Origin of the sequence: Amycolatopsis mongoliensis, assembly GCF_030285665.1 — a bacterium.
GTDB lineage: Bacteria > Actinomycetota > Actinomycetes > Mycobacteriales > Pseudonocardiaceae > Amycolatopsis > Amycolatopsis mongoliensis.
On sequence record NZ_CP127295.1, the window covers coordinates 2,529,900 to 2,585,296 of the forward strand.

54 protein-coding genes and 1 tRNA gene (2 of these 55 cut by a window edge) are annotated in these 55,397 nt (G+C 69.9%); 30 read left to right on the forward strand and 25 right to left on the reverse strand.

All coding sequences use genetic code 11. The annotated features are described in order from the left end of the window. Together QRX60_RS12235 and QRX60_RS12240 are read left to right on the forward strand one after the other, a co-directional pair. Positions 1 to 849, forward strand: partial view of a 3-oxoacyl-ACP reductase gene (locus tag QRX60_RS12235; protein WP_286000891.1) — the 3' portion only. It extends 486 nt beyond the left edge of the window; only the last 849 of its 1,335 coding nucleotides appear in the window; the start codon falls outside the window, past its left edge; the stop codon is at positions 847 to 849. A gap of 2 nt (positions 850 to 851) precedes the next feature. After that, the gene (locus tag QRX60_RS12240; protein WP_286003569.1) at positions 852 to 1,694 is read left to right on the forward strand and encodes a MaoC family dehydratase; all 843 of its coding nucleotides are present in this window, start codon (positions 852 to 854) and stop codon (positions 1,692 to 1,694) included. Here QRX60_RS12240 and QRX60_RS12245 read toward each other — a convergent pair. After that, positions 1,686 to 1,889, reverse strand: a complete 204-nt coding sequence (locus tag QRX60_RS12245) for a hypothetical protein (RefSeq protein ID WP_286000892.1) — start codon at positions 1,887 to 1,889, stop codon at positions 1,686 to 1,688. The two genes, QRX60_RS12240 and QRX60_RS12245, sit on opposite strands and share 9 nt — an antisense overlap. Positions 1,890 to 1,892: 3 nt before the next feature. Next, positions 1,893 to 2,549, reverse strand: coding sequence for a TetR/AcrR family transcriptional regulator (locus tag QRX60_RS12250; protein WP_286000893.1), 657 nt, complete (start codon positions 2,547 to 2,549; stop codon positions 1,893 to 1,895). Positions 2,550 to 2,675: 126 nt separating this feature from the next. Here QRX60_RS12250 and QRX60_RS12255 point away from each other — a divergent pair, with 126 nt between their 5' ends. The 4 genes from QRX60_RS12255 to QRX60_RS12270 are packed head-to-tail and all read left to right on the forward strand — an operon-like array spanning position 2,676 to position 5,712. After that, positions 2,676 to 3,338, forward strand: coding sequence for an SCP2 sterol-binding domain-containing protein (locus tag QRX60_RS12255; RefSeq protein WP_286000894.1), 663 nt, complete (start codon positions 2,676 to 2,678; stop codon positions 3,336 to 3,338). Positions 3,339 to 3,347: 9 nt separating this feature from the next. Then, positions 3,348 to 3,959, forward strand: a complete 612-nt coding sequence (locus QRX60_RS12260; RefSeq protein WP_286000895.1) for an SCP2 sterol-binding domain-containing protein — start codon at positions 3,348 to 3,350, stop codon at positions 3,957 to 3,959. 5 nt (positions 3,960 to 3,964) lie between these two features. Beyond that, on the forward strand, positions 3,965 to 4,453 hold the full coding sequence (locus QRX60_RS12265; protein WP_286000896.1) for a SitI3 family protein: 489 nt from the start codon (positions 3,965 to 3,967) through the stop codon (positions 4,451 to 4,453). 53 nt (positions 4,454 to 4,506) lie between these two features. Beyond that, positions 4,507 to 5,712, forward strand: a complete 1,206-nt coding sequence (locus QRX60_RS12270) for a YDG/SRA domain-containing protein (protein ID WP_286000897.1) — start codon at positions 4,507 to 4,509, stop codon at positions 5,710 to 5,712. On the opposite strand, the gene QRX60_RS12275 is transcribed toward QRX60_RS12270, so the two are convergent. After that, positions 5,699 to 6,178 carry an FxsA family protein gene (locus QRX60_RS12275; RefSeq protein WP_286000898.1) on the reverse strand — a complete coding sequence of 160 codons (480 nt, stop codon included), beginning with the start codon at positions 6,176 to 6,178 and terminating at the stop codon, positions 5,699 to 5,701. The two genes, QRX60_RS12270 and QRX60_RS12275, sit on opposite strands and share 14 nt — an antisense overlap. A gap of 87 nt (positions 6,179 to 6,265) precedes the next feature. Then, positions 6,266 to 6,817, reverse strand: coding sequence for a TetR/AcrR family transcriptional regulator (locus QRX60_RS12280; protein ID WP_286000899.1), 552 nt, complete (start codon positions 6,815 to 6,817; stop codon positions 6,266 to 6,268). 80 nt (positions 6,818 to 6,897) lie between these two features. Between QRX60_RS12280 and QRX60_RS12285 the strand changes: the two genes are divergently transcribed. Next, positions 6,898 to 7,809 (forward strand): quinone oxidoreductase family protein, encoded by a 912-nt coding sequence (locus QRX60_RS12285; RefSeq protein ID WP_286000900.1) that lies wholly within the window; start codon positions 6,898 to 6,900, stop codon positions 7,807 to 7,809. Here QRX60_RS12285 and QRX60_RS12290 read toward each other — a convergent pair. The 5 genes from QRX60_RS12290 to pdhA form a co-directional block, all read right to left on the reverse strand. Further along, entirely contained in the window at positions 7,806 to 9,752 is a 1,947-nt protein-coding gene (locus QRX60_RS12290; RefSeq protein WP_286000901.1) for an ABC transporter ATP-binding protein, read from the reverse strand. The genes QRX60_RS12285 and QRX60_RS12290 overlap by 4 nt on opposite strands. Before the next feature lie 20 nt (positions 9,753 to 9,772). Next, complete coding sequence (locus tag QRX60_RS12295) at positions 9,773 to 10,354, reverse strand: TetR/AcrR family transcriptional regulator (protein ID WP_286000902.1); 582 nt, start codon at positions 10,352 to 10,354, stop codon at positions 9,773 to 9,775. A 161-nt stretch (positions 10,355 to 10,515) separates the two neighbouring features. Then, positions 10,516 to 11,847 (reverse strand): dihydrolipoamide acetyltransferase family protein, encoded by a 1,332-nt coding sequence (locus tag QRX60_RS12300; RefSeq protein ID WP_286000903.1) that lies wholly within the window; start codon positions 11,845 to 11,847, stop codon positions 10,516 to 10,518. Between the two features lie 16 nt (positions 11,848 to 11,863). Then, entirely contained in the window at positions 11,864 to 12,856 is a 993-nt protein-coding gene (locus QRX60_RS12305) for an alpha-ketoacid dehydrogenase subunit beta (protein WP_286000904.1), read from the reverse strand. Further along, the gene (pdhA, locus tag QRX60_RS12310; protein ID WP_286000905.1) at positions 12,856 to 14,061 is read right to left on the reverse strand and encodes a pyruvate dehydrogenase (acetyl-transferring) E1 component subunit alpha; all 1,206 of its coding nucleotides are present in this window, start codon (positions 14,059 to 14,061) and stop codon (positions 12,856 to 12,858) included. The genes QRX60_RS12305 and pdhA overlap by 1 nt, the downstream gene beginning before the upstream one ends. A gap of 373 nt (positions 14,062 to 14,434) precedes the next feature. Here pdhA and QRX60_RS12315 point away from each other — a divergent pair, with 373 nt between their 5' ends. Continuing rightward, entirely contained in the window at positions 14,435 to 15,856 is a 1,422-nt protein-coding gene (locus QRX60_RS12315; RefSeq protein WP_286000906.1) for a M20/M25/M40 family metallo-hydrolase, read from the forward strand. An 84-nt stretch (positions 15,857 to 15,940) separates the two neighbouring features. On the opposite strand, the gene QRX60_RS12320 is transcribed toward QRX60_RS12315, so the two are convergent. Genes QRX60_RS12320 through QRX60_RS12330 form a run of 3 tightly spaced genes read right to left on the reverse strand, consistent with a single transcriptional unit; the run spans position 15,941 to position 19,393 of the window. Beyond that, a complete protein-coding gene (locus QRX60_RS12320) occupies positions 15,941 to 16,783 on the reverse strand; it encodes a transglutaminase family protein (protein WP_286000907.1) in 843 nt (280 codons plus the stop codon). Next, positions 16,780 to 17,727, reverse strand: coding sequence for an alpha-E domain-containing protein (locus QRX60_RS12325; protein WP_286000908.1), 948 nt, complete (start codon positions 17,725 to 17,727; stop codon positions 16,780 to 16,782). The genes QRX60_RS12320 and QRX60_RS12325 overlap by 4 nt, the downstream gene beginning before the upstream one ends. A gap of 10 nt (positions 17,728 to 17,737) precedes the next feature. Then, complete coding sequence (locus tag QRX60_RS12330; protein WP_286003570.1) at positions 17,738 to 19,393, reverse strand: circularly permuted type 2 ATP-grasp protein; 1,656 nt, start codon at positions 19,391 to 19,393, stop codon at positions 17,738 to 17,740. A gap of 148 nt (positions 19,394 to 19,541) precedes the next feature. Here QRX60_RS12330 and QRX60_RS12335 point away from each other — a divergent pair, with 148 nt between their 5' ends. The 5 genes from QRX60_RS12335 to QRX60_RS12355 all read left to right on the forward strand — a co-directional run bounded on the left by QRX60_RS12335 (position 19,542) and on the right by QRX60_RS12355 (position 25,011). Then, positions 19,542 to 20,366: a transporter substrate-binding domain-containing protein gene (locus tag QRX60_RS12335; RefSeq protein ID WP_286000909.1), complete on the forward strand. Its 825-nt coding sequence runs from the start codon at positions 19,542 to 19,544 to the stop codon at positions 20,364 to 20,366. A gap of 82 nt (positions 20,367 to 20,448) precedes the next feature. Further along, on the forward strand, positions 20,449 to 21,255 hold the full coding sequence (locus QRX60_RS12340; RefSeq protein ID WP_286000910.1) for an amino acid ABC transporter permease: 807 nt from the start codon (positions 20,449 to 20,451) through the stop codon (positions 21,253 to 21,255). After that, complete coding sequence (locus QRX60_RS12345; RefSeq protein WP_286000911.1) at positions 21,252 to 22,013, forward strand: amino acid ABC transporter ATP-binding protein; 762 nt, start codon at positions 21,252 to 21,254, stop codon at positions 22,011 to 22,013. The genes QRX60_RS12340 and QRX60_RS12345 overlap by 4 nt, the downstream gene beginning before the upstream one ends. Before the next feature lie 96 nt (positions 22,014 to 22,109). Next, complete coding sequence (locus tag QRX60_RS12350; RefSeq protein ID WP_286000912.1) at positions 22,110 to 24,425, forward strand: oxidoreductase; 2,316 nt, start codon at positions 22,110 to 22,112, stop codon at positions 24,423 to 24,425. Between the two features lie 115 nt (positions 24,426 to 24,540). Continuing rightward, positions 24,541 to 25,011: an SRPBCC family protein gene (locus QRX60_RS12355; RefSeq protein ID WP_286000913.1), complete on the forward strand. Its 471-nt coding sequence runs from the start codon at positions 24,541 to 24,543 to the stop codon at positions 25,009 to 25,011. Here the strand turns inward: QRX60_RS12355 and QRX60_RS12360 are convergent. Beyond that, positions 25,001 to 25,576, reverse strand: a complete 576-nt coding sequence (locus QRX60_RS12360) for a hypothetical protein (protein ID WP_286000914.1) — start codon at positions 25,574 to 25,576, stop codon at positions 25,001 to 25,003. The genes QRX60_RS12355 and QRX60_RS12360 overlap by 11 nt on opposite strands. Positions 25,577 to 25,740: 164 nt before the next feature. Between QRX60_RS12360 and QRX60_RS12365 the strand changes: the two genes are divergently transcribed. The 3 genes from QRX60_RS12365 (at position 25,741) to QRX60_RS12375 (ending at position 30,251) form a co-directional block, all read left to right on the forward strand. Further along, positions 25,741 to 27,561, forward strand: coding sequence for an NHL domain-containing thioredoxin family protein (locus QRX60_RS12365; protein ID WP_286003571.1), 1,821 nt, complete (start codon positions 25,741 to 25,743; stop codon positions 27,559 to 27,561). A gap of 1 nt (position 27,562) precedes the next feature. Then, complete coding sequence (locus QRX60_RS12370; protein WP_286000915.1) at positions 27,563 to 27,895, forward strand: GroES family chaperonin; 333 nt, start codon at positions 27,563 to 27,565, stop codon at positions 27,893 to 27,895. A gap of 670 nt (positions 27,896 to 28,565) precedes the next feature. After that, complete coding sequence (locus QRX60_RS12375) at positions 28,566 to 30,251, forward strand: VanW family protein (RefSeq protein WP_286000916.1); 1,686 nt, start codon at positions 28,566 to 28,568, stop codon at positions 30,249 to 30,251. A 4-nt stretch (positions 30,252 to 30,255) separates the two neighbouring features. Here QRX60_RS12375 and QRX60_RS12380 read toward each other — a convergent pair whose 3' ends face one another. Both QRX60_RS12380 and QRX60_RS12385 read right to left on the reverse strand, forming a co-directional pair. Beyond that, positions 30,256 to 30,963 (reverse strand): leucine-rich repeat domain-containing protein, encoded by a 708-nt coding sequence (locus QRX60_RS12380; RefSeq protein WP_286000917.1) that lies wholly within the window; start codon positions 30,961 to 30,963, stop codon positions 30,256 to 30,258. Beyond that, the gene (locus QRX60_RS12385) at positions 30,960 to 31,802 is read right to left on the reverse strand and encodes a helix-turn-helix transcriptional regulator (protein WP_286000918.1); all 843 of its coding nucleotides are present in this window, start codon (positions 31,800 to 31,802) and stop codon (positions 30,960 to 30,962) included. The genes QRX60_RS12380 and QRX60_RS12385 overlap by 4 nt, the downstream gene beginning before the upstream one ends. A 154-nt stretch (positions 31,803 to 31,956) precedes the next feature. Here QRX60_RS12385 and QRX60_RS12390 point away from each other — a divergent pair, with 154 nt between their 5' ends. Beyond that, the gene (locus QRX60_RS12390; RefSeq protein ID WP_286000919.1) at positions 31,957 to 33,360 is read left to right on the forward strand and encodes an MFS transporter; all 1,404 of its coding nucleotides are present in this window, start codon (positions 31,957 to 31,959) and stop codon (positions 33,358 to 33,360) included. Here QRX60_RS12390 and QRX60_RS12395 read toward each other — a convergent pair. The 5 genes from QRX60_RS12395 to mug form a co-directional block, all read right to left on the reverse strand. Beyond that, complete coding sequence (locus QRX60_RS12395) at positions 33,350 to 33,643, reverse strand: GlsB/YeaQ/YmgE family stress response membrane protein (protein ID WP_286000920.1); 294 nt, start codon at positions 33,641 to 33,643, stop codon at positions 33,350 to 33,352. The two genes, QRX60_RS12390 and QRX60_RS12395, sit on opposite strands and share 11 nt — an antisense overlap. A 147-nt stretch (positions 33,644 to 33,790) precedes the next feature. Continuing rightward, positions 33,791 to 34,066, reverse strand: coding sequence for a GlsB/YeaQ/YmgE family stress response membrane protein (locus tag QRX60_RS12400; RefSeq protein WP_286000921.1), 276 nt, complete (start codon positions 34,064 to 34,066; stop codon positions 33,791 to 33,793). A 134-nt stretch (positions 34,067 to 34,200) separates the two neighbouring features. Further along, positions 34,201 to 36,036: an acyl-CoA dehydrogenase gene (locus QRX60_RS12405; protein ID WP_286000922.1), complete on the reverse strand. Its 1,836-nt coding sequence runs from the start codon at positions 36,034 to 36,036 to the stop codon at positions 34,201 to 34,203. A 149-nt stretch (positions 36,037 to 36,185) separates the two neighbouring features. Then, the gene (locus QRX60_RS12410; protein WP_286000923.1) at positions 36,186 to 36,971 is read right to left on the reverse strand and encodes a response regulator transcription factor; all 786 of its coding nucleotides are present in this window, start codon (positions 36,969 to 36,971) and stop codon (positions 36,186 to 36,188) included. Positions 36,972 to 37,256: 285 nt separating this feature from the next. After that, positions 37,257 to 37,817, reverse strand: coding sequence for a G/U mismatch-specific DNA glycosylase (gene mug / locus QRX60_RS12415; protein ID WP_286000924.1), 561 nt, complete (start codon positions 37,815 to 37,817; stop codon positions 37,257 to 37,259). A gap of 27 nt (positions 37,818 to 37,844) precedes the next feature. On the opposite strand from mug, the gene QRX60_RS12420 reads away from it, so the two are divergent. Together QRX60_RS12420 and QRX60_RS12425 are read left to right on the forward strand one after the other, a co-directional pair. After that, positions 37,845 to 38,510, forward strand: a complete 666-nt coding sequence (locus QRX60_RS12420) for a class I SAM-dependent methyltransferase (RefSeq protein WP_286000925.1) — start codon at positions 37,845 to 37,847, stop codon at positions 38,508 to 38,510. A gap of 66 nt (positions 38,511 to 38,576) precedes the next feature. Continuing rightward, complete coding sequence (locus QRX60_RS12425; protein WP_286000926.1) at positions 38,577 to 38,753, forward strand: hypothetical protein; 177 nt, start codon at positions 38,577 to 38,579, stop codon at positions 38,751 to 38,753. On the opposite strand, the gene QRX60_RS12430 is transcribed toward QRX60_RS12425, so the two are convergent. Next, on the reverse strand, positions 38,694 to 39,329 hold the full coding sequence (locus tag QRX60_RS12430; protein WP_286000927.1) for a VanZ family protein: 636 nt from the start codon (positions 39,327 to 39,329) through the stop codon (positions 38,694 to 38,696). The genes QRX60_RS12425 and QRX60_RS12430 overlap by 60 nt on opposite strands. Before the next feature lie 444 nt (positions 39,330 to 39,773). Between QRX60_RS12430 and QRX60_RS12435 the strand changes: the two genes are divergently transcribed. The 4 genes from QRX60_RS12435 to QRX60_RS12450 all read left to right on the forward strand — a co-directional run bounded on the left by QRX60_RS12435 (position 39,774) and on the right by QRX60_RS12450 (position 43,853). Beyond that, entirely contained in the window at positions 39,774 to 40,853 is a 1,080-nt protein-coding gene (locus tag QRX60_RS12435) for a Gfo/Idh/MocA family protein (RefSeq protein WP_286000928.1), read from the forward strand. Positions 40,854 to 40,904: 51 nt separating this feature from the next. After that, positions 40,905 to 41,684, forward strand: a complete 780-nt coding sequence (locus QRX60_RS12440) for an alpha/beta fold hydrolase (protein ID WP_286000929.1) — start codon at positions 40,905 to 40,907, stop codon at positions 41,682 to 41,684. 113 nt (positions 41,685 to 41,797) lie between these two features. Then, positions 41,798 to 43,489, forward strand: coding sequence for a bifunctional metallophosphatase/5'-nucleotidase (locus QRX60_RS12445; RefSeq protein WP_286000930.1), 1,692 nt, complete (start codon positions 41,798 to 41,800; stop codon positions 43,487 to 43,489). A gap of 37 nt (positions 43,490 to 43,526) precedes the next feature. Beyond that, complete coding sequence (locus QRX60_RS12450) at positions 43,527 to 43,853, forward strand: MmcQ/YjbR family DNA-binding protein (protein ID WP_286000931.1); 327 nt, start codon at positions 43,527 to 43,529, stop codon at positions 43,851 to 43,853. Here the strand turns inward: QRX60_RS12450 and QRX60_RS12455 are convergent. Together QRX60_RS12455 and QRX60_RS12460 are read right to left on the reverse strand one after the other, a co-directional pair. Then, positions 43,846 to 44,376 carry a GNAT family N-acetyltransferase gene (locus QRX60_RS12455; RefSeq protein WP_286000932.1) on the reverse strand — a complete coding sequence of 177 codons (531 nt, stop codon included), beginning with the start codon at positions 44,374 to 44,376 and terminating at the stop codon, positions 43,846 to 43,848. The two genes, QRX60_RS12450 and QRX60_RS12455, sit on opposite strands and share 8 nt — an antisense overlap. Positions 44,377 to 44,384: 8 nt before the next feature. Continuing rightward, entirely contained in the window at positions 44,385 to 44,762 is a 378-nt protein-coding gene (locus tag QRX60_RS12460; RefSeq protein WP_286000933.1) for a nitroreductase family deazaflavin-dependent oxidoreductase, read from the reverse strand. Positions 44,763 to 44,850: 88 nt separating this feature from the next. Here QRX60_RS12460 and QRX60_RS12465 point away from each other — a divergent pair, with 88 nt between their 5' ends. The 3 genes from QRX60_RS12465 (at position 44,851) to QRX60_RS12475 (ending at position 47,175) form a co-directional block, all read left to right on the forward strand. Then, positions 44,851 to 45,501 carry a hypothetical protein gene (locus QRX60_RS12465; protein WP_286000934.1) on the forward strand — a complete coding sequence of 217 codons (651 nt, stop codon included), beginning with the start codon at positions 44,851 to 44,853 and terminating at the stop codon, positions 45,499 to 45,501. Positions 45,502 to 45,598: 97 nt separating this feature from the next. After that, a complete protein-coding gene (locus tag QRX60_RS12470) occupies positions 45,599 to 45,949 on the forward strand; it encodes a YciI family protein (RefSeq protein ID WP_286000935.1) in 351 nt (116 codons plus the stop codon). Then, on the forward strand, positions 45,946 to 47,175 hold the full coding sequence (locus tag QRX60_RS12475) for an RNA polymerase sigma factor (RefSeq protein ID WP_286000936.1): 1,230 nt from the start codon (positions 45,946 to 45,948) through the stop codon (positions 47,173 to 47,175). The genes QRX60_RS12470 and QRX60_RS12475 overlap by 4 nt, the downstream gene beginning before the upstream one ends. Here QRX60_RS12475 and QRX60_RS12480 read toward each other — a convergent pair. Continuing rightward, positions 47,167 to 47,237 (reverse strand) — tRNA-Gly (locus QRX60_RS12480). The two genes, QRX60_RS12475 and QRX60_RS12480, sit on opposite strands and share 9 nt — an antisense overlap. A 110-nt stretch (positions 47,238 to 47,347) precedes the next feature. Between QRX60_RS12480 and QRX60_RS12485 the strand changes: the two genes are divergently transcribed. Together QRX60_RS12485 and dcd are read left to right on the forward strand one after the other, a co-directional pair. Beyond that, positions 47,348 to 48,541, forward strand: a complete 1,194-nt coding sequence (locus QRX60_RS12485) for an oxygenase MpaB family protein (protein WP_286000937.1) — start codon at positions 47,348 to 47,350, stop codon at positions 48,539 to 48,541. Between the two features lie 23 nt (positions 48,542 to 48,564). Next, positions 48,565 to 49,146, forward strand: coding sequence for a dCTP deaminase (dcd, locus tag QRX60_RS12490; protein ID WP_286000938.1), 582 nt, complete (start codon positions 48,565 to 48,567; stop codon positions 49,144 to 49,146). On the opposite strand, the gene QRX60_RS12495 is transcribed toward dcd, so the two are convergent. Next, the gene (locus QRX60_RS12495; protein WP_286000939.1) at positions 49,143 to 50,339 is read right to left on the reverse strand and encodes an FAD-dependent oxidoreductase; all 1,197 of its coding nucleotides are present in this window, start codon (positions 50,337 to 50,339) and stop codon (positions 49,143 to 49,145) included. The genes dcd and QRX60_RS12495 overlap by 4 nt on opposite strands. Positions 50,340 to 50,412: 73 nt before the next feature. Here QRX60_RS12495 and QRX60_RS12500 point away from each other — a divergent pair, with 73 nt between their 5' ends. Further along, positions 50,413 to 50,883, forward strand: coding sequence for a MarR family transcriptional regulator (locus QRX60_RS12500; RefSeq protein WP_286000940.1), 471 nt, complete (start codon positions 50,413 to 50,415; stop codon positions 50,881 to 50,883). A 69-nt stretch (positions 50,884 to 50,952) separates the two neighbouring features. After that, on the forward strand, positions 50,953 to 55,397 hold the 5' portion of the coding sequence (locus QRX60_RS12505) for a DUF7507 domain-containing protein (RefSeq protein WP_286000941.1). It continues 19 nt past the right edge of the window; the window shows 4,445 of its 4,464 coding nt (coding positions 1–4,445); its start codon is at positions 50,953 to 50,955; its stop codon lies beyond the right edge, outside the window.

Sequence of the window (55,397 nt, forward strand, 5' to 3'; positions counted from 1 at the left end):
ACGGAGTCGACACTGCGCTTCCTGCTCTCCGCGAAGTCCGCGTTCGTCGACGCGCAGGTCATCCGGATCGGCACCGAGGGCAAGACGGCGACCGCGCCGGCGAACTGGGAGAAGCCCCTCGACGGAAAGGTCGCGCTGGTCACCGGCGCGTCCCGCGGCATCGGCGCGGCGATCGCCGAGGTGCTGGCCCGTGACGGCGCGCACGTCGTCGCGCTCGACATCCCCGTCCAGGGCGGCGACCTGTCCAAGGTGGCGAACAAGATCGGCGGCTCCGCGCTGCAGCTCGACATCACTTCGCCGAGCGCGCCCGCGAAGCTCGCGGAATACCTGAAGGAGCGGCACGGTGGCGTCGACGTCGTCGTGCACAACGCGGGCATCACGCGCGACAAGACGCTGGGCAACATGAGCGAGAGCGCGTGGGACTCGGTGATCGCCGTGAACCTGGCGTCGCAGCTCGCGGTGAACGACAAGCTGCTCGCCGACAAGATCCTCAACGAGAACGGCCGCATCATCGGCGTCTCGTCGATCGCGGGCATCGCCGGCAACGTCGGCCAGGCGAACTACGCGACGTCGAAGGCGGGCGTCATCGGCATGGTGAACGTCGGCGCGCCGCATCTCGCGGCGTACGGCGGCACGATCAACGCCGTGGCGCCCGGGTTCATCGAGACGAAGATGACCGCGGCGGTGCCGCTGTTCATCCGCGAAGCCGGCCGTCGGCTGTCCAGCCTCGGCCAGGGCGGCCTGCCGGTCGACGTCGCCGAGACGATCGCCTGGTACGCGAACCCGGCGTCGGCCGCGGTGAACGGCAATGTGGTCCGCGTCTGCGGCCAAGCCCTGCTGGGGGCGTGACGGTGGCGACCCGCGAACTCGACAGCACGCCGAGCCTGGCCACGCTGTACCCGAAAGCGCTGCTCGGCGGCGTGCTGCACAAGTCGTCCGGCTCCTCGTTGCCGGACACGGAGCTGGTGCGCACCGGTGTCGTCGTCGACCCGGCGCACCTGGCGGCGTACAACACGGTGTGCGGCTTCCGGCTGAGCGACGAGCTGCCCGCGACCTACCCGCACATGCTGGCGTTCCCGCTGCAGATGGCGTTGATGACCGAGCCGGGGTTCCCGTTCCCGCTGCTCGGCATGGTGCACGTGGCGAACCGGATCACCCAGCGCCGCGCGCTGCGGCTGGGCGAGCCGCTGACGATCCGGGTGCGCGCGGAGAACCTGCGCCCGCACGAGAAGGGCCGTCAGTTCGACGTCGTCAGCGAGGCGCAGGTCGGCGACGAGACGGTGTGGACGGACGTCAGCACCTATCTGCGTCGCGGGGGCTCTTCGGGCTCTTCCGCGCGCCGCGAGCAGCTGGCCCCGCCGACGCCGGACGCGATCTGGCGGGTGCCGGCCGACATCGGCCGGCGGTACGCGGAGGTCTCGGGCGACCGCAACCCGATCCACCTGCACCCGCTGACGGCTCGCCTGTTCGGCTTCCCCCGCGCGATCGCCCACGGGATGTGGACGAAGGCCCACGCCCTGGCGGCGTTCGAGGGCCGGCTGCCCGAGGCGTTCACGATCGACGTCCGCTTCAAGCAGCCGGTGCTGCTGCCGGCCAAGGCGGGCTTCACGTCGTGGGCCGACGGCGACGGCTGGGCGTTCGAGCTGTGGAGCGGGTCGAAACCGCACCTGGAAGGCTCGATCAGCTCACTTTGACGGGAAGCGGCCGGCGAGCGTCCGGTTGACCGCGGCGATGTCGAACGCGGCCGGATCGAACTCGTCGGCCGCCGTCAGGCCGAGCTCCGGCAGGCCGTGGGCGCCGTCCGCCGCAGTGAAGACCCACAGATGGCTCTGCGTTCCCAGCCGAAGCTTGCTGCCGGTCAAGGTCACCTTCAGCGTGAGTGTGGTCATGCGCTACTCCGAAGGCTTCCAGACCTCGCCCTCGATGAGGTCGTTGAACCCCAGCCAGACGAGGTTCATCAGCCACGACGCCAGCACGCCGTCGGAGATGTCGGGGTGGTCGAGGGCCCAGTCGGCCAGTGACTCGGCCGCCCCGACCAGCGCCGCGGACAGGCCCTCGCCGGAGAACTCGGCCTGCTCGCCGACGCCCTTGCGGGTGCCCGCGGACACGACCAGGGCCGCGACCAGCTGGATCGCGCGCACCCGCATGTCGGTGATCTCCGCGGCGAACGCCCCGCCGACCGTCAGTGCCTGGCGGTGCAGCACCGTCCACGACTCGCGGTACTCCGCGACGAAGCGGTAGAACGACCGCAGGCCGTGCCAGAGCTGCATGTCCGGCGGCAGGTCGGGCTGCACGCCGGCCTGGATGGCCTCGAGCAGCCGGGTCGCCTCGCGGCGGATGCACGCACCGAACAGGTCCTCCTTGGACCCGAGGTAGGTGTAGATCATCGGCTTCGAGACGCCGGCGACGTCGGAGATCTCGTCCATCGAGGCCGCGTGGTAGCCGTGGCGTGAGAAAACCTGGACAGCGGCGTCCAGGATCTGCCGCTCGCGCACCGCGCGCGGCAGCCGCCGGGCCCGTTCGGGCGGACGCTGATCATCCTCTGACACGCTGGACCTCCCTGTTGCTGCCCGGAGACGGTACCGGGCGCTGCCCCGGGAGGGTGATTTCGGCACGCTTGCCCGCCTACCTACTGGCGGGTAGCCTACGTGTGAGTAACTTGAGAGGGAGTGACCATGGCCGACAACGCCGGGATGACCAGCGCAGATCAGGTCGCGGAGCTCCGCGGGGCGGCGCTGCTGGACAAGCTGGAGCGGCTCGACCCACTCGGCCCCGAGGCGCACGCCCTCGACGTCAACGCGCTCGCCGACGCGGTCAACCCGCGGGATCTCGGCAAGGACGACTTCCGAAGACTTTTGAAGGCCCTGCTGAGGATGGCCGAGCGGGCCCCGGCGTTCGACCTGAGCAAGGTCGACCCGGCGCGCTTCGCGTCCCTGGTGTCGTCCGCCTCCCGCGTCCAGCTCGAGAGCGTCGTCGCGGAGCGGCCCCTGCGCGAGCGCGTGCTGGACGAGATCTTCGCCCGCATGGGCGCGCACATCCGGCCGGACCGAGCCCGTGACCTGCACGCGGTGGTCCACTGGCGCCTGTCGGCCGGCATCGGCGAAGGCGGCTACGACCGCTACGAGACGGTGATTTCGCACGGCTCGTGCACGGTGACCCGCGAGATGCGCGAACGCCCCCGCGTCACGATCACGATCGCCCCGGCCGACTTCTTCCGGCTGATCACCCACCAGGCGACGCCGGCCGTGCTGTTCGTCACGGGAAGAATCAAGGTCAAGGGCGATTTGGCCTTCGCGGCGGGCCTGATCGGATTCTTCGACCTCCCGCACCCCGTATAGTCGGTCTCCGTGCCCCGAAAAGCGAAGTGGCGCCTTTCCCGGCCCCGCGGTGTTCGTGCCGGCCACGTGGTCAACGCGTTCGCGGACAAGCTGCTCATCAGGAACCTGACGCCCGAGCAGTTCATCCAGGTCCTGGAAACCCTCCACATGCTGGGCGAGTCGGGCGCGGGCATCGAGCTGAGCTCCCTGTCGACGGACGTCCTGGTGGACGTGGTCCGCCGAGCCTCCCGCGACCAGCTGAGAGCAATCGCGGACCACCCGGAGCTGCGCGCGGTCTTCCTCGACGAGATATTCCGCCGAATGTCCGAGCATTTCCTCCCGGAGCGCGCACGCCACGTGGATTTCGTGGTTTCGTGGCGCTTTTCCGAGGGTGGCGGCGAGGACGGATACGACCGTTTCCAGACGGTGATCGAGGACGGGGTGTGCGTTTCTTCGACAGACTTGTCCCGCACCCCGGACACGACGATCACCCTGTCCGTGGACGACTTCATCCGGATGGCCACGGGCAACGCGGCAGTGGCGGCGATGTTCGTGACGGGCCGGGTGAAGGTGAAGGGCGAGTACGCCCCGGCGGTCCGGTTCTCCAGCTACTTCGACATCCCCAAGCCGAGTGTGGACTAGTTCGGATGGCGCTCTCTTACGATCTCGAAGTGGCGACTTCATCGTCGCTGGAGCAAGTCGCGCGCGAACTGCTCGACATCGGCCGCCCGCTGGAGCTGTTCGACGCGTCGGTCACACCCGAGCAGCTATTCCGCGACGGAGCAGTGACTCCACTCCGCACCTGGACCCGAGTCTACGAACGCAACCCCGCGACCTGGGCACCGATCGTCACCGACTTCGGAATCACCCCGACGGTGGCGGTGGGATTCAGCCTGTACAAACACGACAAGATTCCGGAGCAGCAGGACGACATGATCCGCTTGGTTTCCGGCCTGGTGGACCGGATCGCCGGCGATGCGGTGTTCTCCGGGATGGACGTCATCTGGCTCATGCGCCGCAGGGGTGAATTGACCTTGAATGAGCGCGACGATATCTGGCCTGAGCACCGTCTTGCCGCAGTGCGCCAGGCCTACCGGCGCAACCTGGCCGCGGGTCCTAAGTCCACCGTGGACTAGCAGTCCCACGTCGTCGACACCAAACTGTCGGTGTCAGCCTTTAGAGTGCATCTATGAGCCTGGCCGATGTTGACCGCGAGCACGTCCTTCGAGCCATCGACGAGTTCGATGACCTCGGCCGCGAGGGTTTTCTCAACAAGTACGGCTTCGCCGAAGCTCGTCAGTACGTAGTTGTCCACGACGGCCGGGAGTACGACTCGAAGGCTCTGATCGGCTCGGCTCACGGTTATGCGACCGGCGAGGCACTCCGCCCTTCGGACTTCAGTGACGGAGTCCGGACCGTGGGTGCTCGATTGACCGAGCTTGGCTTCGATTTCCTCGATGTCACCGCATCATCGGTCAAGGGCGTGCCTATCTATGGCGATATTCGGAGCTTCCCCGAGGGAACGACCTTCGCAAGTCGCGCGGAGGTGGCCGCGAGTGGAGTTCACCGTGCGTTGCAGGCCGGCATCGTCGGAACTGAGAAGCTAGGCGCCGAGTCAATCGTGTCGTCAGGTGGTTATGAAGACGACGATGACCGTGGCGACGAGCTGATCTACACCGGCCAAGGTGGTCGGGATGGCCGTGGTCGACAGACTGCTGACCAGACGTTTACGCGGGGCAACGCGGCGCTTCGCACGAGTTGGCTGACTGGTGCTCCGGTTCGGGTCGTTCGCGGTCCGGATCCGAAGTCCCCCTACGCGCCTGATCAGGGCTATCGCTACGACGGCCTCTACAAAGTTGAAGACACCGCAATGGTGCGTGGTCAAAGCGGCTACCTGGTCTGCCGGTTTCAGATGGTCAAGCTGAGCAAGATCGCCGACGTGACCTTCGGGGTTGGCGAATACCTGATGGCAGCTGATCCCGCGCACCCCGGAATGTCGATCGGCAACGCACAGCCAGGGCGCAAACCCGTAACGGCGCAACGCATCATCCGCACCACCAAGGTCGCGGACGACGTGAAGACGCTGCACGACCACACGTGTCAGATCTGCGGCACTCGCTTGTCGGTCGGCGACGGCGAAGGGTACTCAGAGGGTGCACACGTCAAGGCTCTCGGCGGTTTGCACCGCGGCCCTGACTTCCCGTCGAACGTGCTTTGCCTCTGCCCGAACTGCCACGTGCAGTTCGATCGCGGTGCCATTGTGATCGCGGCGGATCGCAGCGTGCTTCGCGAGGATGCTCCGGTCGGCAAGTTGCGAGAGCTCCCGGGACACCGGATCGAAGACGAGTATCTGGAGTATCACCGGACGGTGCACTCGTCGGTCAGCCTTCGATGACGCGACCCTCGATTACCGTCGGCTGGTCACGGCGCGGCTGAGGCTCCTCCGAAGAAGGGGGCACCACTTCGCTGTCCACCACCATCACCGGCCCCCGCCGCTGGTTGGCGAACCGCACCGCCCGCTTCTCCATCCGCTTCAACCACAGCCGCCGAACCACCGCCCGCGAAGGCGGCAGCATCAGCAGCAGACCCAGCACGTCGCTCACGAAGCCCGGGACCAGAATCAACACGCCGCCGAGGCCCACCAGCATCCCGTCGGTGAGTTCCTTCTCCGCCGGACGGCCGGCCCGGGCCGTCTCCATGAACGCCCTCATCGCCTTGGCGCCTTCGCGGCGGGCGAGCCAGGAGCCGATGAACGCGCCGGCCAGGAGGAGGCCCAGCGTGCCGAGCACGCCGACGGCCGAACCCACCGCCCAGATAGCGGCGATCTCGGCGAAGACGTAGAGCAGGAACGCGACAGCCATACCTGCACAACGAACGACCTGTCCGATTTGCTCCCGCGCCCGAGAACCACCGGCTGGCCTCGCCCCGCGTGTCCGACTGGCTCCTGATCAGCGCAGCAGCGTCTCGATCATCGACCGCAGACCCACGGCCAGGCGGTGGGTCTCACCAGTGCGCAGCAGGTGCAGCATGAGATCGCTGTGCAGCGAGCCCAGCAGCAGGTGCGCGATGAGGTCCGCGTCCAGTGTCGGCGCCGCCGCGGCGATCAGCTCGCGGACGTGTGCGTGCCACGCCAGGTAGATCGGGCTGTTCAGCCGGTCCGTCGACGCCTGCTCGAACGCCGCCATCACCTTGACGTTGCGGGTCGCCAGCTCGACCACCGCGTCGAAGAACGCCGCCAGTCGCTCGGCCGGGGGTGCGCCCGGGCCCAGCGGGGCCGGTCCGGATTCGACCGCGGCGGAAAGCGCCAGTACCCGCTCCTCCACCAGCGCTCGCATCAGGCCTTCGCGGTTGCCGAAGCGGTGGAACACCGTCCCCTTGCCGACGCCGGCCGCGGCCGCCACCCGGTCCATCGAGACGTGCTCGAGGTCGTGCGCTTCCAGGAGCTCCTCGGCCGCGCGCAGGATCGCCCGGCGGTTCCGGGCCGCGTCGGCGCGCTCCATGAAGGCTCCTCGACAAGTTGACTGCTGGTCCATATAGTAGGCGACCATAAGTTGACCGATGGTCCAGTTAAGGGGAAGCAATGCGAGCAGTGGTGCAGCACGGCACGGGCGGGCCCGAGGTGCTGAACGTCGAGGACCGGCCCGAACCGCACCGAGGCGAGGGCGAAGTGCTGATCCGCGTCGAAGCGATCGCGGTACCGTTCTACGAGACCCAGCTGCGCTCCGGGCTGATCCCGGCCGGGGGCGAGCCGTCCGTCTTCGGGCACGAGGCCGCGGGCACCGTCGTCGAGGCCGACGACCGCTCCCTGGTCGGCCGCAGGGTCGTCACGATGTCCTTCACCGGCGGCGCCTACGCCGAAGTCGTCGCCGCGAGCCAGTACACGTTGGTACCCGAGACGGTCTCCGCCGAGCACGCCGTCGCCGCGGCGGTTCCGGCGTCGATGGCCGTCGCGCTGCTGCGCACCGCGAACGTCGTCGAGGGCGAAACCGTACTCGTCGAGGCCGCGTCCGGGGCGATCGGCGGCCACCTCGCGCGGTTGGCCGGGCGGCGCGGTGCCCGGGTGATCGCAACCGCCGGCAAGGGGAAAGCCGACGCCGACGTCGTGCTCGACCACAACGACCCGGCGTGGCGGAAGAACGTCTCCGAGGGCATCGACGTCGTGTTCGAGTCGATCGGCGGGCCGCGCGCCGCCGAACTGACCGCCAAGCTCGCCCCGCGCGGACGGATCCTCGCCTACGGCCTGCTCAGCGGCGAGTTCGCGACCTTCTCCGTCGCCGACCTCGCGGCGCGCGGGCTCACCCTCATCGGCTTCGGTGGCCTGGACGCCTATGCGAAGGACGTCGCGGCCGCCCGCGCCGAGGCGCTCGACCTCGTCGCGGACGGCACGCTGACCCCCGTGATCGACCGGACCTACCCCCTCGCCGAAGCCGCCGCGGCGCACGCGCGGGTCGAGAGCCGCGAGGGCGCCGGAAGGGTCGTCCTCGTCCCCTAGCTCGGCACCTCGTCCAGGTACGCCTGCGCCTGAAGCGTGAACAGCTCGGCGTACCCCGCCTTCGCCGTCATCAGCTCCTCGTGCGTCCCGTACTCGGCCACCTTCCCGTGGTCCAGCAGCAGGATCCGCTCCGCCTGCCGGACGGTCGAGAACCGGTGCGAGATGTACAGCGTCGTCCGGCCCTCGGACAGCTCGCGCAGCCGCGAGAACAGGTCGTGCTCGGCCTGGGCGTCCAGCGCCGACGTCGGTTCGTCGAGGATCAGGATCGGTGCCTCTCGCTGGAACGCCCTGGCCAGCGCGATCTTCTGCCACTCGCCGCCGGAAAGGCTGACGCCCTGGTCGAACCAGCGGCCGAGGGGGCTGTCGTAACTCTGCGGGAGACGCTCGATGCGCTCGTCCGCGCCCGCCCGGCGGGCCGAGTCCACGATGTGGGGGCGGTCCTCCAGCCGGTTCAGGTCGCCGAGGCCGATGTTCTCGGCCGCGGTCCCCTGGTACGTCACGTAGTCCTGGAACATCGCGCTGATCCGGGTCCGCAGCTCGACCGGGTCGTACTCGCGGATGTCGACGCCGTCGAGCCGGATCGTGCCGGCAGTCGGGTCGTAGAGCCGGCAGAGCAGCTTGAACAGTGTCGACTTGCCCGCGCCGTTGCGGCCCACGACCGCCACCGTCTCGCCCGGGCGGATCTCGAAGCTGACGTTGTCGAGCGCCGGCTCGTCCGCGCCCGGGTAGGCGAAGGTGACCGAGTCGAACTCGATGTGCCCGTCCACAGTGGACGGCATCGGACGCGGCGAAGGAGGCGCCGTGATCTCCGGTTTCGTGTCCAGGAAGCGGTACAGCGTGTCGAGGTAGAGGTTGTTCTCGTACATCCCCGAAAACGCCGTGAACAGCCCGGACACCGACGTCTGCACGGACGTCGCCGCGGCCGTGTACAGCGCCAGATCGCCGAGCGTCAGCCGCCCGCCGACCGCCTCCAGCGCGATGTACAGCGCGATCGCCGAGCCCGCGAACGTGCTCAGCAGCCCCCACGACGTCGAGCTGAGGTTGCGGTTGATCGTCAGCTTCCGCTGCCGCTCGTACGACACCAGGCCGAGCCGGCGGAACCGGTCGACGAAGTACGGGCCGAGCCCGAACAGTTTTGTCTCCTTGGCGTACGTGTCCGTCGTGACCAGCGAAGACAGGTAGTCCATCCGCCGCTTGATCGGCGACATCAGGAACGTCAGCCAGAACGCGCGCGAGCCGTACTTCGACTGCGAGATGAACGCCGGGATCGGCGCGAGCAGCGCGACCAGCGCGAGCAGCGGGCTGATCGAGACGAGCAGCGCGACCATGCTGCCGAACGTGATCAGTGTCCGCACGAGCCCCAGCGCGGAGTTCATCATCGACAGCGGCCGCGTCGGCGCCTCCTGCGCGGCCTGGCGCAGCATGTCATAGGACGTCGAGCCCTCGAAGTACGCGAGGTGCAGTTCGCTGGCGTGCGCCATCACCTGGTGGCGGATGGTCAGCGTCATGCGTTCCTGGAGCAGCGACTGCGCGATCGACGTCAGCGCGCTGCTGATCGCGGTCGCGGCGAGCACGGCGAACTGGAACAGCGCGACGTTGACGATGTCGCCGGTGGTGCCCTTGTGCTGGATCGCCGCGACGACGGAGTCGAGCAGCAGCTTCGCGATGTACGCGGTCACGGTCGGCAAGAGACCCGACAGCAGCGTGATCAGCGCCAGGAGGATCGTCAGGACCGGGCTGGCCTGCCACGTCAGCCGCACGACCTTCGGCAGGCCACGCACCGTTCCCGCCACCGACGTCTTCGCGCGCTTGAGGCGCGAGCGAAGGTCCTTTGGCTGGTCTTCCGGCTTGGGCTCGGGGATTTCGACCGGACCGGTGAGCCCGCTTTCCGGGACCGTCGTGGCGTGCCGCCGTCTTCCTCGCCGAGCCAGCATGAACTCCATGCCGCCCCCACCGCCCGGGATCACTCGGCCTCCACGGCGCCGTGCAGGAAGACGTCGACCACCTGGCGCGTGGTCGGCGCGTCGTCGTCCGGGGCCATCCGCCGGCCGCTGAACAGCATGGTCAGGAACAGGGCGGCCAGGTGCTCGGGTGGCAGCCGCAGGCGGTCCTTCTCCGGCTCGAACAGCTCGGTCATCGCGCCGCGCATGGCAGCCATCGACTCCCGGCGGCCGCCCTTCCAGCTGCCCCGCAGGCGCTGTTCGGGGTCACGGTGCTTGACGCGGCCGGACGCGTGCAGGGCGCCCATCAGCGCGCCCATCCGCTCGAGGTGCGCGCCGAGCGCCTCGGCGGCCTCGACGAGCCGGTCCTCCAAGGGCTGGTCGACGGGGATTTCGGCGATGGCGTCGAGGACGTGGTCGGGACGCAGGGCTTCGGCCGTGCAGGCGTCGAACAGCTCGTCCTTGTCCTTGAACGCGCGGAAGATGGTGCCCTCGCCGATGCCGGCGGCGCGGGCGATCTGGCTGGTCGTGACGGTGGCGCCGTGCTCGATCAAGAGCGGCAGCACCGCGTGCACGATCATGGCGCGCCGGGCTTCGACGCTCATGCCCGGCGCTCTACGCCGGGTTTCGGGTGCTGGTGTCATGCGACCAGTGTGCGGAGTGAGTGCTCACTCCGTCAAGCGAGTATGCCGTGGGCGAAAAGCCGTGAAGGCCTCCTTCCCGGCCATAAGAGCCGGTAAGGAGGCCTTCACGGACCTTCAGGAACTCAGTACGTCATCGCCATGGCCGGGTCGGCGAGCAGCGCGCCGACGTCGGCCAGGAACTCCGAGCCCTGCTGGCCGTCGACCACGCGGTGGTCGAAGCTCAGTGACAGCTGGAGCACCTTGCGGACCTTGATCTCGCCGTCCACCACCCACGGCTGGTCCTTGATCGCGCCGAGGCACAGGATCGCGGACTCGCCCGGGTTGATGATCGGCGTGCCGGTGTCGACGCCGAACACGCCCACGTTGGTGATCGTGATCGTGCCGTTCGCCATGTCCGCCGGCGACGTCTTGCCCTCGCGGGCGACCTCCGTCAAGGCGGTCAGCGCGTTCGCCAGCTCCTTCAGCGACATCGAGTCGGCGTCGCGGACCTTGGGCACGATCAGGCCGCGCGGCGTCGCCGCCGCGATCCCGAGGTGCACGTAGTCCTTGTAGACGATCTCCTGCGCCGCCTCGTCCCAGACCGCGTTGATGTCCGGGGTCCGCTTCGCCGCCAGGCACACGGCCTTCGCCGCGAACGTCAGCGGCGTGACCTTCACCCCGGCGAACTCCCGCGACTTCTTCAGCTTCTCGCGGAACTCCATCATCGGCGTGACGTCGATGGTCAGGAACTCCGTGACGTGCGGAGCGGTGTACGCGCTCTGCACCATCGCGGCCGCGGTCATCTTGCGGACGCCCTTGATCGGCACGCGCCGCTCGCGGGTGGCCGGGTCGTAGCCACTGTCCACAGGGGACACGGCGGCTGCGGCCGGCGCGGCCGAGCCGTTCGCCGCCCGCTCGACGTCCTCACGGGTGATCACGCCACCGGACGCGGTGCCGGTCAGCGCGTGCAGGTCGACGCCGAGGTCCTTCGCCAGCTTCCGCACCGGCGGCTTGGCCAGCGGGACGTACCCGCCGCGCGGAGCCGCGGGAGCCGGCGCGGGAGGAGCGACGACTGCCGCAGCGGGAGTGGCGACAGGAGCAGTGCCCTTCCGTGCCCGCCGCTGCGTGACCACGGCCTTGGAGCCGTAGCCGACCAGCGGCTTCATCTCCTCTTCCTCGGCCGGAGCCGAAGCGGGAGCCGCGGCAGGAGCGGGAGCGGCGGCACCACCGGGGTCGACGTCGATGGTGAGGATCGCGGTCCCGACCTCCACCGTCTGCCCCGGCTCGACGTGCAGCTCCGTGACCACCCCGGCCCACGGGATCGGCAGTTCGACGGCGGCCTTCGCGGTCTCGATCTCGACGACGATCTGGTTGACCGTCACCGTGTCCCCCGGCTTCACGTGCCAGGACAGGATGTCGGCTTCGGTCAGCCCCTCGGCCGTGTCGGCCAGGGGGAACTGTTTGTACGTAGGCATTGCGCGGAGATCCCCCTTACCAGGCGAGTGAGCGGTCGACGGCGTGCAGCACCCGGTCCAGGTCGGGGAGGTAGTGCTCCTCGAGCTTGGCCGGCGGGTACGGCGTGTCGAACCCCGTCACCCGGAGGACGGGCGCTTCCAGCGAGTAGAAGCACTCCTGCTGGACGCGCGCGGCGATCTCCGAGGTCAGCGACGACTCGGACGGCGCCTCCGACAGCGCGATCAGCCGGCCGGTCTTGCGCACCGACTCGAACACCGGGCCGAGGTCCAGCGGCGAGAGCGTGCGCAGGTCGATGACCTCGAGCGACTTGCCCTCGTCCTCCGCCGCGGCCGCCGCGTCGAGCGCGACCTTCACCGACGGGCCGTACGCGACGACCGTCGCCGTCGTGCCTTCGCGGACGACCTGCGAGGAGAACATCTGCTGCGGCGTGCCCGCGACGTCGATCTCCGCGCGCAGCGCACCCGAGTGGTACAGCCGCTTCGGCTCGAAGAACAGGATCGGGTCGTCCGACTTGATCGCCTGCTGGATGCCCCAGTAGGCATCGACGGCGTTCGAGATGGACACGACCTTGAGGCCCGGGATGTGCGCGAACAGCGACTCGGGCGACTCCGAGTGGTGCTCGACCGCGCCGATCCCGCCGCCGAACGGCACCCGGATCACGACGGGCATCTTGATCTTGCCCTGCGTTCGGTAGTGCAGCTTCGCCAGCTGCGAGGAGATCTGGTCGAAGCCCGGGAAGATGAAGCCCTCGAACTGGATCTCGCACACCGGCCGGAACCCGCGCACGGCCAGGCCGACCGCGGTGCCGATGATGCCGGACTCCGCGAGCGGCGTGTCCAGCACGCGCTGCTCGCCGAAGTCCTTCTGCAGGCCGTCGGTGATCCGGAAGACGCCGCCGAGCTTGCCGACGTCCTCGCCCATGATCAGGACCTTGGGGTCCTCTTCCATCGCGCGGCGCAGGCCGAGGTTGAGCGCCTTGCCGATGGTGAGTTTCTGGAGGTCGGTCATCAGTGCTCACCCGCCGATACGAAGCCGTCGAGGTAGGACAGGAACTCTTCGCGCTGCGCTTCGAGGACGGGGTTGCCCTCGGCGTAGACGTTGCTGAAGATCCGCTCCGGCGGCGGCTCGGGCATGTTGAACGTGTACTCGCGCAGGTCGGCGGCGAAGGCGTCGGCCTCGGCCTGGACCTGGTCGAAGAAGTCGTGGTCGGCGCCGCCCTTGCGGGCCAGGAACGCCCGGACGCGCTCGATCGGGTCCTTGAGCTTCCACTCTTCGAGCTCGTCGGACAGCCGGTAGCGCGACGGGTCGTCGGTCGTCGTGTGCGCGTCCATCCGGTAGGTGAACGCCTCGATCAGGACCGGTCCGTTGCCGTGGCGGCACTCGTCGAGCGCCCAGCGGGACACCGCGAGGCAGGCCAGGACGTCGTTGCCGTCGACGCGGATGCCGGGGAAGCCGTACCCGCGGGCGCGCTGGTAGAGCGGCAGGCGCGACTGGCGCTCGGTCGGCTCGGAGATCGCCCACTGGTTGTTCTGGCAGAAGAACACGAGCGGCGCGTCGTAGACCGCGGCCCAGACGAATCCTTCGTGGACGTCGCCCTGCGAAGTCGCGCCGTCACCGAAGTAGCAGATCGTGGCTTCGCCGTCGTCGTCGCCGACCTTGCCCTCGAACTTCTGGCCCATCGCGTAGCCGGCGGCGTTGAGCACCTGGTTGCCGATCACGATGGTGTACGGGTGGAAGCCCGTCCCCTGGTAGTCCCAGCCACTGTGGTCGGTGCAGCGGAAGATGCCCAGCAGGTCCTTCATGTCGACCCCGCGCGCGTACGCGACGCCGTGCTCGCGGTAGCTGGGGAACGCCATGTCGTTCTTCTTCAGCGCGCGGCCCGACCCGATCTGCGCGGCCTCCTGGCCGAGCAGCGGGACCCAGATGCCGAGCTGGCCCTGGCGCTGCATCGCGTTGGCCTCGCGGTCCGCGCGGCGGACGAGCACCATGTCGCGGTACAGGCCGCGCAGGGCTTCGTCGTCGACGTCGTCGACGTACTTGTCGAACTGGGGCGACGGGACCCGCTCGCCTTCGGGGGTGAGCAGCTGAGTCAGCTCAGCGCCACCTTCGCTGGTCGCTCGCAATCCGGCGATCACCTGCTCGGGGGACGGCTGGGCCGCGACGGCGGCCGGCCCATCTCCAGGCTCCGGGTGCGTCCACTGTTCGGACGGCATGGGCGTTGCTCCTCGGTGTCGGTGCCTCTGGCGGCCGCTTGTGGCGACCACAGCGACTGCACCGGCGGGGACCAGCGCATCGGGTCTCCGAAGCGCTCGGTCACCGTCGGCGTTGACGGTTCACGCCGCCATCCTGGCACGAAGGTCGGCGCTTTGGTCAGACGCGGTTGCTGATTTGTTGCTGAGAAAGGGGTCCTGAACAGGGAAAACGCTTGGAAGCCCGAGCATCGGACCTACGAGAGTAGGGAATCGACGCGCGCGCTCACCAGGCTCGTGAGTGGTTAGGGCGGTTAGAACCGCCCTAACCACTCACGAGGGGTGAGGCGACCTTGTGATGTGCCGCACGCCGGGTCGTGCGTGGCACGATGGCGAAGTGGAACAGAAATCCGTTCGTGAATCCGTCGTGGCGTCGTGGACCGACGACGTCATCCCGAGTCTGTCCGGGCTGGTGGCCATCCCCGCCTTGTCCCCGGCCTTCGACGCCGAGTGGGCGACGACCGGTCACCTGGCCGCAGCCGTCGACCACGTCCGCGAGTGGATCGCCGCGCGCGACCTGCCCGGGGCGACCCTCGACGTCGTGCAGCTCGAAGGCCGCACCCCCTTGCTGCTCGTCGACGTCCCGGCGACCCCGGGCGCGGCGAACCAGGGCACCGTCCTGATGTACGGCCACCTCGACAAGCAGCCCCCGGTCGGCGGCTGGTCCGAGGGCCTCGACCCGTGGACCCCGGTGATCCGCGACGGCCGGCTGTACGGCCGCGGGTCCGTCGACGACGGCTACTCCGGCTACGCGGCGACGACGGCGATCGAAGCCGTCCACGCCGCCGGCGGCGAGCACGCCCGGATCGTGGTGCTCCTGGAGACCGGTGAGGAGTCCGGCAGCCCGGACCTGCCCGCGTACGTCGAGCACCTGGCCGACCGGATCGGCGAGGTTTCGCTGGTGATCTGCCTCGACGCCGGCGGCAGCGACTACGAGCGGTTGTGGCTGGTCACGAGCCTGCGCGGGATGCTGCACCTCGACGTCACGGTGCAGCTGCTGGACTCGGCGCAGCACTCGGGCATCGCGAGCGGTGTCGTCGCCAGCTCGTTCCGCGTGCTGCGGCGGCTGATCGAGCGGCTCGAGGACAGTGAGACCGGCGAGCTACTGCTCGACGAGCTCAAGGTCGACGTCCCGGCGAACCGGCTGGCGGAGCTCAAGGCCGTCTCGCAGGACTTCCCCGAGGCGTTGTCGACGGCGTTCCCGCTGGTCGAGGGCGGTCGCGTGATCACGGAGGACGCGCTGGAGCTGATGCTCAACAACGCGTGGCGGCCGACGCTGTCGGTGATCGGCGCCGACGGCTTCCCGAAGCCCGCCGAAGCCGGGAACGTCCTGCGGGAAAGCACCACGTTGACGCTGAGCTTCCGCCTCCCGCCGACGGCCGACGCCGCGAAGGGGCTCGAAGCCGTGAAGAAGGCCCTGACCACCGACGTCCCGTACGGCGCGAAGGTCACCTTCAGCGCCACCCCGCAGGCGGAGAACGGCTGGAACGCGCCGACTGAGGCCCCGTGGCTGGCGACCGCCCTGCGCACGGTCAGCGACGAGGTCTTCGGGCAGCCGCACCGCGCGACCGGCATGGGCGGCTCGATCCCGTTCATGGGCCTGCTCTCGCGCAAGTACCCGGAGGCGCAGTTCCTGGTCACCGGTGCCTGCGGCGCCGACTCGAACATCCACGTGCCGGACGAGTGGCTGCACCTGGACTACGCGCAGCGGGTCACCGAGGCCGTAGCGCACATCCTGGACGCCCACGCCCGCGGCTGACCCAAGCCGCACTTTCGCTACGAAAGTGATCCGGAGGATGCCCCTCCACGTCACTTTCGTAGCGAAAGTGCGGTATACGGAGAGTTACGCCAGCCGGGTCAGGTGGACCGAGACGTCCAAGGTGGACTGCCCGCCCCCGGTGAAGATCCCCTTCAACGGCGCGACGTCGGCGTAGTCCCGGCCCATCGCCACCCACACGTGCCGCGGGCCGACCGGGATCGCGTTCGTCGGGTCGTACGCCCACCAGCCGCCGGTCCAGACGTCGACCCAGGCGTGCGACTCGCCCTCGACCACCTCGCCGAGCTTCGCGTCCGGCTTCGTGTGCAGGTAGCCCGACACGTACCGGGCCGGGACGCCGATCGCGCGCAGCATCACCAGCGTCACGTGGGCGAAGTCCTGGCAGACGCCTTCGCGGGCCTGCCAGGCGTCCGTCGCCGTCGAGTGGACGCCCGTCGTGCCCGGCTGGTACTTCAGCTGCTTGTTCACCCACTCGCACACCGCCAGCACCGCCTCCGCCGGATCCAACCCGGTCCGCAGCGCACGGGCCTCGCGCGCCAAGGTGGCGTCGCGCGGGGTGTAGGCGGTCGGGGTCAGGTACTCCGTGCGGTGGTCGACCACCGTCTCGCTGCGCAGGTCCTTCCACGACGCCGTGCGGATCGGCTCGGCTTCGTCCGCCGTCTCGACCACCGACGTCGCCAGCACCGTGAACTCCGTGTGCGGCGCGTGCAGGTCGAACGACGTCACGACCGTGCCCCAGTAGTCCGTGTACCGGTAGGCGCGGGTCGCGGGGGTCGTCTCGATGCGCGTCGCGACCGTCGTCTGGCGCCGGTCCGAGCGCGGGGTCAGCCGCGCCTCGTTGTACGACTGGGTCGCCGGCGTCGCGTACCGGTACCCCGTCCGGTGCGCCACCCGCAGCTGCCACGTCACAGCGAAACCTCCGCACCGCTCCACGCCACCCACGGCGACGTGCTGAAGTACTGCAACGACACCGCTTCCCCGATCTCCCGGATCGACGTCTGCAACGCCCCGAGCCGCCGCGGCAGGTCGGTCAGCAGCTCCGACGGGCGGAGGAACTCCAGCTCGCTGCGGGCCCGGCCGAGCTCGCGCAACGCCTCGGACTTCTCGTTGCTGCGCGCGCCGCCGCCCGGGTCGAGCCGCTGCAGGCACTCCTCCGCCTGCCGCAGCGCGTGGAACACCGAACGCGGGAACAGCGTGTCCCGCAACAGGAACTGCACGACGCGGCCGGCGTCCAGCGCGCCCCGGTAGGTCCTCAGGTAGGTGTCCTGCGCGCCGGCCGAGCGCAGCACCGTGATCCAGCCCGGCGACGACGCGCGGTCCGCCACCCGCGACAGCAGCAGCCGGACCACCATGTCGGCGCGTTCGATCGAGCGGCCGAGGACCATGAACAGCCAGCCGTCGTCGCGGCTCATCGTCGAGTCGGCGAGCCCGGCGAACATCGCCGCGCGTTCCTCCACGAACGACAGGAACGCGTGCGGCCCGGCGCGCCGGGCGTAGCGCTGGCGGTCCGGGACCGCGTTCCACGTCGCGTTCAGGCATTCCCACAGCTCGGTCGAGACGACTTCGCGGGCGCCTCGGGTGTTCTCGCGCGCCGAGTTGATCGAGCCGACGATCGACGCCGGGTTGTCCTTCGCGTACGCCACCAGCTCGGTCAGCTTCCAGACGTCGAGGGCTTCCCCGTCGGGCGTGTCGATGCCCAGGACGGCCAGGAGCTGGCGGCTCGCGTGGTCGGGGTCGACCGTGGCGTCCTCCAGCAGCTGGTGGACCGAGACGTTGAGGATCCGGGAGGTGTCGTCGGCGCGTTCTACGTAGCGGCCGATCCAGTACAGCGACTCCGCGTTGCGGGCCAGCATCGGAACCTCCCTAGCTCTGCTGTTGCTGCTGTTGCTGGGACGAGGTCAGCTCGGGCCCCTGCTCGGCGACCATGCCGTCCACTGTGGACATGACGCCGAGCGCGGGTTGCTCCAGTTCGCGCTCGGCGGTCGACGTCCGGGAGGTGAGCACCCACGTGTCCTTCGACCCGCCGCCCTGCGAGGAGTTCACGACCAGGCTGCCCTCCGGCAGCGCCACCCGCGTCAGCCCGCCGGGCAGGACGAAGATGTCCTTGCCGTCGTTGACGGCGAACGGCCGCAGGTCGACGTGCCGCGGCGCGAGCCGGTCCTCCACCTTGGCCGGCACGGTCGAGAGCTGGACGACCGGCTGCGCGATCCAGCCGCGCCGGTTCGCGCGCACCTTCCGCCGCAGGGTCGCCAGTTCCGCCGGGGTCGCCTCGGGCCCGAAGACGATCCCGTAGCCGCCGGAGCCTTCGACCGGCTTGACGACCAGCTCGTCGAGGTGCGCCATGACGTGGTCGAACTCGTCCGGCAGCCAGCACCGGAACGTGTCCACGTTGGGCAGCAGCGGCTTCTCGTTCAGGTAGTACTTCACCATCTCGGGCACGTAGGTGTAGACGAGCTTGTCGTCGCCGACGCCGTTGCCGACGGCGTTCGCGACGACGACGTTTCCCGCGCGCGCCGCGTTGAGGACGCCGGCGATGCCGAGCACCGAGTCCGGCCGGTAGTGCACCGGATCGAGGAACTCGTCGTCGATGCGCCGGTAGATGACGTCGACCTGGCGTTCGCCCTCGGTGGTCCGCAGGTAGACGACGTTGTCGCGGCAGAACATGTCGCGGCCTTCGACCAGCTCGACGCCCATCAGCCGGGCCAGCAGCGAGTGCTCGAAGTACGCCGAGTTGTGGACACCGGGGGTGAGCACGACGACCATCGGGTCGGCGACGTTCGCCGCGGCCGCCGCGCGCAGCGCCCGGAGCAGGTGGGACGCGTAGTCCCCGACCGGCCGGACCCGGTGCTGGGCGAACAGGTCCGGGAAGACCCGCGCCATCGTCCGCCGGTTCTCCATCACGTACGACACCCCGGACGGGTTGCGGAGGTTGTCCTCCAGCACCCGGAACGTGCCCTCTTCGTCGCGCACCAGGTCCACCCCGGACACGTGGATGCGCACGCCGTTCGGCGGGTTGATGCCGAACGCCTCCCGCTGGAAGTGCTCGCAGGAGGTGATCAGCCGCCGCGGCAGCACGCCGTCGCGCAGGATCTGCCGGTCGCCGTAGATGTCGGCGAGGAACGCTTCGAGCGCCCGGACCCGCTGGGCGACGCCGCGTTCGAGCTTCGCCCACTCGGTCGCCTGGATCACCCGTGGCACCAGGTCCAGCGGGAACGGCCGCTCCTGCCCGGACAGGGAGAACGTGATGCCCTGGTCGACCATCGCCCGGTCCAGCGCGAGCGACCGCGAGTTGAGGTCGTGCGCGTCGAGCGCCGCGATCGACTCGTAGAGCGCGCGGTAGGGACCGCGGACCGTGCCGTCGGCGGCGAACATCTCGTCGTACGCGCCGGCGTGCGGCCGTTCCGGCGAGAGGTACCCGTCGAACCGGGCCCCCGGCCGGGTGATCCGGCGGGTCGTCGCCTTCCGCGCACGTCGACCGGAGGGGGGCAGCCGGGGCGGGGTCGCGTTCATGAACGACATCCTCACCTACGTGCCCCTTCGTGCGCGACACTCCCGCGCAGGTGGGCGCGGTGCGAAACGTCGCCGTAACTCGACAGTGCTGTGCTTTGGTATGGATGAGTGGCAATATGCGTGCTCTCACGAACTGAGAACTACGAGGAGTGACGACGTGGCCCGAGGACCCCAACTCAAGGCGCTCGCCCTGATCCCGGCGCTCGCCCTGGCGGCCGCCGCCCTGACCGCGTGCGGGGGCGACGGAGGCGGCACGGCGGCCGGCGGTGTCCAGCTGATCGCGTCCGGCAAGCTCACGACCTGCACGCACCTGCCCTACCAGCCGTTCCAGGTCAAGCAGGGTGACAAGATCGTCGGCTTCGACGTCGACCTCGTGGACCTGGTTGCGAAGAAGCTGGGTGTCCAGCAGAACATCGTCGACATCGCGTTCGAGAACATCGAGTCGGGCGAGGCCATGAACAGCGGCCAGTGCGACCTGGCCGCGGCGGGCATGACGATCACCGACAAGCGCAAGCAGAAGTTCGACTTCTCGGAGCCCTACTTCGAGGCCACCCAGGCGCTGCTGGTCAAGGCCGGCTCGCCGATCAAGGACTTCAGCAACGTCGCCGGCAAGAAGATCGGCGTCCAGTCGGCCACGACCGGCGCCGACTACGCCAAGGAGAACGCGAAGGGTGCCGAGATCGTCACGTTCGACGACCTCGCCCTGGAAGAGCAGGCCGTGAAGAACGGCACCGTGGACGCGGGCGTCAACGACAACGGCGTGCTCTACGACTTCGTCAAGACGAACCCGGACACCGCGGTGGTGAAGGAGTTCAAGACGAACGAGTTCTACGGCATCGGCGTCAAGCAGGGTAACTCCGCCCTGGTCACGGCGATCAACGACACGTTGAAGGCCGCCGTCTCCGACGGCACCTACGCCTCGATCTACCAGAAGTGGTTCGGCAAGGCCCCGACCTGGCTGCCAGGTAACCCCACTCAGTAAGACCCCCCGCCTGTGGCCGGTGCTTCGGCACCGGCCACAGCGGTGTTTCCGATGCCCGTTCCGGGCTTGCCTGAGGAGTGAAATGGCACTAGGCCGACGCCAGCGACGATCGGCGTTCCGGGGTGCACAGTACGTCCTGCTGCTCGTGATCGTGGTCGTCTTCGCGTTCCTGGCCAACTGGGGCCAGATCGGGCGGGCGTTCTTCGATCTCGACGTCGCGGCACAGCAGTTCCCCGACGTGATCACCGTCGCGCTCAAGAACACCATCATCTTCACCGCGCTCGGTTTCGCGCTGGGCCTGGGCCTGGGCCTCGTGCTCGCGCTGATGCGGCTCTCCTCGGTGGGGCCGTACCGGTGGTTCGCGCGCGGGTACATCGAGTTCTTCCGCGGGCTGCCCGCGCTGCTGATCTTCCTCGCGGTCGGGGTCGGCGTCCCCATCGCCTTCCCGGACACGCACCTGCCCCGCAACGTGTCCATCATGGTCGCGCTGGGCATCGTGTCCTCGGCCTACATGGCCGAGACGATCCGGGCCGGCATCCAGGCCGTGCCGCGCGGGCAGGTCGAGGCCGCCCGCTCGCTCGGCATGTCGCCGACGCGGGCGATGATCACGATCGTCATCCCGCAGGCGTTCCGGATCGTGCTGCCGCCGCTGGCCAACGAGCTCATCATGCTGACGAAGGACTCGTCGCTGGCGTTCCTGCTCGGGACCACGCCGGCGCAGCAGGAGCTCGCGCAGTTCAGCCGCCAGGCACTGCTGGAGGCGAAGGGCCTGACCCCGATCGTCGTCGCGGGCCTCTGCTATCTCGTCATCACCATCCCGCTGTCGATCCTGCAGCAGCGGCTGGAAAAGAAATACGGCGCCGGGGTGTCCGGCGGAGGTGCCACATGACCGACGTCATCGTCGAAATCTCCGGTCTGCACAAGGCGTTCGGCTCGCTCGAGGTGCTCAAGGGCATCGACCTGCAGGTCGAGCGCGGCCAGGTGGTCTGCATCATCGGGCCGTCCGGGTCGGGGAAGTCCACGCTGCTGCGCTGCGTGAACCTCCTGGAGGAGCCGCAGCAGGGCAAGATCGTGGTGAACGGCAACGAGATCACCCACGAGGACGTCGACATCGACGCGGCCCGGCGCAAGATCGGCATGGTCTTCCAGGGGTTCAACCTCTTCGCGCACCTGACCGTGCTGGAGAACCTCACCGTCGCCCAGCGGAAGGTTCTCAAGCGGGGCAAGGAAGAGGCGGAGCGGATCGCGCGGGAGAACCTCGAGAAGGTCGGCCTGGGCGAGAAGGAGACTTCGCTGCCCGGGCAGCTTTCCGGCGGCCAGCAGCAGCGCGTCGCGATCGCGCGGGCGCTGTCGATGAACCCGGACGTCATGCTGTTCGACGAGCCGACGTCCGCGCTGGACCCGGAGCTCGTCGGCGACGTGCTCGCCGTGATGCGCCAGCTGGCCGAAGAGGGCATGACGATGCTGGTCGTCACGCACGAGATGCAGTTCGCCCGCGAAGTGGCGGACAGCGTGCTGTTCATGGACGGCGGCGTCGTCGTCGAACAGGGCCCGCCGAGCCAGGTGATCGGCGACCCGCAGCACGACCGCACGAAGTCGTTCCTCGAACGGGTGCTCAACCCCACGCACAAAGCGGGGCTCGACTAGGAGCCGCTGGCGGGAATTCAGCCGTTCATCCGCGAAACGCCTGCGAATATCGTTCGCGTTCGCTACTTTGAGGGCGGGTGAGGGGGAGGTAGTGCCATGACGACCGAAAGCGCGCTGCCGCCCCTCGACCCGTTCGCGGGCATCCCCGACCGCAGGTACGAGGTCAAGGCCTCCGAGCTGCTGAAACCCGGCAACGGTGGCCTGCTGCGCTGGCGGCGGCAGGCCACCAACGCGCCGATCGTCTACGTCGAGGACGCCTACATCACCGGCACGCTGGACCTGCGCGCCGCGGACCTCAAGTACCTCTTCCGGTTCGAGCGCTGCCGGTTCGAGCACCCGCCGGACGTGCGCGAGGCGAACCTGCTCGGCCTGGTCTTCCGCAAGTGCTGGCTGCCCGGGCTCAAGGCCCGCAACATGCGCAGCCGCAACGACGTCCGGCTGATCCGCAGCGTCGTGCAGGTCGACGGCGACGACCGCGAAATCGAGGAGACCACCGTCCAGCGCGGCGACGACCGCGAGCGCGGGATGCCGAACGCCGCGGTCAACCTGACCGACGCCGTGATCGAGGGGTCGATGGTGCTCACCCGCACCGTCATCTCCCACCCGCACGGCAAGGCGATCCAGGCCGACCGGCTCGTGCTCACCGGCGCGCTGCTGGCGTACCGGATGGTCGCGAACGGCGAAGTCCGGCTCCCCGGCCTGCGGACCGGCGGTAACGTCAACTTCTCCGGCGCCACGCTGAACAACCCGGACGGCTTCGCGCTCAACGGCAACGGCCTGCACATCGGCGGCAGCCTGCTCTGCGAGGTCGACAACTACGGGCCCGCCAGCCAGCGGAAACGCTTCTCCGCCACCGGGATCATGTACCTGCCGAGCGCCACGGTGGACAGCGACATCGTGTTGCGCGAGGCGAAGCTGACCGTGTCCCAGCAGGGGCCGATCGCCGTCGACGCGTGGAAGTCCAACGACCCGTACCTCGACCCCCGGCCGGCGCTGGTCGCCGACCGGATGCGCGTCGACGGCAACGTCGAGCTGTCGGACGGCCTGCAGGCGCTCGGCACGCTGCGCATGGTCAACGCCCGGATCGGCGGCTCGCTGCGGCTGGCCGGCGCCGAGGTCACCGTGGTGCGCGGGAAGTCGCAGCCGTACTACGACCGTGCGCTGCACCTGGACGGCACCGAGATCGGCGGCGACATCGAGGCGACGAGCCTGCGCGTCCCGGCCGGCCAGCTGCGGCTGGCGGACGTCACCGTGGGTGGCAACTTCCTGGCCTGGAACTCGATGTTCCGCCACCCCGGCCGGGACGTCTTCTCCGCGCGCCGGTCGAAGATCGCGGGCAACTTCCAGCTCACGGACGCGTCGATCCGCGGCACGCTGCGGCTGCAGGGCGTCGAGGTGGGCGGCTCGATCAACCTGGCCGGGACCCAGCTGACGGAGCCGGGCCTGCGCGCGACCAGCAGTTTTTCCCTCGACGTCCGCACCGGCCGGATCGGCCGCGACCTGACGCTGCGGGACAACAACGGCCGCCCGTTCGTCGCGGAGGGCGGCGTCAACCTCGACGGCGCGCAGGTCGCCCGCCGCGTCGACCTGCGCGGGTCGCAGCTGGGGTCGCTGTCCCCTTTCCTGGTGGCGCTCGACGCGGGCGACGTCGCGGCGGACGAGTTCACGCTGACGCCGGGCCTTCCGCCGGCCGGCCGGGTGGTGCTGCGCCGCGCGCACTGCGGAACGCTGACCGACAACGAGGTGTTCTGGGCCGCGTCCGGCGGCATCGAGCTGGAGGACTTCCGCTACGACGCACTGGGCAAGAGCATCCCGCTGGCCGACGACAAGGCGCTGGACCACCGCATCGAGCTGTTGAGCAAGGCGATGCGCGGGTACCGGCCGGGCCCGTACGACCAGCTGGCCCACATGCTCCGCGCGGCGGGGAACGAGGAACACGCGTCGACGGTGGCGCTGCGCAAGCAGCAGTTCCGCTACGAAGCGCTGGCCCAGGGCTTCAAGTTCTTCGGGCCGGGGGTGCGGCTGTGGAGCTGGCTGCAGAGGTCGATGGTCGGGTACGGCTACCGGCCGGTGCGGGCGCTGGGCTGGCTGTTCACGCTGCTGGTGCTGGGGAGCCTGTGGTTCGGCCTGGGCTCGGACGACTGCGTGACGTGGAAGTCGTCGGACCCGGCGCACGAGATCATCGCGAACGGACCGCGGTGCGTGGTGAACCAGCAGGACACGGGGTTGCAGTGGAACCCGGTGATCTACACGGCGGACCTGCTGGTGCCGATCGTGGACTTCGGCAACAAGAGCCGCTGGTACATGCACGGGCCGGACAACTGGGTGGCGGCCGGGTTCACGGCGTCAGGCTGGATCCTGGCGACCACGGTGGCGGCGGGTGTGAGCCGGATGCTGCGCCGCGAAAGTTGAGCTCTCTCCGGCTTTCTAGTGTTGATCCGATACAGCCCCAGAATCAGCAAGTCAGGCTTCACCTAACCGCGGTCTCTGACATACCCTCGGTATGTCCCCTCGACGTGGAGGTCCCATGACTGCGCCCGACGCCACCGGCCGGATCGAGATCGGTGTTGCTCCCGAAGTCGTCTACGCCCTGGTCAGTGACCCCGGCAAGCTGGCCGAAGTGGCCGAGGAGTACGCCGGGCACCGGTGGGTCGGCGGTTTCGACGGGCCCGCGGTCGGGGCGAAGTTCCGGGGGCGCAACCGCCGCGGCTTCCGGCGGTGGAGCACCCTCTCCACCATCACCGACGCCGATCCCGGGCGGCGGTTCGGCTTCGAGGTGACCTCGGTGGCCGGGTTGCCCGTCTCGCGCTGGCAGTACGACTTCGAGCCCGCCGGCGAGGGCTGCGTCGTCGTCGAAAGCATGTGGGAGCGGCGGCCGGCCTGGTTCAAGGTGCCGACCTCGACCGTCACCGGCGTGTGGAACCGGAATGCGGCCAACGCCGAGAACATCGCCGCCACGCTCGCCCGGCTGAAGCGGGCCGCCGAGGTCAGTCGATGAAGCGGGACCAGAACGGTATGTACCTCGGCCCGTCCGGTGGGGCCGTGCTGATGCCGCCCGTCGCGAACTCGCGGTGCAGGTAGTCCCGCAGGTCACAGCCGTAAACGATGATGTCCGTCTGGTACACCGACAGCACCGGGTAGCCCGCCGTGCCCGGGAAGCCCGGCAGGTACCGGTGCCCGCACACCGGCACCAGCTGCGGCACGTCGGCCAGGCGGCGGCGGGCTTCGCGGACCGCGTCCTCCGGGCCGACCGGGCGCGTGCCCCAGTCCGGCAGCCAGAAGCCGTTGTGCTCGACGTCGTACAGCACGCCGTCGACCGGCCAGGCCAAACGTTTGCGCAGCTGCTCGGGGTTGCCGCAGCGCCAGTCCGGCCAGCGGTCGCCGATCGGGACGCCGGCGGACAGGAACGTGCGGTGGTCCAGGGCGAAGCGGAACCCGAACCGGCGCTCGACGTCGTCGAGCTCGGGTCCGGTCAGCCCGGGGCGCACCGGTTCCCGGAGGTTCTCCTGCAGGTGCCGTGCCTCCTCCAAGGTGAGGGCGCCGGCCGGCTGGACGGGGGTCATGTCCCGAGCCTAAGCGGCGGCTCACCCCGCCGCGCGTTCTTTTCCGCCGTCTTCACGGAGACCCCCGTGGGGTGAGTTTGTTCTCTCATCGGCTGAACTCCGGAACAGAGCGTGAGCGCATGTAGTTCACTCTTGCCGTGACTTCACCCCGACCGCAGGCCCGCGTGCGCGCTCCCGAGCTGCGCGGCGACGTCTGGCTGAACACCGGTGGACGCCCGCTGACCCTCGCCGAGCTGCGCGGGCGCATCGTCCTGCTGGACTTCTGGACCAGCGGCTGCATCAACTGCCTCCACGTGCTCGACGAGCTGCGTCCCCTCGAAGCCGAGTTCGCGGACGTGCTCGTCACGATCGGCGTCCACTCGCCGAAGTTCCTGCACGAGGGCGAGCGCGCGTCCATCGAAGCCGCGGTCCGGCGCTACGAGGTGCACCACCCCGTGGTCAACGACCCGAAGATGGAGCTGTGGTCGCAGTACGCGGTCCGCGCGTGGCCGACGCTGGCGGTCGTCGACCCCGAGGGGTACGTCGTGCACGTCGCCGCGGGCGAAGGGCACGAAGAGGCGCTTCGCCGTGTCATCGCGGACCTCGTGACGAAGCACGAAGCGAAGGGGACGCTTCGCCGCGGCGGCAGCCCGTATGTCCCGGTCGAGGAGCAGGTCAGCGAGCTGCGTTTCCCGAGCAAGGCCGTCGCGACGGCCGAGGGGCGCGTCCTCGTCGCGGACACCGGGCACCACTCCGTCGTCGAGTTCGCATCGGACGGCGAGACGGTCATCCGGCGCTTCGGCAGCGGTGAGCGCGGTGGCCAGGACGGGCCGTTCGACATCGCGACGTTCGCCGAGCCGTCCGGCATCGCGCTGCTGCCGTACGACGTCGCCGAGCGCGCCGGCTACCACGCCGTGGTCGCCGACACCGCCGGGCACCGGCTGCGCGGGCTCGACCTGATCACCGGCGAGGTGACCACGGTCGCCGGCACCGGGGCGCAGTGGCGCACCGGACCGGACTCCGGCAAGGGCGTCGAGGTCGACCTCACGAGCCCGTGGGACGTCGCCTGGTACGGCGCGGCCGGCGGGGTCGTCGTCGCGATGGCGGGCAACCACACGCTGAGCGTGTTCGACCCGGTTTCCGGCACCATCCGCCGCTTCGCCGGGACGACCGTCGAAGGCCTCCGAGACGGTGACGTCGGTGAAGCGTTCTTCGCGCAGACGTCCGGCCTCGCCACCGACGGCGACAAGCTGTGGCTCGCCGACGCGGAGACGTCGGCGCTGCGCTGGATCGAGCCCGACGGCGAGTCGTTCACCGTGCACACGGCGATCGGGGTCGACCTCTTCTCCTTCGGCCACACCGACGGCCCGGCCGACAAGGCGCTGCTGCAGCACCCGCTGGGCCTCGCCGTGCTGCCCGGCGACAAGATCGCGATCGCGGACACCTACAACGGCGCCGTACGCCGCTTCGACGTCTTCACGCGCGAAGTGACGACGATCGCCACCGGCCTTTCGGAGCCACAGGGACTGCTGCTGCACGACGGCGAGCTGCTGGTCGTCGAGTCGGCGGGCAACCGGATCGGCCCGCTGCCCGCGAGCGAACCGACGCTCGTGACCGGCGACGCGCACGCCGTACGCAGGCCGCCGACGGTGCTCGCACCGGGTGAGATCGACTTTTCGGTGGTGTTCACGGCGCCGCCGGGCGAGAAGCTGGACGACCGCTTCGGCCCGTCGACCCGGCTGGAGATCAGCGCGTCGCCGCCTTCGCTGCTGGCCGAGGGCGACGGCACCGGCACCGACCTGAAGCGCAAGATCCGGCTCGCTTCGGGGGTCACCGAGGGTGTGCTGCAGGTCGTCGCACAGGCCGCGAGCTGCGACAGTGACGACAGCGGCAACGAGCACCCGGCGTGCCGGATCACCCGGCAGGACTGGGGCGTGCCGGTGCGGCTGGCGGCGGACGGGGCGCGGGAGCTGAGCCTGGTCATGGCGGGCGAGCCCGCCGGGTAGCATGCGAACCGTGTCTGACGGGGCGAAACTCGAGATCCAGATGCTGCACGACCGCGTGCTGGTGCGGCTGTCCCCGGAAGAGGGCGAGCGCCGCAGCAGCGGCGGCATCGTGATCCCCGCCACGGCGCAGGTCGCGCGCCGGCTCGCGTGGGGTGATGTACTGGGCGTCGGGAACAGTGTGCGGAACGTCAAGACCGGCGACCGCGTGCTCTTCAACCCGGAGGACCAGCTCGAGGTCGAGATCCAGGGCGAGGGGCACCTGGTGATGCGCGAACGCGACATCCACGCCGTGGCGACCGAGCGGACTGAACACGGGACGGGGCTCTACCTGTAGGTCGGGTCCCGCGGAGGACGAGGGCGTGGCAGACGACAACGCGCACGAGCGCGCCGAGGTGCGGGAGCTCGAGCCTGCGACCACGGAGTCGGCTGCCGAGGCTGCGCCCGCTGCGGAGTCGGCCGCGGGCGCTGGGCCTGCCGGATCGCTTGTCGAGGCTGCGTCTGCTGTGGAGTCAGCCGCTGGGGGCACGCTCGCCGAGGCTGGGCCTGCTGTGGAGGTGGCCGCCGCTGGGGCTTCGCCTACGCGATCGCTCGCCGAAGCGGGGCCCGCCGTGGAGCCCACCGAGCCGGCACCTCTTGCCGCTGAGCCGCCCGCGCCGGCCGACAGCGCGACTGAGCCTGCGGCCGCGGAGCCGCGCGCCGCCGCAGCCGACAGCGTGGCTGAACCTGCGGCCGCGGATTTGTCCACAACGGCCGAAGCCGTCGCCGAGGCCCCGGCCGGAGAGCCGCCGCCTGTAGCCGAGCCTGCGGAGCCGCCCGCCGTGGCCGGGCTTCTGTCTGCCGATGCGCCTCCTGCCGCTCCTGATCGGGCGCCGGCTGTCGATGGGGCCGCCGGGACCGCCGATCTCTTCGCCGATGACCTCCTCGGTGAACTCCTCGAAATCCCCACCCCGCCGCCGGCGCCCGAGACTCCGGCGCGGCGGCTTCGCAAGGGCCTTGCCCGCACCATGATGTCCATCGGGATCGCGCTCGGGCTCTTCGTGATCCTCTACGCCATCGACCTCATCGCCAGCGCCGGTGACGTTCCGCGTGGGGTGACCGTCGCCGGCATCGAGGTCGGCGGCCTGACCCATGCCGAGGCGGAAGCCAAGCTGCGCAAGGAACTCGAGCCGCGGCTCACCCGGCCCGTCGTCATCCACGGGGGCGATGTCCAGGCCGAGCTCGTGCCCTCGCGGTCCGGGCTCGGGCTCGACTGGCCGAACACCCTCGGGCTCGCCGGGCACCAGCCGCTGAGCCCGATCACGCGGATCATGTCCTTCTTCACCAGCCGCGAAGTCGGCGTCGCCACGCAGACCGATCCGAACCAGATCGGCCAGGCCGTGCGCGAGCTGGCCGAGAGCAGGCTGAACCACCCGGCCACCGAAGGCGCGGTCGGGTTCATGGCGGTCGACGGCAGCGACGGCGGCGTCACGCCGTATCCGATCCTGCCGCGGCAGGGCCAGGAGCTGACCGACCTCGCCGGCGCCGTGCACACCGTCACCGATCACTGGCTCGACCCCGGCGGCGTCAAGCTCGGCATGACGATCACGCCCGTGAAGGCGACCGCGGCCGGCGTGCAGGCCGCCTACCAGCAGATCGTCGTGCCCGCCGTCGCGAAACCGGTCGTCGTGCACGGACAGGGCAAGGACGTCCCGCTCACGCCGGCGACGATCGCGTCTTCGTTCCAGTTCGCCGCGGTCGAGGGCGGGGCCGTCGAGGTCCGCATCGACCAGGGCAAGCTGCAGGCCGCGCTCAAGGACGGGCTCGCGAGCACCGAGACCGACGGTAAGGACGCCCAGATCGTCTTCACCGGCGACCAGCCGGCCGTCGAGCCCTCCGAGGACGCCCGGAAGGTCAACTGGGAGAAGACCTTCCTGCCGCTCATCGACGTGCTCAAGAAGACCGACGGCCGGGACCTGCTCGTCGTCTACAGTGCGTCGAAGCCCGGCGTGACCACCGACGCCGCCAGCGCGCTCGGCATCAAGGAGGTCGTCGGCGAGTTCACCACCGGCGGCCTGGCCGGCCCGGCCGCGACGAACAACCGGACGCTCGCCGCCCGCGTGTCCGGCACGATCGTCAAGCCCGGCGAGACCTTCAGCCTCGGCGCCCGCTCCGGCCCGCGCACCGCCGACAACGGCTACGTGCCCGCCCCGGCCGAGGAAGACGGCACCGGCGCGACCGTCATCGGCGGCGGCGTCTCGCAGCTCGCGTCCACTTTGTACAACGCGGGCTACCTCGCGGGCCTGACCGACGGCGGTCACCTCGAGCACGACCACTACCTCGACCGCTACCCCGTCGGCCGCGACGCCAAGGCCGTCAACGCCGACGGCAGCCCCGTCGAGCTCAAGCTGACCAACGACTCGCCGACCGGGATCGCCGTCCAGGCCACGGTTTCCGGCGACTCCGTGACGGTCCGGATCTGGGGCACCCGCCACTACCGCGTCGAGAGCCAGACCGGCGCGCAGACCCCCGGAGATCCCCCTCCGGTCCAGTTCGGCGGAGGTGGCGGCACCGGCCCGTGCCAGCCGTCGATCGGCACGCCCGGCTTCAGCGTCACCGATACCCGCGTGCTCTACGACGTCTCGTCCGGCGCCGAAGTCCGCCGGACGTCGCACACGGCGACCTACGGTCCGCGTCCGACCGTTCTCTGTTGAGTTGTCAGCGAAGGACCATGCACCCCGCCTCCTCGAAGTCGCGCAGCCACGCCGGCTCCCGGAAGTGCTTGTTCCACCGCAGATCCAGCTTGTCCAGTTTGGACAGTTGAGCCACGGACGCCGGCAACGTCGTCAGCGCGTTCTCCCGCAGGTCGAGCTGCCGCAGCTCGGCCAGCGAGCCGATCGAGTCCGGCAGCGAGGTGAGCCGGTTGCCCCGCAGGTGCAGCTCCCGCAACGCCCCGAGAGCACCGATCGACTCCGGCAGCTCGGTCAGCGAGTTGCGGTACAACCGGAGCTCACGCAGCGAAGAGAACCCGGAAAGGTCCGGCGGCAGCACCGAAATCCTGTTGTCGGTGCAGCCCAGGTAGCGCAACCGGCCCAGGCGGCACCACGCCGGAGGGAACTCGGTCAGCCGGTTGTCGCTGACGTACAGGTACTCCGTGAGCCCGGCCAGGTCGCCCAGCTCGTCCGGTAGCGAGCCGAACTCGTTGTGGCCCAGGTCCAGCGTGTGCAACGACGTCAGCGCCGAGATCCCCGGCGGCAGCGAGGACAGCCGGTTCGCCGCCAGGTTGAGCACCTCCAGCCCGGTGCACTCCCACAGCGCCGCCGGCACCGACGAGAGCTCGTTCCGGTAGAGGTCGAGCCGGGTGACGTCGGGCGGAACCGAAGGCAGCGAACTCAGCCCCCGGCCGTTCAAGTCCAGCAGGGTCATGCCCGCTCCCGCCGGGTCAGGGGCAGCGACGCCCAGCTCCGTGCGTCGTCCGGAGTGGACACCTGGATCCGCAGTCCCGGCACCTCCGCCACCGCCAGCTCGGTCAGCCGGAGGTTCATCCGGCCGGCCTGCGGGTGGTTCAGCCGCCGCAGCCGTGCCTGGGGTTCGGCGACCTCGTGCCGTGCCCACAGCCCGGCGAACTCCGGGCTCAGTGCCGACAGGCGGCGGATGTCCTCTTCCCAGGACGGGTCGCCGACGTGCCTGCCGTACTCGGCGCGCATCCGCGCGACCATGTAAGGGACCTCCTCTTCGTAGTTCAGGAAGAACCGCCGTGCGTTCGGCTCGGTCACGCAGCACCACAGCAAGTTCTTGTGCAGGCACGGGAGGCTGTGCCACTCCCAGAACATCTCCTCCTGGGCCGCGTTCGACTCCAGGATGTCGAACCGGCCGTTGACCACCGTGGCGGGCAGCGGATCGAGCGCGCGCAGCACTTCGCGCACCGTGTCCGGCACCACCTCGGCCGACGACGGCGACCGTGCCGGCGTCAGCTCCGCCAGCCGGTACAGGTGTTCCCGCTCCGGGTGGTCCATCCGCAGCGTGCGCGCCACCGCGTCGAGCACCTGCGAGCTCGCGTTGATCGGCCGCCCTTGCTCCAGCCACGTGTACCAAGTGATGCCGACGCCGGCGAGCAGCGCCACCTCCTCGCGGCGCAACCCGCTGAGCCGACGGCGTGGGCCGGGCGCGAGCCCGACCTCCTCCGGGCCGATCCGCGCCCGGCACGCCTTGAGGAACTGGCCGAGTTCCTCCCGGCGGCTCGCGTAGACCTGCGTCTGGGTCATGCGGACATGGTGCCCGAGGGGTACGACAGTTTTCGGCGAAGCTGTGCCGTCCGGGGCTCCGCCACCACCGCACCCCGAAGAGAAGCAGGTGCTGGGAGTACCAGCATCCCCAGGCTCTCTCCGCCCGGAACCGAAGCGCCCCAAGGTCAGGGGCATGACACTGACCACCTCTGCCCCGGCCACCCCGGACCGGGCCGCCCGGCCGGACCGGCGGCCGTGGTTCATGCTGGCCGTCCTGCTGCTCGGCCAGTTCATGGCGCTGCTCGACGTCACCGTCGTGAACGTCGCCATGACCGACATCCGCGGCGACCTGCACGCGTCCGGCGCCGCGCTGCAGCTCGTCGTTTCCGGCTACACCGTGGGCTACGCGATGCTGCTGATCACCGGCGCCCGGCTCGGCGAGCTGTTCGGGCGGCGCCGGCTGTTCGTCACCGGCACGATCGCCTTCACCGTCTGCTCGCTGCTCTGCGGCCTCGCGCCGGACCCGGTGACGCTGATCGCCGCGCGGATCGCGCAGGGCGCGGGAGCCGCGTTGATGATGCCGCAGGTCATCAGCCTCATCCAGGCGCAGTTCAGCGGCGCCGCGCGGGCCAAGGCGCTCAGCGCGTACACCGCCGTCATCTCCGTCGCGTTCGTGGCCGGCCAGGTGCTCGGCGGCGTGCTCGTCGGCGCGAACCTGTTCGGCACGGGCTGGCGGCCGATCTTCCTGGTGAACGTGCCGATCGGCGTGCTGGTGGCCCTGCTGGCACTGCGCCTGGTGCCCGGCGGCGTGGCGAAGGCGGGGCGCCGCCTCGACCTCGCCGGGCTCGCGATCGCCGTGCCGGCCGTGGTGCTCGTCGTGCTGCCGCTGGTGCTCGGCCACGAGGTCGGCTGGCCCGGGTGGACGTTCGGTTCGATCGCCGCGGGTGTGCTGCTGGCCGTGCTGTTCGTGGTCGTGGAACGGCGGGTCCGCGATCCGCTCGTCGACCTCGGCGTGCTGCGCATCCGCGGGGTCGCGCCGGGCCTGGCGACGCTGGCCGCGGGCGTCGCGTCCTACGGCGGGTTCCTCTTCTGCGTATCGCTGCACCTGCAGTCGGGCCTCGGGAAGACGGCGATGGCGGCCGGCCTGGCGATGGCGCCCGGCGGCATCGTGTTCGGCCTCTGCGGGTTCTTCTGGAACCGGCTGCCCCAGCGCGTGCACGCCTGGCTGACCCCGTGCGGGTACGTAGGTTCCGCGGTCGCCTACGCCCTGCTCGCCCTGGACGGCGACGGCGGGACGTTGTTCTTCGTGGCGCTGCTGCTGTTCGGCCTGTCGATGGGGCCGGCGTTCGGTTCCCTGATGGCGCAGGCGCTGACGCACGTCCCGGTCGAACGCGCCTCGGACGTCAGCGGCCTCCTCACCACGACGTTGCAGCTGGGCCAGGTCATCGGCGTGGCGACGTTCGGCAGCGTGTTCCTGACGCTCGCCACGGCGTCGTCCGCGCACGCCATCACCACGACGATGACCTGGGCCGCCGTGCTCCTGCTGGCCGGTTCCGGGTTCGCCGTGGTGCTGGCGTGCGCGTCGGTCAGGCGGTAGTGCGGCTGCCGCCCTTGACCCTGGCGTAGATCGCCGAGGCCGCGATGACGCCGACGACGGCGGCGACGATCTGGAAGATGTGCCGGATCCAGTCGATCCCGTTCGTGTTCCGGACGCCGAACACCCCGGCGAGCCAGTTGCCGATGAACGCGGCCACGATGCCGACGACGATCGTCAGCCAGATCGGGATCTTCTGGTCGCCCGGCGCGAACAGCCGGCCGAGCACGCCCAGGATCAGGCCCACGATGATCGTCGAGATGATGCCCCAAAGTCCGCCGAGCACAGCTGCCTCCTCGGATAGCGCAATAAGCGCCACGGTGGCACCGATCCCGGCGCCCCGCCCGTGCAGACCCCCGATGGAGTGAGACACGAAAGGCCCGGTCCGGTCCGCTTCGACAGCGGACCGGACCGGGCCGGGTCTCGAAAGCCGCTACCTCGTCACGCCGCGGCGGCCGTAGAGCCCCGCTGCCACACTGACGCCGATCGCGGCGAGGACGACCTGGGTGAGGATCTCCAGCCAGTCGATGCCGTTGGTGTCCGCGTACCCGAGACCGCGGGCGATGGCCGTGCCGATGAACGCGGCGATGATGCCGATCAGGATGGTCAGCCAGATCGGGATGCTCTGCTTGCCGGGGGCGACCAGCCGGCCGAGAACACCGATGATCAGCCCGACGATGAGTGCGCTGACGATGCCGGCGACAGTCATCACTTTCTCCTCTCAAGGATCCGCGAACCCGGCCACTCGGGTCCGTCGGACTCGGTGAGCGGAGTGCCCGGCCCGTGGGGCCCCGAAACGCGAAAAGGGCCCTCCTCACGCGAGGAGAGCCCTTTTCGTGACCATCAGAATGCGGCTTCGTCCAGCTCCATCAGCGCGTTGTCGGCGGCTTCGACGATCGCGCGGCGGGAGGTCAGCTCCGGCAGCACCTGCTTCGAGAAGAACGACGCCACGGCGATCTTGCCCTCGTAGAACGGGACGTCCTTGGCGGACGCGCCCGCGTCGAGCTTCGCGATGGCGACCTCGGCGTGCTTGAGCAGCTGCCAGCCGATGAGCAGGTCGCCGACCGACATCAGCAGGCGGACCGTGTGCTGGCCGACCTTGTTGATGCTCTGCGGGTCCTCCTGCGACGCCGTCAGGTAGCCGATCAGCGAGCCCAGCATGCCCTGGGTGTCCTCGAGGGCCTGCTTGAGCAGCCCGCGCTCGTTCTTGAGCCGGCCGTTGCCCGCCTCGGACTCGATGAACTTCGTGATCTCGCCGGCGACGAAGGCCAGGGACGCGCCCTTGTCGCGGACGATCTTGCGGAAGAAGAAGTCCAGCGACTGGATCGCCGTGGTGCCCTCGTACAGCGAGTCGATCTTGGCGTCGCGGATGTACTGCTCGATCGGGTAGTCCTGCAGGAAGCCGGAACCGCCCAGCGTCTGCAGCGACTGCACGAGCTGCTCGGTGGCGCGCTCGGAGCCGACGCCCTTGACGATCGGCAGCAGCAGGTCGTTGACGCCGTGCGCGACCTTCTGGTCACCCTCGCCGGTCCACAGCTGGTCCTGGAACGACGCCGTGTACAGGTACACCGCGCGGAGGCCCTCGGCGTACGCCTTCTGGAGCATCAGCGAGCGGCGGACGTCCGGGTGGTGCGTGATGGTGACGCGCGGCGCGGCCTTGTTCAGCATGTTCGGCAGGTCGGCGCCCTGGACGCGCTCCTTGGCGTACTCGAGCGCGTTGAGGTACCCCGTCGACAGCGTCGCGATGGCCTTGGTGCCGACCATCATCCGGGCGTACTCGATGACCTGGAACATCTGCGCGATGCCGTCGTGGACCTCGCCGAGCAGCCAGCCCTTGGCCGGGGTGCCGTGCTGGCCGAAGGTCAGCTCGCACGTCGTCGAGGCCTTGATGCCCATCTTGTGCTCGACGTTCGTGACGAAGGCGCCGTTGCGCTCGCCCAGCTCACCGGTCTTCGAGTCGAAGTGGAACTTCGGCACGAGGAACAGCGACAGGCCCTTGGTGCCCGGCTTGGTCTCGATGCCGGGACCCTCGGGGCGGGCCAGCACGAGGTGCATGATGTTTTCGCTCATGTCGTGCTCGGCCGAGGTGATGAACCGCTTCACGCCGTCGATGTGCCAGGAGCCGTCCTCCTGCTGGGTGGCCTTGGTGCGGCCCGCGCCGACGTCGGAGCCGGCGTCCGGCTCGGTCAGCACCATCGTGGCGCCCCAGGCCCGGTCGATCATGAGCTGGGCCCAGTGCTTCTGCTCTTCGGTGCCGTTCTTGTTCACGATCATCGCGAAGTTCGGGCCAGCCATGTACATGAACAGCGGGGCGTTGGCGCCGAGGATGAGCTCGGACGCGGCCCACTGCACGGTCGGGGGCAGGCCGAAGCCGCCGAGGTCGTTGGTGAGGCCGAGGCGCCACCACTCGCCGTCGAGGAGCTGCTGGTAGCTCTTCTTGAACGACTCGGGGATCTTGACGCTGAAGGTCTTCGGGTCGTACACGGGCGGGTTGCGGTCGGCGTCGGCGAAGGACTCGGCGAGCGGGCCGGTCGCGAGCTTGTTCAGCTCGGACAGCACCCCGCGGGCGGTCTCTTCGTCGGACTCGGCGAGCACACCCTTGCCCAGGCGCTCCTGCACGCCCAAGACCTCGAAGAGGTTGAACTCCAAGTCTCGGACGTTGCTCTTGTAGTGGCCCATGTCGTCACTCCAATGTGTTCGGCTCCCCGGCCGGGCACATGTTCGCCTTACTCGCCGGTAACTTCAGGATATTACCTGCGGGTAACTGGAGCAAGCAGATCCGCACTTCCGAGTATCGGAAATCCGGCCATCTTTCTGGGAAAGCGGGGTCAGCGCTGCCCCGGGAGCGCCGTTGTGTCGGCAGTCACCGGCATGTGCCCGTCCTCCGCACGGGCGACCAAGATCCCGCCGCGGAAGGCGATCGTCACCGCGTGCGTCCGGTCCCGTGCGGAGAGCTTGCGCAGGATGCTCTTGACGTGGGTCCGGACCGTCTCGACGGACAGGAACAGCAGTTTCGCGATCGCGGAGTTCTCGAGACCCTCGGCGACCAGCTGGAGCACCTGGTACTCGCGCCGGGACAGCGGCATCCCGCCGCGCGGCGACGGCGGGCTGTCGTGGGCGAGGTCGCCCTTCGGCACGGTCGACCGCTTCGGCCGTGCGGTGAGCGTGGCCAGCACCGGGTCGATGTAGCGGCGCTCGGTGTGGGCTCGCCGGATCGCTTCGGCGAGCCGTCGCGAATCGATCGACCGCGGCACGATCGCGTGCGTGCCCGCGGCGATCGCGGCCGCGAGGTACTGCTGCGTGCGATTCGTGTCACGGATCAGCGTGACCAGGATCAGCGCCGGGTCGCCGGCGTTGAGCAGCTTCGTCAGGTGGCAGTTCGGGTCGAGTGCGGAGTCGAGCACGACGACGTCCGGTTTGACCTGCTCGCACAGCTGCAGCGCGGCGTGGTGGCTGGCCGCCTGGCCGGCCCAGTGCAGCCCCTGGCTGCGGTGGACGAGCGCGGCGAGGCCGTCGCGGAAGATCGGGACCGGGTCGACGACCGCCACGCCGAGACTTCGCCCGCCGGGTCCGATCGGCCCGGTGGGCCTGCGGGTGGGCTCGATGCCGTGCATCGTGGGCCTCCGTCTCTGCGCCGTCGCTCCTGGGACGCCGGGCGCGTCCCCTCGGTTCACGCGTCCGGCACCGTCCGGTTCCCCCTGCCGGGACCGGCCAAAAGTGACTCCTCCTGCTTGGTACGAGTCGCGATTGCGCAGCTCATGACGCCATCTCCCCCTCATGGCCTAATCGCCCGGTCACAGCAAACTCTGGGTAGAAATCCACTGGGAGAAGTCGGCTCGACCGGGCTGGGAAGGACCTGATGGGGCGGCTGGCGCTACTGAGGGTTGCCCGCTCCTTGTTCAACGATTTCGACGACGCTCGGATGCGGTTCGCAGCTCCGCGAACTCCGCCGCGAGCCCGGCCGGCGTCCAGTGCGCGTTGAGACCGCTCGGATTCGGCAGCACCCACACGCAGGTGTCCCCGATCCGGTGCTCCTGGCGGCCGACGCGCGCCTTCGGGAAGCCGAAGGCGGTCCGGTAGGCGGTGATCCCGACGACGGCGAGCCACCGAGGCTGGTACTCGAGCACCTTCGCTTCCAGGAGCTTCCCGCCTTCGCGCAGCTCGTCGTCGGTGAGCTCGTCGGCGCGGGCGGTGGTCCTGGCGACGACGTTCGTGATGCCGAGCTTCAGGTCGAGCAGCTGCTCCTGCTCGTCGGGTCTGTAGAGGCGAGGCGTGAACCCGCCCTCGTGGAGGGCCGGCCAGAAGCGGTTGCCGGGGCGGGCGAAGTGCTGTTTCAGCGCGCCCGAGTAGAGGCCGGGGTTGATGCCGCAGAAGAGAACGTCGAGGCCGGGCGCGATGACGTCCGGGATGGTCGCGTTGTGCGCGGCGGCCAGCTGGTCCTTCGTGGGTCGGGTGCTCACGCCTTCAGTTTCCGGCACGATCGCGGGATGGAGGTCACCGCGGACGGATGTTCGGTCGAGGTCTACCTGCGGTTGCCGGCCGCCGGCGAGCCGGAGATCGTGCACGCGGCGTTGCCGGCGGGGGCGTCGATCCTCGAGCTGGGGTGCGGGACCGGGCGGGTCACCCACCCGCTGGTGGAGCTGGGGCATCCCGTGGTCGCCGTGGACGACTCGCCGGCGATGCTGGCCCACGTCCGGGCCGAGACGGTGTGCGCGCGGATCGGGGACCTGGATCTCGGGCGGACGTTCGACGCGGTGCTGCTCGGGAGTCACCTGGTCAACACGGCGCTGGATCCGGACCGGCATGCGCTGCTCGCTGCCGCTCGGCGGCACCTGTCGCCTTCGGGGCGGCTGATCGTCGAGTGGCACCCGCCGGAGTGGTTCGACACCGTCGCTTCCGGCCAGGGTGGGCGGCTCGGGGAGGTGGACGTCGAGCTGGCGGACGTGGTCCGGGGCGGGGACCTGCTGTCGGCGACCGTGCGGTATTCGGCCGGCGGGCGGCGGTGGGATCAGGAGTTCACCTGTCGCCGCCTGGCTCTCGACGACGTGCTGACCTCGGCGGACCTGGTCTTCGATGGCTGGCTCACCGAGGACCGCAACTGGTTCGCCGCCCGGGTCGCCGAGAGTTCACCGGGAACCCGTCGCGGGGGGTAGCGAATTCACCACGGACCTGCGTACTCTGTGTGATCTCCCGCACAGCGCCGTACCGAGGAGGATTTCGTGCAGCTTCCGCTCGTCCTCGGGCTCGTCGCGCTGGTCTTGGCCGTCGCCGCTCTCGTCGTCGTTCTCGAGGATCGCCGGGCCGCCAAGCGGGCCGCCCTGCAGCGGAAGGCCCGGTTAGCGCGTCTCGGCGAAGTGGACCCGCTCGCCCCGGGCCGGCTGCACGCCGACCGGTGAACGCAGGAGCGCCAGCAGCAGCGCCCCGAACACCCAGCCGACTCCCGCGCCGAACGTGTTGTTCATGAGGTCGTCCACGTCGAAGATGCGGTAGACGTACGGCGCCGTCCCGAAGTTCGCCGTGACCTGCGTGAACTCGATCAGCAAAGAGGCCGCGAAGCCGATCAGGACCGTGCCGATGAGGCCGCGGCGCCACAGCACCCGTGCGAACACGCCCAGCGGGACGAACAGCAGCACGTTCATGCACGCCTGCTGGAACGTCTGCGTCATGAACCACTGCGACAGCGGCTCGCCGTGCTTCAGCAGCTCCGTGTGGATGTCGGTGATCCACTGGAACGGGTGCAGCTGCACCGTCTGGCTCAGCCGGCGCGTGCCGGGCCCGGGCAGCGGCAGGAAGACGACCGCGAGGGTCATGCAGCCGTACAGCAGCACCGCACCGGTGGTCACGATGCCGCGCAGGCGCAGGCCGCCGTGCCGGGCCAGCTGCGTGATCAGCTGCGGCACCAGCACCACGGTCCACAGCGCCAGGAAGCCGATGAAGCCGTACTGCAGGGCCGTGACCTGTGCGTTCGTCATGTCACCGACGTTATGGATCTTGCCTCGGGAGCCGCTTCGGTCGAAGAGCCGGACCCCATCGGCCACTCGGCCGACCGCTGCCGGGCCGATCGGTCAGTCGTCCTCGCGTTCCTCCGAGCGCTCGGCCCGCCAAGCGCTGAACACCGTGCCGCCGATCAGCAGCACGACGACGGCCAGCACCACGAGTACGACCTCGATGCCCATTTTTCCCCCAGTTGCCGGATCGTTCGCCTCATCGCGCCCGCGTCAAGGGGTGTTACCGAACCCTCCGTGCGTGCGAGCCTGCCCGGATGGTCCAGGTGCGACTCGGCTTCGTCCTCACCGGCGAGTCCGAAGTCATAGCCGGAAAAGCGAGACGTAACCGGATGCGGCTTGCGCTGACCCGGGAATGACCACGACGCTCGGCACGTCGAAGTCTTGTGCAGGGCAACGAAAGGAAAGCTCATGGCACCGGTCCGGGTCGGCATCGTCGGGCTCAGCGCGAACGGCGGCTGGGCCGCCACCGCGCACGTGCCCGCGCTGGCCGCGGTGGACGGCTACGAGCTCCGCGCGCTGAGCGGGAGCAGCGCCGAGTCGGCGCGGGTGGCCGGGGAGAAGTACGGCGTGCCGCTGACCTTCGGCGACGCCGGGGAGCTGGCGCGGCACCCGGAGGTCGACCTGGTCGTCGTCGCGGTGAAGGTGAGCGAGCACCGGGCGCTGATCGAGCCGGCGCTGGCCGCGGGCAAGCAGGTGCTGAGCGAGTGGCCGCTCGGCGTGAGCCTGGCCGAAACCGAGGCACTGGCCGAAGAGGCGAAGGACGCCAAGACGGCGGTCGGCCTGCAGGGGCGGTCCGCGCCCGCGTTGCGCTACCTGCGTGACCTCATCAAGGACGGGTACGTCGGCCGCGTGCTCTCGACGTCGTTGATCGGCTCGGGCGGGAACTGGGGGCCTTCGGTCCGCGCCGGGCGCACCTACCAGCTGCACCCCGAAGGCGGGGCGACCATGCTGACGATCCCGTTCGCACACACCGTCGACGCGTTCGACATGGTGCTCGGCCGGTTCTCCGAGCTCTCGGCGACGATGGCGACCGTCCGGCCGCGGGTGCGCGACGAGGTCACCGGCGAGTCCGTCCCGATGACCGCGCCGGACCAGATCGCCGTCAGCGGCGTGCTGACCGGCGGTGCCGTCGCGTCGCTGCACCTGCGCGGCGGGTCGTCGCCCGCCACGGACTTCCGCTGGGAGATCAACGGCACCGAGGGCACCCTGGTCGTCACCGCCGCGGACCCGCTGTTCTGGATCGCGAAGCTGACGCTGCGCGGCAGCCGGACCGGCGTGCTGGAGAAGCTCACCGTGCCCACCCGGTACGAGCTCCCGCAGCTGGCCGGGCGCAGCGCCGAGCCGTCGTACAACGTCGCGCACGCCTACGCGCGGCACCTGAAGGGCGATCTGCCGGACTTCGCGCACGCGGTGCGCGTGCACCGCGTGCTCGACGCCGTCCAGCGGTCGGCCGACACCGGGACGCGGATTCACCCGGACGCAGAGTAACTGTTACCGGCGGTTGTAGCTTTTCCGCTAACTCCGCCTTACTCTCGGGTAATGGACGACGTTGTCTATGACCGCGAGGGCCGGGGCGAGCCGCTGGTGCTGATCCACGGCATCGGCCACCGCCGTCAGGCGTGGGCGCCGGTGTTCCCGCTGCTCACGCCCCATCGAGACGTCATCGCCGTGGACCTGCCGGGCTTCGGCGACTCGCCCGAGCCGTCCGGCGGGTACGGCGTCGAGCCCGCGCTGGTCATGTTCAAGGAGCTCTTCACCGAGCTGGGCCTCGGCCGGCCGCACGTCGCGGGCAACTCGCTCGGCGGCCTGCTGTCGCTGGCACTCGGCCAGGCCGGGCTCGTCCGCAGCGTCACGGCGTTGTCGCCGGCCGGGCTGTGGAACCGGACGCAGAAGATGTACGCGATCGCCACGCTCAAGGCCCATCGCGCGCTCGCTCAGCGCACACCACCGCACGTCGTGCGCCGCATCGCCGCGACCCCGGCCGGGCGCAAGGCGCTGACCGGGATGATCGTCGGAAAGCCGGGCCGGCTGAGTCCGGACGCCGTCGTCGAGGACGCCCACGCGCTCGCGACCGCGCCGGGCTTCGAGCCCACCGCCGCGCAGTCCCGCGGCGACTTCCGCTTCACCGGCCCGGTCACCGGCGTCCCGGTGACCGTCGCCTGGGCCGAGCACGACCGGATCCTCGCCCGGCCGCGCGTCGCCGACCTGCGGAAGGTCGCTCCCGAAGGGACGTTCCGGCTGTTGCCCGGCTGCGGGCACGTGCCGATGAACGACGACCCGGAACTCGTCGCGCGGGTGCTGCTCCAGGGAAGCCGTTAGGTGACATTCGCTTTACGTCCGTCTTTTGACCCTGGTAGCCGACTGCTCCGCGAGGCAGAATCCTCCGCCGTGCGCCCGTAAGGGGACCTGGGCGCGAATCGGAGGAAACACGCATGAGGCTTTCAACCCGGCTCGTGGTGCTCGCCGCGGCCGCGCTGGCGACGACGGCGGTGACCACCGCACCCGCGTCCGCGGGCCAGCGCCCGGACCCCACCACCGACGTCCGGATCATCGGGTTCAACGACCTGCACGGCAACCTCGAGCCGCCGTCCGGCTCCAGCGGGCGCGTCGTGCAGTCGGACGGGACCACTGTGGACGCCGGTGGCGCGGCTTACCTGGCCACGCACGTGAAGCAGCTGCGGTCGCAGGTACGCAACTCGTTCGTCGTGTCCGCCGGCGACAACATCGGCGCGTCGCCGCTGACCTCGGCGCTGTTCCACGACGAGCCGACCATCGACTTCCTGAACATGCTGGGCGTCAACGCCTCCGTCGTCGGGAACCACGAGTTCGACGAGGGCTTCAAGGAGCTGCAGCGCATGCAGTTCGGCGGCTGCCACCCGACGGACGGCTGCCAGTTCGAAAAGACCTTCGACGGTGCGAAGTTCCCGTTCCTCGGGTCCAATGTGTACTTCACCAACGGGCTGCCCGCGTTGTTGCCGTTCACCGTCAAGTTCGAGGGCGGCGTGCCGGTCGGCGTCATCGGCGCCACGCTGAAGGACCTGCCTTCCGTCGTCACGCCGGAGGCGATCAAGGGCCTGAAGTTCGGCGACGAGGTCGAAGCGATCAACCGGACTTCGAACCTGCTCGACCACTTCGGCGTCAAGGCCCAGGTCGTGCTGATGCACCAGGGTGACGGCACCGAGGTCGAGGGCCCGAACGACTGCAAGCTGCGGCCCGGCCCCGCCGCCGCGATCGCGGCCGCGGTGACCCCGAACGTCGACGCGTTCTTCACCGGGCACAGCCACCAGCAGTACAACTGCGTGATCAACGACCCGGCGGGCCAGCCGCGGCCGGTCATCCAGGGTTCGTCCTTCGGCCGTCTGCTTTCGGTGATGGACCTCAAGATCAGCTTCAGGACGCGGGACGTCGTCCGGTCGCAGACGAAGGCGTTCAACGAGATCGTCACGCGGACCGTCACGCCGGACCCGGCCGTCGCGGCGCTGGTCGCGGACGCCAAGGCGAAGTCCGGCCCGATCGCGAACAAGCAGGTCGGCACCATCACCGCGGACCTGCCGGCGGCGGGCAACGCGGCCGGCGAGTCGCCGCTCGGCGACGTCATCGCCGACGCGCAGCTCGCGGGCACGCAGTCGAACAACGCGGTCGTCGCGATCACCAACCCGGGCGGCATCCGCGCCGACCTGACCTACAAGTCGTCCCCGAACGGCGAGGGCGACGGCGTGGTGACCTACGGCGAGGCGTTCACCGTCCAGCCGTTCTCGAACATCATGCAGACGATCACGCTGACCGGCGCGAACCTGAAGAACGTGCTGGAGCAGCAGTGGCAGGGCACGACCACGCGGATCCTGCAGATCTCGAGCTCGCTGCACTACAGCTACTCGGCGTCCGCGCCGCAGGGCTCGCGGGTCTCGAACATCACGGTGAACGGCACGCCGGTCGACCCGGCGGCGACGTTCCGCGTGTCGGTGAACAACTTCCTCGCCGCCGGCGGGGACGGCTTCACCGAGTTCACCAAGGGCACGAACCTGGCCGGCGGCCCGGTGGACCTCGACGCGCTGGTCGCGTACCTGGGCGCCCACCCGAACCTGGCCCCGCCCGCGGCGGACCGGATCACGCAGCTGCCGTAGTCCGGTTTTTCCAAGACACCGGGTCGACAATGGATCCATGACGACCTGGGCAGAAGTCGTGCGCCTGGCCTCGGAACTTCCCGAGGTCGAGGCGTCGACCTGGTACCGCACGCCCGCGCTGAAGGTGGCGGGCAAGGGTTTCGCGCGGCTGCGCACCGAGGCCGAAGGCGGCCTGGTCGTGATGTGCGGGCTCGACGAGAAGGCCGCGTTGCTGGATTCCGGCGACGCGGCCTTCTTCACGACCGCGCACTACGACGGACACGGCTCGATCATCGTCGACCTCGAGAAGGTCGACGTCGATCAGCTGCGTGAGCTGCTCGAAGAGGCGTGGCGGCGGAAGGCGCCACGGCGGCTCCTCACCTGAGTTCGCCCTTGAGCATGCTCATCAGGATCATGTCGTAGCGGTCGCCGTCCGCGCCGACGAACGCCTCGCGGTGGCGGCCGTCCTCGGAGAACCCGACCTTGCGGTAGACGTGCCGGGCGCGCTCGTTCTCGGCGACCACCCAGAGCGTGATCATGTGCAGCCGCATGGAGTTGAAGCCGTAGCGGCACATCAGCCGCAGCGCTTCGGTGCCGTACCCGCCGCCGCCCCGGTACCCGGCGTCGCCGATGTAGATGTCCAGCTCGGCATTGCCGATCTCGGGCTCTGCGTCACGCAGGTCGATGACGCCGATGAGCTTGTCCTCGGCCTTGGCCTCGATCCCCAGGACGACCAGCTCGTAGCTGTTGACCGGGCGTTCCTCGGCGCGCTTGCGGATCTGGGCCAGCGACTGGGGGTGGCTGTTGGTCATCCACCGGCCGACCTCGGGATCGTGCACCCACGGGTGGATCTTCTCGGCGTCCTCCGGTTCGAGCGCGCGCAACCGGACGAGCTCCCCCTCGAGCATTTCTCCCCCTAGTCCCGCTTGAGCAGCAGGAAGTCGTCGACGTTCAGCAGGCCGAGGAACTGCCGGACGGGGATCGGCATGGCCTGCCGCGACTCATCATGCACGAGCTCGGGCGAGTGCACGCGGTAATTACGCCGCCGGGTGACCACGGTGCAACTCCCCGCGGCCAGCACGTTCTTCACCCAGTCGGTGTCGGGCCCGTAGGTGAGCGCGACGACGAAGCCGTCGTTCGTGCGGAAGACGTTCAGTGGCGTCCGGTACTCCTTGCCGGACTTGCGTCCTTTGTGGATCAGCATGCCGAAGCCCGGAGCCCAGTTCACGACGTACTTGTTGATCCGGTTGGTCACCACGCGGTTGAAGCGGGCGAGTCCCTTGGGCAGCACCATGCGCCCGAGTATATCAACAAGCGATGAATTAATCGATCGGGTGACCCCGGCTCCCGGCGCGCGCCGCGCCGATGGTGGGATATGGCGCATGTCGACCGAATGGCCGCTGCGCCAGGACCCGGAAGCGCCGGTGATCATCGCCCTGGCCCTGGTCAACGATCCGGACGCGCTGGGCTTCGTCGTCCTGGACGACGAGGACGACTGGTTCATCAGCGACGGCACCGAGCTGTCCGACGACGTGCTCGTCAACCGCGAGAGCTTCGGCAAGATGTCGGTGCGCGAAGCCCTCGAGCTGGTCCCGCAGCTGGCCGCGCTGGCCGGCCTGCCGACGGGCATGGCCGCCGACTGGGACCCGGAGCGCCGCACGTGGCTGCTCTCTTCGGTGACCGGTTCCGACGACGAGGACGAAGACATCCGGCTGCTCGGCCAGCGCCGTGCCGCGTGGAAATTCGAAGGCTCGCCGGACGACGAAGCGCAGATCAGCAGCGGTCTGACGGAGATCCCGACCGGTCCGGGCGCCCCGGTGCGTGCGGTCCGGCAGGTCGTCCGCGAGCAGGACGGCACCTGGCTGTTCGTCGGTTTCGAGGTTCCCGAGGCCGAGGACTTCGAGGTCGAGGGCCTGGAGCTGGAGCACGTCGCGAACCTGTACCCGGACGTTCGCACCGTGCTGAAGGCGGCACCGGGCCAGGTGTACGACCGCGCCACGCCGAACGGCGAGTGGGAGCTCGTCGAGGGCTAGAGAAAGTCCGGCGCGGTTGTCCATGCGACGTCCACGCCGTTCGTCCTTACAGTGAAAGCCGGCGGTCAGCGCCGGTCAGGACCTGTGAGGAGCAGTCATGCCCCAGTACGCCGCGATCATCTTCGCCTCCGACGTCGACCCGACCAAGCCCGAGGCCGCGGACATGATGAAGGACTACCACGAGTTCCACGACGGCGCCCAGGCCGTGATCCGCGGCGGCGCGGCGCTGTACCCGACGGCGACCGCGACGACGGTCCGCGTCACCGGCGGCAAGGGCGGCGACATCGTCACCAGCGACGGCCCGTACGCGGAGACGAAGGAAGCGCTCACCGGCTTCTACCTGCTCGAATGCGCCGACCTCGACGAAGCCGTCAAGGTCGCGGCGCGCATCCCGGGCGCCTGGGACGGCGCGATCGAGGTCCGGCCGGTCGTCGACTTCGGGCAGTGACCCACGCCGGGGACGCGGTCGCGCGGCTGGTCCGGGACGAGGGCACCCGGGTACTGGCCACGCTGGTCCGCGTCACCGGCAGCGTCGACCTGGCCGAGGACGCGGTCCAGGACGCCGTCGTGCGCGCACTGGAGACGTGGCCGCGCGACGGCGTCCCGGGCAACCCGCGCGGCTGGCTCCTGGTGGCGGCCCGCCGTCGCGCGGTGGACGTGGTCCGCCGCGAAGCGAAGCGGCTCGGGAAGGAGGCGGACGCGATGCCGGCCGTCGACCCGTTCCCGGACCCGGTTTCGGTCCGCGACGACCTGCTGAGGTTGGTCTTCACGTGCTGCCACCCGGCGTTGTCGCTGGACGCGCAAGTCGCTTTGGCGCTCCGGACGTTGGGCGGTTTGTCGACGTTGGAGGTCGCGCGCGCCCTGCTGGTCCCCGAGGCGACGATGGCGAAGCGCCTGACGCGGGCGAAGCAGAAGATCGCCCAGGCGCACATCCCGTACCGCGTGCCGTCCGCGGAAGAGCTCCCCGCACGGCTGTCGGGTGTGGCGTCGACGGTGTACCTGATCTTCAACGAGGGGTACACGGGCCGCGGTCAGCTCCTCGCCGAAGCGGTCCGCCTGGCCCGGCTGCTGGCGGAGCTGATGCCGGACGAACCGACGGCGCTGGGGTTGCTGGCGTTGGTCCTGCTTCAGGACGCCCGCCGTTCTTCCCGGTTCGACGCGTCCGGGTTGCCGGTGTTGCTTGCTGAGCAGGACCGGTCGGCGTGGGATTTCGAGCTGATCAAGGAGGGTGTCGCCCTGGTGGGGGCCGGCCTGCGTCGCACGCCGTCGGTGCCGAACGCGTACGTGGTCCAAGCGGCGATCGCGGCCTGCCACGACCTGGCGCCGTCGTATTCGGAGACGAACTGGGACGCGGTGATCTCCTGGTACGACGTGCTGCTGTCGATCCAGGACACGGCGGTGATCCGCCTGAACCGCGCGGCGGCGGTGGCGGAAAGGGACAGCCCCGCTGCGGGGCTGGCGCTGGTGGATGCGTTGCGGGGCTTGGAAGAGTACCCGTGGTGGCACGCGTCGCGGGCGGAGTTGTTGCACCGCTTGGGATCGCCTTCGGCAGCCGGGGCTCTGGAGCGTGCGGTGGAAACCGGTTTGCCCGCCGCTCATGCGGCTCACTTGCGTGCCCGAATACAAAAAGAAAACCCCGGAGAAAATGTCCGGGGTTTCACCGAGAGCGGATGACGGGAATCGAACCCGCGTATTCAGCTTGGGAAGCTGATGTTCTACCATTGAACTACATCCGCAGTGCGTCGCCAGCATACACGGCGGCGTGATCCCTCTGTCCAGACCCCTCCTTCCTTGACGTTCGCGCTTCAAGTGACAACACTTGTTGTCGACCTCGGAGGTGAGTGCCATGGATGAGCCCGAGCTGTTCCGGCAAGGCGGGTTCCGGCTGGCCCAACGGCTGTTCATCGAAGGGGACATCCGGGGAGACGAGCGGCAGGTCGCGCGGCTTCGGGAGTTCGCCCAGGTCGAGGACCAGCGCGCCGACGACGTCGTCGCCTGGATGGCGCAGCAGCCGAAAGGGCAGGGGCGAAGGCTCTTCGAGGACGCCTTGAAGAACGGCGTCGAGACCCCCGGGCCGCTCAAGGCCTTCTTCGACGAGGTCAACGCGAAGCCCTACTGGGTCGACGACGAACGGCTCGAGCGTGGGGCCAAGGCCATCACCCGGGCCGGTCTGCTCGGCCTCTTCCCGCTCGGCGACATGTCGCTGATGGGCGGCTATCTCGCGTCCCGCGCCACGAAGTCCCTGGTCGGGACCGGAGAGATCGAGTACAAGGCCACGCGGCGGCTCGTCGAGACCGCCACCTGGTGGATCGACGTCACCACGCCCGGTGCCCTGAAGCACGGCGAGCAGGGCTACGCCTCCGCCCTTCGGATCCGGCTCGTGCACGCCCACGTGCGCGCCGCCATGAACCGGCGGGACGACTGGGACTACGACGCCTGGGACCGGCCCGTCAACCAGGTCCAGACCGCCGGCACGCTCCTGCTCTTCTCCCTCGTCTACGTCTTCGGCACGCAGCTGCTCGGCCTCCGCTACTCCGCCCGCGAGCGCGGCGACATCCTGCACCTCTGGCGCTACATCGGCTGGCTCATGGGCGTCGACGACGAGCTGCTGCCCACCTCCGAAGAGGACGCCTGGCGGCTGCTCTGGCTGCTCGCCGCCACCGAGTTCATCCCGGACGACGACTCGAAGCGCCTCGCCAAGGCGCTCATCGAGGCCAACGGCGCCGTCGGTGAGGGGCGCGGCGCCGTCGGGAAGGTGCTGTCCCACGTCTCCGTCGCCGTGCACTCGTCGATCAGCCGGCTCGTGCTCGGGAAGACCAACGCCGACTTCCTGGGGCTGCCGAACGACCCCGTCGCGCAGGCCGCGATCGTCGCCGTCGCGGGGGTCAACTTCGCCGCCGAGACGGTGCGGCGGTTCATCCCCGGTGCCACCGCGCTGCAGGAACGGATCGGTGAGGCCGGGCGCCGCGGGTACGTGAAGCGGCTCGAGAAGATCTTTGCGCCCGACACCAGCTACGCGCAGCACATGCGGGCCGCCTGAACCCACCGGATAGGCTTCGCGGCGTGCTGCTCAGTGACCGTGACCTCCGCAAAGAGCTCGACGCCGGCCGGCTCGGCATCGACCCCTTCGATCCCGCCATGGTCCAGCCGTCCAGCATCGACGTCCGGCTCGACCGGTTCTTCCGGGTCTTCGACAACAGCAAGTACACCCACATCGACCCGCAGCTGCAGCAGGACGAGCTGACCTCGCTGGTCGAGAAGGAGGGCGAAGAACCCTTCGTGCTGCACCCGGGTGAGTTCGTGCTCGGCTCGACGTTCGAGCTCGTCACCCTCGCCGACGACCTCGCCGGCCGTCTCGAAGGCAAGTCGTCGCTCGGCCGGCTCGGGCTGCTCACGCACTCGACCGCCGGCTTCATCGACCCGGGCTTCTCCGGGCACATCACGCTCGAGCTGTCGAACGTCGCGAACCTGCCGATCACGCTCTGGCCGGGCATGAAGATCGGTCAGCTGTGTATCTTCCGGCTCTCCAGCGCGGCCGAGTTCCCGTACGGCTCGAGTGAGGCCGGGTCCCGCTACCAGGGACAACGCGGCCCGACCCCGAGCCGGGCGTACAAGAACTTCCACCGCGTCGACACCTGGCGCTAGGCCGCGATCTTCTCGGTCCAGTCGATGTGGTGCTGCCACATGAAGGCGTTCGGGTCCTCGTCGAACGGCTTCGAGAACACCCGCTTGATGAAGAAGTCGCGGACGACGCGCCCGACCGGCCCGATGACCTTCTGGTCGCCGTTGCGCTTCCCGGCCGCGACCACGGCCTCGACGCGCTCGCGCCGCAGGCCTTCGTAGGTGGCGAGTGCCTGCTGGACGTCCGGCACGTCGCGCAGGCATTTGCCCAGCGTGACGGCGTCTTCGATGGCCATCGACGCGCCCTGGCCCGCCGCCGGTGACGTCGCGTGCGCCGCGTCGCCGATGATCACCATGCGGCCGCGGTGCCAGACCGGGACCGTCGGAAAGTCGAACGTCGGCCACGCCGGGTAGATCTCGCGGGTCGCGCGGATGATCTCCGCCGCGGGCGTCCGGTCGCGCGACACCAGGTGCAGCAGCTCCGCCCGCAGCTTCTCCCCGGCGAGCGTGGCCAGCTCGGACGCGGTGGGCTCGGTCTTGCGGGCCGGGTTCGCGAACCACCAGACGCGCCCGTCCTTCGGGCTGACCACGTGGCAGAAGAACACGCGCTTGCCGAAGACCATGTTCAGCACGCCCGGCTCGTCTTGCAGGGTCAGGCCTTCGGCGAACCCGCCGGTGTTGAGCAGCGGCACGTACCGCGGCGCCGGCGCGTCCGGGTCGATGATCGTGCGGACGCGCGAACGGAGACCGTCGGCGCCGACCAGCAGGTCGCCCTCGGCGTGCGAGCCGTCCGAGAAGTCCGCTCTGACCTGGGAAGCCGTCTGGCTCGCGCCGATCAGGCGGTTGCCGTACTCGGCGTGGATCCCGCGCCGGGCGGCCTCGTCGCGCAGGGCGACGTAGAGGTCGGAGCGCAGCACGGTCTGGGTCACGGTGCCGTCGGGAAGCGTGCCGCCCAGTGTGAACTCGGTCAGCCGGGTGCCGTTGCCGAGCCCGATCGACATCCGCGGCGAGTCGAAGCCGGTGCCCTTGACCACGTCTTTCAGGCCGAGCGGGAGCAGGGCGTCCAGGCCGTTGATCGCCAGCGTGAGGAACGCGCCGACGCCCTCGGCGCCCCGGTCGTACGCCTCGAACAGCACCGGTTCGTGCCCGGCTTCGTGCAGGGCGATGGCCGTGATCGTGCCCGCGATGCCGCCCCCGATGATCAGTGCTCGTGTCATCTCGTTCGCCCTCTCGAATCTCTTAGAAACTAATTCGTTCTGTCGAACTAAAGAGTGGGCTAGGCTGGGGCCCGTGTCAAGCGAGCGAGCGCACCTGGTCGAAGAAGTCCTGCTCAGGTCCCGGGAGCTGTCGACGGAGACGGTCATGTTCCACACCGCGATCTCCGAGACGCGGGGGCTGTCGGCGGTCGACAGCAAGGTCCTGGACTACCTGGCGCGGTTCGGGCCGCAGACGCCGAAGGACCTGGCGCGGCTCTCCGGCCTGGCGCCCGCGTCGGTGACCGCGATGATCGACCGGCTGGAGCGCAAGGGCATCGTCGGCCGCCGGCCGCACCCGGACGACCGCCGCCGCGTCCTCATCGCGCTGGACGAACAGGCGATCGCGAGTGGCGTGCACCTGTGGGACAACCTCGTCAAGCGCATGTACGAGCTGTGCGACCGCTACACCGACGACGAGCTCCGCACGGTGATCGGGTTCGTCGAGGGGGCCACCGCACTCACCCACGAATCGACGGCGAAGCTGACCGGATTCACGGACGGGTGAGATTCGGCGCGCGAAGCCTTCTCCCGTGCCAGGCTCCCTAGGTCGTCTCGACCCCGGAGGTGGCGAGGAGTGCCGTTGCCCGAAAGACCGCTTCGCCTGGTTCTCGTTCTGGCACTGGTCTTCTTGGCCTCGGCGCTCGTGCCGGCGGCCGGTGCGGCCGACGCCCCGCCGTTCGCGGTGGGCTACGACGACGTCGTCTACGGCGACTTCCTGTACGCGGGCAACGGCGTCCTGCGCTGCCCGGTCGCTGCCGACCACGCGCCGACCGCCGGCCCGGTCGACACACCCGCGGCGTGCGCGAACACCGCGGACCGCAAGGACACCCTGGTCAACGACGACTTCTTCATGCAGTGGGCCGACGTCGACGCCGACCCCGGCACGTTCGACTCCGCGAGCGCGTCCGTGAGCATTCCGCCCGGCGCCCGGATCGTCTTCGCCCGCCTGAACTGGGCGGGCAACACCACGGGGACGACGTGCGGTCTTCGCGAGGGCGTTCCCGCCGTGCCTCCGCCCGGGAACCCCGCCACGCAGGTCGTCCGGCTTTCGGTGGGCAGCGCGAAGTCCGTCGACGTGAAACCGTCGTCCTTCGCCGAAGACGGCCCGTACTACTCCGCGCACGCCGACGTGACCGGCCAGTTCGCGGGCGCGCCGACCGGCTCCGCGCTCGACGTGACCGTCGGCAACGTCTGGGCTCCGCGGGGGTTCGACTGCGTCGGCGGCTGGTCGATTGCCCTGGTCTACGCGTATCCGTCACGCAATCCCGACTTCGCGCCGAACAAGCGCAAGGTCGTCGTCTACGACGGGCACGTTCGCCAGGCCTCCGACGTCCCCGCGGAAACGACGATCACCGGCTTTCGCGCGGCGGCCGCCGACGCACACATCGGCGTCACCGCCTACGACGGCGATTGGGGCGGCTCCGGCGACCAGTTCCTGGTCGACGGCACCCCGGCCGCCGAGCCCGCGACCGGCGGGACGTCGAACTTCTTCGTCTCCAACGCCGACAACGCGGCCGCGCCGGGGGTGAAGAACAACTTCAGCGTGGACGCGAAGGCGTTCAACGTCGACACCATCCCCGCGGGCGCGACCAGCGCGCGGCTCGGCTTCGTCACCAGCGGGGACACTTATCTCGCGCAGAACATGGCGTTTTCCGTGCCGGTGCCCGAACTCCAGGTCGCCCTGCGCGCGACGCGGCCCAAGGCGCACGCCGGTGAGCCCGTGACGTTCGCCGTCGCCGTGACCAACCCGGGCGGCGTCGCGGCGTCCGGGGTCCAGGTCGCCGACGAGGGCTTTCCGGCCTGCGCCAAGCCACTCGGCACCCTCGCCCCGGGGCAGACGGTCACCTACGACTGCACCGGCCCCGCCCCCGCCGACGGCTTCACGAACACGGTGAAGGCGACCGGCGCGAGCGCGCTCGGTGACGCGCTCGAGGGCACTGCGACTGCCGCCGTCGACGTCGTGCACCCGTCTTTGGCCATGACGAAGACGGCGGACAAGCCCGCCTACCGGGTCGGCGACACCGCGACCTTCACGATCAAGGTCACGAACACCGGCGACACCGGGCTTTCCGGCCTGCAGGTCACCGACGCGAAGGCGCCTTCGTGCGCCCTCGCCGGGGCTCTTGCCCCCGGTGAAAGCCGCACGACGACGTGCACGGCCAAGGCCCCGATCGCCGACGGCGTCAACACCGCGAGCGCGGCCGGCACCGACGAGCTCGGCAAGCAGGTCACGGCCACTGCGGACGCTCCCGCGCCGACGATCGCGCCCGCCGTCGAGATCACCAAGACCGCGGACCCGCCGGTGATCCACGCGGGCGACGCCGTGATGTTCTCCGTCGCGGTCAAGAACACCGGCGACAGCCCGCTCGCACCGGTGAAGGTCACCGACGACACGACGACGTCGTGCTCCCGCACGTTCGACGGCCTGGCCGCGGGCGCGACGCAGACGTACACGTGCACGGCGAACCCGTCCACGACGACGACGTCGCACGTCACCGCCACCGGCACCGACCTCTCGGGACAGCCGGTGGCCGCCACCGCGTCGGCGACCGTCACGGTGATCACGCCGGCCCTGACGCTCGCGAAGGACGCGGCGCCCGGCGTCGTGCGCGCCGGCGACCCGATCACGTTCACGATCAGCGTCGCCAACGCCGGTGACGTGCCGCTGACCGAGGTCGCCGTCACCGACGACCGCACACCGGCGTGCGCCAAGGCGATCGGTGCGCTGCCGCCGCAGGGCAGGCAGACGTACACCTGCACGGCGCCGGCCCCGCCGGACGGCTTCACCAACACGGCGGCCGCGTCGGGGAAGGACCAGCTCGGCCGCACGGTGAAGGTCACCGACGACGCCGTGGTCGACGTGATCCACCCAGGGGTGGCACTCGCCGCGCAGGCTTCGCCCGCGGCGGTCCGCGAAGGCGACACGGTGACGTGGACGATCACCGCCACCAACACCGGCGACGTGCCGCTGACCGGCGTGACGGTCGCGGACGACCAGGTCGCGGGGTGCGCGAAGCCGCTCGGAACGCTCCAGCCGCAAGCGACTTCGGCGTACACGTGCACGTCGGTCGCGGGCGCGACCGGCTTCACGAACAAGCCTGCGGTGACGGGCGTGGACCCGACGGCCCGGCCGGTGACGGCGAGCGCGGAGGCCGCGTTCGCCGTGCAGCACCCGGGCGTGGCGGTCACCGCGGAGGTCACGGGCGGGCCGTTCCGCGAAGGCGACGCGGTGCCGCTGCGGATCACGGTGCGCAACACGGGTGACGTGCCGCTGACCGGCTTGCGGGTCACGGACGCGCAGGCGCTCGGCAAGCTCGCCACGAGCACCGGCGCCACCGGCCCGCAGGCGCGAGCCACCGGCTGCGCCCAAGTCCTCGACGGCGCCCTCGAACCCGGCGCCACCAGGGACTTCGGATGCACCCTCACCGCACCGGCCGACGACGTCACCGCCGCCGTCCGGGTCACCGGCACCCCACCGGTCGGCCCGCTGGTCACCGCCGAGGGCAGCGCGCACGTCGACGTCGTCCATCCGGCCGTCACGATCGCCAGGACCGTCGAGCCGAAGGTCGTTCGCCCGGGCGACACCATCACCTCGGCGATCACCGTCACCAACACCGGCGACAGCGTGCTGCGCGACGTCTCCGTGGCCGATCCCGGCGCACCGGCATGCGCCAAATCCCTGGGTTCACTCGAACCGCGAGCCACGCAGGACTACAGCTGCACTCAAGTTGCCGGCGAAGCCGACTTCACGGCCACCGCGGCCGTCACCGCCACCGACGCCACGAACCGTCCCGTGACCGCCACCGCCGGGGAACCGGTCGATGTCATCCACCCGGCGGTCACCATCACGAACGACGCCACGCCCGCGCAGGTCCGGCAAGGCGACACCGTCACGTTCACCCTCGTCGTCACGAACACCGGCGATGTCCCGCTGACCGACGTGTCCATTGCGGACAGTCGCACTCCGGCGTGCGCTCAGTCCATCGGCACCCTCCCTCCCGGCGCTCTCCAGCACCACTCCTGCACGGTAAACGCCGGCACCGACAGTTTCGTGAGCTCCGCCACCGCAACCGGCACCGATCCGACGAACCGCCAGGTCAGCGCGACCGACGAGGCCGCCTACACCGTCCTGCACCCCGCACTCTCCGTCACACACGACACGAAGGGCCCCTTCCGCCAAGGCGACACCGTGCCGTTCACGGTCACCGTCACCAACACCGGCGACGTCCCGCTGACCGCCGTGACCCTCACCGACGGCCAAGCCCCCACCTGCGCGAGGACGTTCGACAAGCTGGAAGCCGGGCAAGCGCAGAAGTACGACTGCACCATGACGGCGCCGAACGACGACGTCGTGAGCACCGTCGAAGCCAAGGCGACCGCGCCGGTCGGCCCGCCGATCACGGCCGGCGCGCCCGCGAAAGTCGACGTCATCCACCCGGAAGTGCAGCTCACGAAGAACGCGAAGCCCGGCACCGTCCGGGTGGGCGACGAGGTCACGTTCACCATCGACGTCCGCAACACCGGCGATGTCCCGCTGACCAGCGTGTCCATTGTGGATGACGACTGCGCCGCAAAGTTCGACAAGCTCGACGTCGCGGCCACCCAGACCTACACCTGCACCCGCAAAGCGCCGGACGACGACTTCACCGCCACCGCCGAAGTAACGGGAACGGACCCGACCCATCGCTCCGTGCAGTCGAAGGCCGAAGCGAAAGTCGACGTCGTCCACCCCGAGATCGCCCTGATGAAAGACGCGGCGCCGTACCAAGTCCACCCGGGCGACACCGTCACGTTTTCGATTCTGGTCAAGAACACCGGCGACGTGCCGCTCACCGCCGTGTCCGTCGTGGACGATCACACGACGTCGTGCGCGCACACCACGCCGGACCTGACTGTCGACGGCGAAATCACCTACACCTGCACGACGATCGCGGGCAAGGAGGGCTTCACCGGCAAGGCGACCGTCACCGGCCAAGATCCGACCGGCCGCCCCGTGACGGCGTCCGGCGAGGCCACCTT

Excerpts from the sequence above, each read along its gene's own strand:
- QRX60_RS12435 (WP_286000928.1), top strand. The coding sequence starts at position 39,774 with ATGGCACCGGTCCGGGTCGGCATCGTCGGGCTCAGCGCGAACGGCGGC.
- QRX60_RS12290 (WP_286000901.1), bottom strand. The coding sequence starts at position 9,752 with ATGGAGTTCATGCTGGCTCGGCGAGGAAGACGGCGGCACGCCACGACG.
- QRX60_RS12380 (WP_286000917.1), bottom strand. The coding sequence starts at position 30,963 with ATGACCCTGCTGGACTTGAACGGCCGGGGGCTGAGTTCGCTGCCTTCG.
- QRX60_RS12495 (WP_286000939.1), bottom strand. The coding sequence starts at position 50,339 with ATGACACGAGCACTGATCATCGGGGGCGGCATCGCGGGCACGATCACG.
- QRX60_RS12325 (WP_286000908.1), bottom strand. The coding sequence starts at position 17,727 with ATGCTGGCCCGCAACGCGGAGTCGCTGTACTGGATCGGCCGCTACGTA.
- QRX60_RS12350 (WP_286000912.1), top strand. The coding sequence starts at position 22,110 with ATGACGACCGAAAGCGCGCTGCCGCCCCTCGACCCGTTCGCGGGCATC.
- QRX60_RS12450 (WP_286000931.1), top strand. The coding sequence starts at position 43,527 with ATGACGACCTGGGCAGAAGTCGTGCGCCTGGCCTCGGAACTTCCCGAG.
- QRX60_RS12410 (WP_286000923.1), bottom strand. The coding sequence starts at position 36,971 with ATGCACGGCATCGAGCCCACCCGCAGGCCCACCGGGCCGATCGGACCC.
- QRX60_RS12355 (WP_286000913.1), top strand. The coding sequence starts at position 24,541 with ATGACTGCGCCCGACGCCACCGGCCGGATCGAGATCGGTGTTGCTCCC.
- QRX60_RS12370 (WP_286000915.1), top strand. The coding sequence starts at position 27,563 with ATGCGAACCGTGTCTGACGGGGCGAAACTCGAGATCCAGATGCTGCAC.
- QRX60_RS12390 (WP_286000919.1), top strand. The coding sequence starts at position 31,957 with ATGACACTGACCACCTCTGCCCCGGCCACCCCGGACCGGGCCGCCCGG.
- QRX60_RS12280 (WP_286000899.1), bottom strand. The coding sequence starts at position 6,817 with ATGGAGCGCGCCGACGCGGCCCGGAACCGCCGGGCGATCCTGCGCGCG.
- QRX60_RS12460 (WP_286000933.1), bottom strand. The coding sequence starts at position 44,762 with ATGGTGCTGCCCAAGGGACTCGCCCGCTTCAACCGCGTGGTGACCAAC.
- QRX60_RS12465 (WP_286000934.1), top strand. The coding sequence starts at position 44,851 with ATGTCGACCGAATGGCCGCTGCGCCAGGACCCGGAAGCGCCGGTGATC.
- QRX60_RS12375 (WP_286000916.1), top strand. The coding sequence starts at position 28,566 with ATGATGTCCATCGGGATCGCGCTCGGGCTCTTCGTGATCCTCTACGCC.
- QRX60_RS12295 (WP_286000902.1), bottom strand. The coding sequence starts at position 10,354 with ATGAGCGTCGAAGCCCGGCGCGCCATGATCGTGCACGCGGTGCTGCCG.
- QRX60_RS12405 (WP_286000922.1), bottom strand. The coding sequence starts at position 36,036 with ATGGGCCACTACAAGAGCAACGTCCGAGACTTGGAGTTCAACCTCTTC.
- QRX60_RS12305 (WP_286000904.1), bottom strand. The coding sequence starts at position 12,856 with ATGACCGACCTCCAGAAACTCACCATCGGCAAGGCGCTCAACCTCGGC.
- QRX60_RS12300 (WP_286000903.1), bottom strand. The coding sequence starts at position 11,847 with ATGCCTACGTACAAACAGTTCCCCCTGGCCGACACGGCCGAGGGGCTG.
- QRX60_RS12385 (WP_286000918.1), bottom strand. The coding sequence starts at position 31,802 with ATGACCCAGACGCAGGTCTACGCGAGCCGCCGGGAGGAACTCGGCCAG.
- QRX60_RS12400 (WP_286000921.1), bottom strand. The coding sequence starts at position 34,066 with ATGACTGTCGCCGGCATCGTCAGCGCACTCATCGTCGGGCTGATCATC.
- QRX60_RS12445 (WP_286000930.1), top strand. The coding sequence starts at position 41,798 with ATGAGGCTTTCAACCCGGCTCGTGGTGCTCGCCGCGGCCGCGCTGGCG.
- QRX60_RS12340 (WP_286000910.1), top strand. The coding sequence starts at position 20,449 with ATGGCACTAGGCCGACGCCAGCGACGATCGGCGTTCCGGGGTGCACAG.
- QRX60_RS12470 (WP_286000935.1), top strand. The coding sequence starts at position 45,599 with ATGCCCCAGTACGCCGCGATCATCTTCGCCTCCGACGTCGACCCGACC.
- QRX60_RS12285 (WP_286000900.1), top strand. The coding sequence starts at position 6,898 with ATGCGAGCAGTGGTGCAGCACGGCACGGGCGGGCCCGAGGTGCTGAAC.
- QRX60_RS12420 (WP_286000925.1), top strand. The coding sequence starts at position 37,845 with ATGGAGGTCACCGCGGACGGATGTTCGGTCGAGGTCTACCTGCGGTTG.
- QRX60_RS12430 (WP_286000927.1), bottom strand. The coding sequence starts at position 39,329 with ATGACGAACGCACAGGTCACGGCCCTGCAGTACGGCTTCATCGGCTTC.
- QRX60_RS12440 (WP_286000929.1), top strand. The coding sequence starts at position 40,905 with ATGGACGACGTTGTCTATGACCGCGAGGGCCGGGGCGAGCCGCTGGTG.
- QRX60_RS12275 (WP_286000898.1), bottom strand. The coding sequence starts at position 6,178 with ATGGCTGTCGCGTTCCTGCTCTACGTCTTCGCCGAGATCGCCGCTATC.
- pdhA (WP_286000905.1), bottom strand. The coding sequence starts at position 14,061 with ATGCCGTCCGAACAGTGGACGCACCCGGAGCCTGGAGATGGGCCGGCC.
- QRX60_RS12360 (WP_286000914.1), bottom strand. The coding sequence starts at position 25,576 with ATGACCCCCGTCCAGCCGGCCGGCGCCCTCACCTTGGAGGAGGCACGG.
- QRX60_RS12330 (WP_286003570.1), bottom strand. The coding sequence starts at position 19,393 with ATGTCGTTCATGAACGCGACCCCGCCCCGGCTGCCCCCCTCCGGTCGA.
- QRX60_RS12255 (WP_286000894.1), top strand. The coding sequence starts at position 2,676 with ATGGCCGACAACGCCGGGATGACCAGCGCAGATCAGGTCGCGGAGCTC.
- QRX60_RS12485 (WP_286000937.1), top strand. The coding sequence starts at position 47,348 with ATGGATGAGCCCGAGCTGTTCCGGCAAGGCGGGTTCCGGCTGGCCCAA.
- QRX60_RS12245 (WP_286000892.1), bottom strand. The coding sequence starts at position 1,889 with ATGACCACACTCACGCTGAAGGTGACCTTGACCGGCAGCAAGCTTCGG.
- QRX60_RS12270 (WP_286000897.1), top strand. The coding sequence starts at position 4,507 with ATGAGCCTGGCCGATGTTGACCGCGAGCACGTCCTTCGAGCCATCGAC.
- QRX60_RS12455 (WP_286000932.1), bottom strand. The coding sequence starts at position 44,376 with ATGCTCGAGGGGGAGCTCGTCCGGTTGCGCGCGCTCGAACCGGAGGAC.
- QRX60_RS12345 (WP_286000911.1), top strand. The coding sequence starts at position 21,252 with ATGACCGACGTCATCGTCGAAATCTCCGGTCTGCACAAGGCGTTCGGC.
- QRX60_RS12265 (WP_286000896.1), top strand. The coding sequence starts at position 3,965 with ATGGCGCTCTCTTACGATCTCGAAGTGGCGACTTCATCGTCGCTGGAG.